Origin of the sequence: Curtobacterium guangdongense (genome assembly GCF_049341845.1) — a bacterium.
In the GTDB taxonomy this organism is placed as follows: Bacteria; Actinomycetota; Actinomycetes; order Actinomycetales; family Microbacteriaceae; genus Curtobacterium; species Curtobacterium guangdongense.
In genome coordinates this window covers 1-52,524 of record NZ_JBMPIT010000015.1, presented here as the reverse complement: position 1 = coordinate 52,524, position 52,524 = coordinate 1, and the positions used below count along the sequence as shown (strand labels likewise).

Genomic DNA, 52,524 nt, shown 5'->3' with positions numbered 1-52,524 from the left:
CCGCGAATACGCTGCCTGCCGACCCACCACAACCACCCCAATCGCTCAAGGTGTTGCGACCACCGAATGAACCCAAGCTGTCGTACGACAGCGACCCTGTCGCTGGCCCGCGCGCGCAACTGTTGCGTCCGCAACGAGCGACACCCTCGACGTCGTACGACGTCGAGGGTGTCGTTCCGAGTCGGTGCCAGACCGGACCCAACCTGCCGGACCCCCCGCCCCGACCGCGCCCGGCTCAGCTGTTGTCGCGCGGCAGCCCCGGCGGGTTGATCTCGGACTCCTGCACGGCCTCGTTCGACAGGTTGTACGCCCGCAGCCACTTGGCGTACGTACCGTCCGCGATGAGCTCGTTGATCGCCTTCTGGACCGGCTCCACGAGTCCGTCGTCCTTCTTCGTCGTCGCGGCGATGAGTCCCTGCAACGACCCACCCGCACCGGAGTACGTCCCCGCGGTCTTGGTCGGGTTCGCGCTGCCGGTGCTCTGCGTGTTCTGGTAGGCGACACCCGGGTTCGGGCCGAAGGAGGCGTCGATCTTGCCGGAGTCGAGCGCGAGCTTCGTCGAGTTCGTGTCCGGGTAGTACTTGACCGTCAGGGTCTTGCCTGCGGCCTCGAGCTGGTCCTTCCACTCGAGCAGGATCTTCTCCTGGTTCGTGCCGGACCCGACGGCGACGGTCTTGCCCGCGAGCACCGACGGGTCGCCGTCGAACGTCCAGTCGCTCGACTCCAGGACCTGGAAGGCCAGGTTGTCCTCGCGGTACGAGGCGAAGTCGTACTTCTCCTTGCGCTGCTCGGTGTCCGTGATGTTCGAGAACCCGACGTCGACCGAGCCGCTGTCGATGCCGACGAACAGGTTGTCCCAGGTGGAGTTCTTCACCTGCGCGTCGAGCCCGAGCTTCGCGGCGACGAGCCGTCCGAGGTCGGGCTCGGCACCCGTGAGGGTCTTCTGGTCGTCGCCGGTGTACGCCAGTGGCGGGAACCCGGAGGGCAGCGCGCCGATGCCGATGACGAGTTCGCCCGACTTCTTGACGTCGGACGGCAGCGCGTCGTGGAGCTTCGTGTCCTCGGCGACGGTGAGCGTCGTCTCCTTCGCGGCACCGTTCGAGGCGGCACCGATGGTGACGGTGCCATCGGACGAGCCGGAGCCGGTGCCGGCGTTCGCTCCCGCGGCGCAGCCGGCCAGGGCGACGACGACGCCGGCGGCGATGACGAGGGCGCCGGTGCTGCGCCAGCGGGACAGGGTGGTGATGGGCATGGTTCTCCTGGGGTCGGGTGCTGTGGGGGTGGGGAGGCGGGGTCAGCGCAGGCGGCTGAGGAACGCGCGGGTCCGGTCGTGGCTGGGCGCGTCGAGGACCTGCGACGGCGGACCCTGCTCGACGATCCGTCCGTGGTCGAGGAACACGACGTGGTCGGCGACCTCGCGGGCGAATGCGACCTCGTGGGTGACGATGACGAGGGTCGTGCCGGACGCGGCGAGGGACCGGATGACGCCGAGCACCTCGCCGACGAGCTCCGGGTCGAGCGCCGAGGTGGGCTCGTCGAGCAGGAGCACCTCGGGCTCGAGGGCCAGCGCGCGGGCGATCGCCACGCGCTGCTGCTGGCCGCCGGAGAGTTGCCGCGGACGGGCGTCTGCGCGGTCGCCCAGCCCGACCTGCTCGAGCAGGGCGATGCCGCGGACCCGGGCGGAAGCGACTCGGACACCGGAGGCGACGAGTCCCTCGATCACGTTCTCGAGCGCGGTCAGGTGCGGGAACAGGTTGAAGTGCTGGAACACGAACCCGATCCGGGCGCGCTGCCGGAGGATCGCTCGCTCGGGGAGTTCCTTGTACCGACCGGTCGCCGGAACCAGCCGCACGCCGATCGTCTCGTCGCCGATCGTGACGACGCCGCGGTCCAGCGGTTCGAGGTGGTTGATCGCCCGGAGCAGCGTGGACTTCCCGGACCCGGACGGCCCGAGCACGGCGGTGACGCTCCCGGCCGCCAGGTCGAGGTCGATCCCGTCGACGACCCGGTTGTCGCCGAAGGCCTTGACGGCGCCGCGGATGCTGATCGTTGCGCTCACGAGACGACCCTTCCCTCGTTGGTGTCGGAGGTGACCAGACGGCCAGCGGGCGCCGACGGTCGGGCCGGAGCCGAGCCTCCCGTTCGGATCCGTCGCCAGGCGGCGCGCACCCGCTGCGACGGCGTCGGCGGCAGCGTGCGCACCGAGCCGCGGGACGTCCACTGCTCGACGTAGTACTGGACGACGGAGACGGCACTGGTCAGCGCGAGGTACCAGAGCGTCGCGACGACGAGCAGCGGGATGATGTCCGTCGGGTAGGTGCTCGACAGGTTCTGGACGACCCCGAACAGGTCGAGGAGCGACACGTAGAACAGCAGCGAGCTCGCCTTGAGCAGCCCGACGATCTGGTTCACGAACGCCGGCACGATCGAGCGCATCGCCTGCGGCAGCACGATGCGGAGGAACTGCCGGTGCCGGGGGAGCCCGAGTGCCTGCGCGGCCTCGTGCTGCCCGTGGTCCACCGCGAGGACCCCCGCGCGGACGATCTCCGACGCGTAGGCGATCTCGCTGAGGCTCAGCCCGATCACGCCGATCGCCAGGTCGCCGAGCACGTTCGCGGTCGGCACCTCGACGTGCGGGCCGAACGGCACCCCGATCCCGATCGTCGGGTACAGGTTGCCGAGGTTGTAGAGGAAGACGAGCACCAGGATCAGCGGTACGGACCGGAACAGCCAGACGTACCCCCAGGCCAGGCTCGACAGCACCGGGTTGCGCGACAGGCGGGCGATCGCGACGACGATGCCGCCGGCGAAGCTGATCACGGCGCTGAGCGCCGTCGCGACGAGCGTGAGCTGCAGTCCGGTCATGATCGCCGGGCTGAACAGCCACTTCCCGACCCGCGGCCACTCCCAGGACGGGTTCGTGAAGAGCGTCTCGACGAGGTTCGCGAGCAGCACGAGCACGACGGCCGCGGCCATCCAGCGCAGCGGGTGGCGGAGCGGGATGACGGGGCGGTCGAGTGCGGCGCGTCCGGCCGCGGCGGTTGCGTCCGTCGCGTCGGTTCCGTTCGGCCTGGAGGCTCGGGTCGGCCCCGCCCCGTCGGTCCGGATGGGCTTCTCGAACGGGTGGATCCCCACCTCCTCCGACGACTTGGTCACGTCGTACAGCGGGGTGTAGCCGAGCCGGGTGTAGAGCCGGACCGCCTCGGGCTGACGTGGCCCGGTCGTCAGGTACACCCGTCCGAAGCCCCGCCGTCCGGCCTCGGCCTCGAGCTCCTCGACGACGACACCGGCGAGGCCCCGGCCGCGCGCCTCGGGGGCCGTCCAGATCCGCTTCAGCTCGACCGTGTCGTCGTCGTGGGGCTTGAAGGCGCCGCCGGCCACCAGCCGGTCGTCCTCGTAGAGGAGCACGAACGTGCCGAGCGGCGCGGTGAAGTGCTCGACGGGGTACCGGTTGATCTCGATGGAGGCGGGTTCGCCGAAATGGTCGCCGTAGCGGGCGTCGTACTCGCGTTCGAGGTCCGCGAGCATCGGCGCCGCCGCCGGGTCGTCGGGTCGGACGGTGCGGAACGCGAGGGCGCCGTGCCGGTGCTCCGTCGCCTGTGCCGTGTCGGTCATGGCGTGACCGTACGAGCGGTCCGTGCCACTCGACAACGCCCCGCGCAACACAGCGGCACGGGACGGAACGGAACGTCACGTCGACGTGGTGGATGACCTTCCGTGACGCGTCAGCCGCTCGGGGGTGTACGTGGAGAACGCCCTCAGCTGAGGACGGACCGCAGCCGTGGGAGCGTCTCGACGTCCTCGTGCGCGCCGCCGCCCTCGTGGCCGTTGAACTCCCACACCGTCATCTCCTTGGGGCCCGCGTGCGCGTTGTACGCCGCGTAGACGGTCGAGGGCGGGCAGGTCGGGTCCATGAGCGCGGTGGAGTACCAGGCCGGAGCCGTCGCGCGGGCGGCGTGCAGGACCCCGTCGAAGTACGCCAGCGTGCCGAACACCTGGTCACGCTTCGTGCGGTGCACCGTGAGGTACTGCGCGATCTCGCGGTAGGGGTACGCGTCGGTGATCGTCGTGCCCCGCGGGAAGTCGCAGAGGAACGGCACGCGGGGGAACACCCCGGCGAGTCCCTCGACCAGACCGGACACCGCGATCGCCATGCCGCCGCCCTGGCTGACGCCGAGCACAGCGATGCGGGCGGGGTCGACGAGGTCGATCGCCCGCGCGGCGTCGACGGCACGGACGGCGTCGGTCGTGAGTCGGCGGTAGTAGTAGGTCTCCGGCGACTCGATGCCGCGCGTCATGACCCCGGGGACCGCCGGGCCGGAGCCGTCCGGGTCCGGGGTGTCGCCGACGGACCAGCCGGACCCCTGGCCGCGGGTGTCCATGAGCAGGTGCGCGTACCCGGCGGACGCCCACAGCAGCTGCTGGGTCGCGAGGCCCCGCCCGCCGCCGTAGCCGATGTACTCGACCACCGCGGGGAGCGGCGCGTCCGGGCTCGTGCCGGCGGGAACGGTCAGCCAGGCGTGGATGCGCTGCCCGGCCCAGCCGGCGAAGCTCACGTCGTAGGTGTCGAGCGTCGTGAGACCCGTCTCGACCCGCTCGACGACGACGTCGACGGGGTGCTGCCGGGCGTCGGCGAGGGTGGTGGTCCAGAAGTGGTCGAAGTCATCGGGCTCGACGACGCTCCCGCGGTAGGCGAGGAGCTCGGGCCCGGTCATGTCCGTGTACACGACACCGACCCTGGCACGGCTGCGTCGGGTCTGGCTAGGAGCGGACGAGTCGAGCGATGGCCTCGGACGCTTCCTTGATCTTCGCCTCGGGGTCGCCGCCGTCCGCCATCGCATCGGCGACGCAGTGGCTGAGGTGGTCCTCGACGAGGCCCAGTGCGACCGACTGCAGGGCCTTCGTCATCGCGGACACCTGGGTGAGGATGTCGATGCAGTACTGCTCGTCCTCGACCATGCGCTGCAGCCCGCGAGCCTGGCCCTCGATGCGCCGGAGACGCTTCAGGTACGCGTCCTTGGACGAGATGTAACCGTGGTGGTGCTCGGTCATGGCGCCTCCTGTCGAGTGGTACCCCACCAGGGTATGTCATGCGGCCGGGACCGCCCCACGACTGCCGGTCCGCTCGCGGTCGACTGTCGGTGGTGCGCCCTACCGTGACCGTCGTGGTGGAACCCGTCGACGCGTGGTGGCGCCGCCGGCAGTGGTCGCGCGGTGTGCCGGTGCCGTACGCCATCGGGGAGTTCCGCGCCGCGTGGGCGTCGTACCCGGTGCTCGTCCGGCAGTACCACCCGGAGTGGAACGCCGGCATCGTCCTCACCCAGGTCCCACCGGCGGCAGAGGTCCTCCTGACCTGGGAGTGCGACGTCGGTCACGTGTTCGTCGCGACCCCGGCGGAACAGCGCGGGCGTCCCGGCCGCGAACGTCGTCGTTCCGTCTGGTGCCCCGAGTGCGCGCTGATGGCGAAACCGCAACGCTGGCCGACCCTGCCCGAGGAGTGGCCCGAAGCGGTTCCTGCACCTCAACGAGCGGTACGGGTGACCGGTCGGCAGACCCTGCCGGCCGCCCCCGGTCGTGGGATCGGCGCTTCCGGGACGTCGTCCGGCATGCCGACCGGCGCGGTGGCGTCCGAGCGTGTCCGTCGGCCCGGTGCGGTCCGGTCGTCCGGCTCCCGTTCGGCGGTTCCCTCTCGCTCGGCGGCTCCTCGTCGCATCTGCCAGAAGACCCCGCGACTGCCGTCCGGCGACGCCTTCGTCAGCGTGTGTGCGCCGGCGACGGCCTCCGCGGTGGAGGCCGAACTCCGGCAGGCGCTGTCCGACCGCTTCGACTTCACGTTCGACCGGAACGCGATCCGCCTCGACCGACCGTTCCACGACCACGTCGAGGCGTGGCCGGACATCATCCTGCCCGAGCTCCGCGTCGCCATCGAGTACGACTCCACCGGGCGGCACGGCCTCGAGCACGTGGGGCCCCGCGAGGCGTCCGACCGCCGCAAGGACCGGGCGATCCGCGGTGTCGGGTGGGAGGTGATCCGGATCCGCACCGGTCGGCTGCCCGCGCTCGGCCCCCACGACCTGCAGGTGTCGGGCATCTCCGGTCGGACCATCGCGAGCCTGGTCGACACGCTCCGTGACGTCCGCGGCGCGCTCTTCGTCGACGCCTACGCGCGCTGACGCCGCGCCCGCGCCCGCCTGGGGCCGCCTGGGGCCGCCGACATCGCGCCCCCGCGTGGACATCGCGCCCCGCCGTGACCGGGCGCGATGTCCATGCGGGGGCGCGAACCGCCGGGCAGGCCACGGCAGGGCAGGACACGGCCGGGCAGGACACGGCCCGGCAGGCCACGCTCGCCGCACCCGTCACCCGCGGAGCGCCAGGGCCTCGCTCGTCCATCGCGCGTGCAACGCCCACGGGTCCGACACCCCGCCGGCGACGACCGCGACGTGCTCGAGCAACGCCGGCGTCGTGCGGAACCACTCGGTCCCCGGGTACCGCGTCGCGGCGAACTCCCCGTGCCGACGCCGTTCGAGCACCCGGTCGCCCCGCTCGAACGCCATCAGATCCTGGTGGCTGATCCGCCCCAGCCGCTGCCGCGGGTTCGCGGTCGTGCCGATCTTGATCCGATCGCCGACGTCGTCACGCTGCCGCAGGTAGTACACGACGTCGACCCGCGGGGGAGCGAGGTCGCCGTCGGGGACGTCCCCGTACGGCCACTCGCACACGGCGCACACCGATCCCGACGGCCACCGCACGCCGAGCCGCGATCCGCAGACGAGACAGGGGCCGGGCAGGAGGTCCTCGGTCCCTCGGGCGGCGGCGGCGAAGTCGGCCACGAGCACCGCGTGTGACTCGCACAGCGGCACCGGCGCGCCGGACGCGACCGGGCCCGCGCAGCCCGGGACGCAGCAGGACTGGACCATGCGCCGAACGCTACCGGCGACGTCCGACGCTCCCCGGGCCTCCCGTCAGGTGTCCCGCCGTCAGGACGCCGCGACCGTCTCGGACGGTCCCCGCGCGGCACGGTCCACCCGCGCGAGCGACCGGTCCACCAGGGTGATGACGAGGAAGAGCGTCGCGGCACCCGCCATGAACCACGCCAGGTCGTGGAGTCCCGCGTCCGTCATCCCGTGGTGGAAGAACGCCCCGCTGGCCGACGACGCGATCATCGCCCCGAGGTACATGAACGTCCGGAGGAGCCCTGCGGAGGCACCCACCCGCGCGGGGTCCGCCTGGTGGTAGAGCGTGTTCTGCACCGCCAGGTTGACGAGCCCCTGGGGGATCCCGAGCACGATCGCGACCACGAGCAGCAGTGCGATCGGCGAGCCGGACCCCGTGAACAGGACGACGACGCACCCCACCACCTGCGCGGCCGCACCGACCACGAGCTTGCCGCGGATCTCCGGGCGTCGACCGGTGAGCGTCGCGACCAGGATCCCCGTCGCGAACGTCGGCAGCAGGACGAGTCCCGCCTGGGACGGGGAGAGCCCGCGACCGCCTTCGAGCCACTGCGTGAACCCGTAGAGGAAGCAGTACGACACCGTGGCCGCGAGCACGCCGCGGGCGTACGTGACGAGCAACGGCACGTTGCCGGCGAAGACCCGTACGTCGATGAACGGGTCGGGAGCGCGCAGGGAACGCCACGCGAAGGCGGCGCCGAACAGCACGGCGAGCCCGAGCAGCCACAGCGTCCCGACCTCGATCGACATGAGGAAGAGCAAGAGGGTGACGAGCGTCCCGGCGAACAGCACGATCCCGAGCAGGTCGATCCGGAGCCGGCCGGCACCAGGGGTCGCGGGCACCGTGCGCGGCAGGACCAGCGCCCCGAGCACCAGGCACGCGACCGCGAGCGGGATGTTCACCGCGAACGTCGCACGCCAGCCGCCGACCCCGATGAGGAGCCCGCCGAGCGTCGGCCCGATGACCGCGATCGTCTGGGTCGCGACCGACAGCGCCGTGAGCACACCGGCGGGGGAGGCGATCCCGGTGCGGTCCGCCTCGGAGCGGATGAGGTACATCGAGGCCGGGTAGCCGGCGCAGGTGCCGAATCCGAGCACGACGCGCGCGGCGATGAGGACCCCGAGGTTCGGCGCGAACACGCCCAGCACGCCCGCGATGCCGGTGAGTGCCGCTCCGATCAGGAACAGCCGTCGGGGCCCGAAGGTGTCCACGAGCCGTCCGACGAGCGGCTGTCCGATGCTCGTCGCGAGGTAGAGCGCCGACACGAGCCACGCCGTCTGCGACGGGGGAGCGCCGAACGCCGACGCGATGGGCACGAGGGCGACGGCGATGATCGAGGAGTTGATCGGGTTGAGGATCGACCCGAGCATCATCGGTGCGAGCAGCCGCCGGTCGAACCGGTCGGTGCGCGCGGCAGTGCTGGCGGACATGCCGCAACCGTACGCTCCTCAGCGCAGTTGTACAACCATGCTGTACAAAAGGATCAGTCGAAGATCACGCCGATCGGCTCGCGCTTCTCCTCCTGGAACCGGTCCTCGGCACGACCGAGCGCCCAGTACGCCGACAGGGACATGTCCGACTTCTCGAGTTCCCACTCGTCCTGCAGGAGGCGACGGATCGCCTTCATCGCGGTCCGCTCGCCGTGCGCGAAGACCTGGACCGGACGGGAGGCTCGTGGCAGTTTGCGGGCCTCCTCCAGCAGGAGCGTGCCCGGCTCGGCGCCGGCGGCGTCGCGGTACAGCCAGCGGAGCGCGATCCCCGCCGGGTGCGGGATGTCCTGCTCGTCGTCCGGGCCGGCGATCTCGACCAGGGCGACACCGGTGGCGGAGTCGTCCATCGCCTCCAGTGCGGACGCGATCGCGGGCAGTGCACTGTCGTCACCGAGCAGCACGTGCGCGACGGCCGGGTCGGTGCTCGGCGCGTAGCCGCCGCCCGGGCCGGACAGTGCGAGCGTGTCGCCCGGTTCCGCCGCCGCGGCCCAGGGACCGGCGAGTCCCTCGTCCCCGTGCACCACGAAGTCGATCGCGATCGTGCGGGCATCGTGGTCGATCGCCCGGACGGTGTAGGTGCGGCGTGCGGGACGGTCCTGCTTCGGGAGGGTCTCGCGCAGCGCCTCGAGGTCGTACGGCGGCTGCAGTCCGAGCGACGGCTTCGCGAGCAGGAGCTTCACGTACTTGTCCGTGGTCTCGAGTCGTTCGGGGTCGGCCGCGTGGACGAAGTCCTCGAACGCGGGACCGCCGAGGTGGACCCGGACCATGTGCGGCGAGAGGCGCTCGGTGCGCTCGACGACGAAGACGTGCTGGGGGCGGTTCGGTTTGCTCATCGTGGTGGAGCTTCCTCTCGGGGGATCGCAATCGCCTGGAAGTTCGTCGGACTGCTTGACGTCCGGCTCGGTAAGGTTAGCCTTACCTCATGGACAGTCCCGTCATCCCGTTCTCCGAGCTGCTGCGGAAGCGCACCCGTCGCTCGAACGGCTCCTCGGCGGGGAACGGTTTCATGGACGACCTGCTCGGCGGGAAGTGCGACGTCGCCGACTACGCCGCGCTGCTCGGACAGTACTCGTTCGTGTACGACGCCCTCGAGCGTGCCGCCGCACGCATGGCAGACCACCCGGTCGCAAGCCCGTTCGTCACCGCGCAGCTGACCCGGATGCCCGCGATCCGATCGGACCTCGAGTACCTCATCGGCTCGGACTGGTCCGAGTTGGTCTGCCCGCTGCCGGCGACGACCGCCTACGTGCGACGGCTGAACGAGGTCGCCGCCGAGTGGCCAGGCGGGTTCGTCGCACACCACTACACGCGGTACCTCGGCGACCTGTCCGGCGGGCAGGTGATCGGCCGGATGCTCTCCGACCAGTTCGGGTTCGACACGAACGGCGTGCTGTTCTACATCTTCGACCAGGTCGCCGACCCTGCCGCGTTCGAGGACACCTACCGCGGCCAGCTCGACGCCGCGCCGTGGGACGACGACGAGCGCGAGCGGGTGATCGCCGAGGTCGAGCTGGCGTACGAGCTCGACAACGGTCTCCTCGCGGAGCTCGATGCCCGTCGCCGCCCGGACGTGGCAGCGACCGCCTGAGCGTCGACGACCGGAGCGCGGCACGCCGAGCTACCGTCGGATGCGCCGTGCCAGCTTCCCGATCGGGCCGGTCCGCGGTGCCCGTTCGGACGGGTCCTCGACCTCCTGCTGGTAGAAGTCCGCGAAGTCGACCATCATCGCCCGGCGCTCCGCGCGGAGGTACGCCCGACGCTCCCGGGTGAACGCGACGACGGTCGACCAGCACATCAGCACCATCACGACGCTGAACGGCAACGCCGTGGTGATCGCGGCCGTCTTCAGCGCGTTCAACCCACCGGCGAGCAGGAGCGCGACCGCGACGAGGGCGGTGACCGCGGCGAAGAACACGCGGATCCAGTTCTTCGGCTCGATCTGCCCGCCGGTCGCGATCATGCCCATCACGAGTGCCCCCGAGTCCGCGGAGGTCACGAAGAACACCCCGATCAGGACGATCGCGCCGATGACGAGCACCGATCCGGCCGGCAGGTCCCCGAGCATCTGGAAGAGCACCTGCTCGACGTTCACGCTCCCCCCGGCGCTCACGAGGTCCCCGTTCCCGTTGAGCTGGTCCCACAGCGCGGTCCCGCCCATGATCGAGAACCAGAGGAAGGTGAGCAGGGTCGGGACGAAGAGCACGCCGAGGACGAACTGCCGGACGGTCCGACCGCGGGAGATCCGGGCGATGAAGATGCCCACGAACGGCGCCCACGACATCCACCAGCCCCAGTAGAACGTCGTCCAGGCTCCCTGCCACTCCTGCCCGGCCTTGCCCGCGAACGCACTCGTGTCGAACGCGAGCCCGACGAAGCCCTGCAGGTACTGCCCGATCGACTGCACGAACTCGCCGAGCAGGAACTGGGTCGGACCGAAGACGAGCACGACGAGGAGCAGCGCGGCGGCGAGCAGCAGGTTGATGTTCGAGAGGTACTTCATGCCCTTGCCGACGCCGCTCAGCAGTGACCCGATGGCGATCAGCGTGACGACGACGATCAACACGATCTGCAGGCCGCGCGTGTTCGCCGCGATGTCCGTGTAGTCGAGCCCCGCGCCGATCTGCAGGACACCGAGGCCGAGGGACGTGGCGACGCCGAACAGCGTCCCGACGAGCGCGACCACGTCGATGAGGTTGCCCCACCCGCCGGTCACCCGCTTGCCGAGGAGCGGTTCGAGGGCCCAGCGGATGGACACCGGGCGACCGCGGCGGTGGATCGCATAGGCGAGCGCGAGCCCGACGACGACGTAGATGGCCCACGCGTGCAGGCCCCAGTGCAGGAACGTCTGGGACATCGCGCGCTGGGCGAGCTGCTCGTCGCTGCCGGTGACGCCCGGCCTGGGGGAGGCATAGTGGCTGAGCGGCTCCGCGACGCCGTAGAAGACGAGGCCGATGCCCATCCCGGCGGCGAACAGCAGCGCGAGCCAGGACATGGTGGAGAACTCGGGCTCCTCGTCGTCCTTGCCGAGCACGATGTCGCCGAACCGGCTGAACCCGATCCAGATCGCGAACAGGACGAACCCCGCGGCGACGATGACGTAGTACCACCCGAAGTCGCGGACGATGGCCTGTTGGACGGAGTCGAAGACGGCCTCGGTCTGCTTCGGTGCGATGAGCGCCACGATGACGAAGGCCAGCACCAAGCCGGCTGCCGGCCAGAACACCCAGCGCTTGATCGGAGGCTCGTCGTGCGTCGCCGGCGCAGCGCCCGTTGCGTCCGCCGGCGCAGCGTCCGTCTCCTCGATGGCCCGCTCGGCACCCTCGGCCGGTTCCGCAGTGTCGCTCACGCCCCGGATTCTACGAACGGACCCCGGAGTCCGTCCGGATGCGATGCGAATCCGCGCCGCCCGTCCGGACGGTCGTCGTCACCGGCGCCCGGCTGCCGATACGCTGCTCTGGACCCGGAGCGGTATACCGGGCCGACCCGAAAGGACGAGATGACGGCGATCGACGGATCGACGCGCTTCGGGAGCGCGCGCGACGATGTGAGCGGAGCGGTCGACAGCGACCTGCGATCGGATGTCCGCTACCTCGGCAAGCTGCTCGGGCGCGTGCTGCGCGAGAGCGGCGGCGACGACCTCCTGCGCGACGTCGAGGCCCTGCGTGCCGCGGTGATCGAGGCGTACGAGGGCTCCGACGCGGACGGCGCTGCCCGTGCCGAGGCGGTCGTGTCCGGGCTCTCGGCGGAACGCGCCGAAGAGGTCGCACGCGCCTTCACCACCTACTTCCACCTGACGAACCTGGCCGAGGAGCACCACCGCGTGCGCGTGCTCCGCCTGCGCGGGGACGACGGCGGGGTCGCGGGGGACTCCTTCCCGGCGACGTTCGCCCAGCTCGTCGACGAGGTCGGCGCCGAGCAGGCGGCGGCGCGACTCGACTCGCTCCGCTTCCACCCGGTCCTGACCGCGCACCCGACCGAGGCCCGCCGTCGCGCGGTGACCACGGCCGTCCGCCGCATCACGGACCTCATCGACGAGCGCGACCGGGCGAAGAACTCGACGGCGCTCGTGGAGAACGAACGGCGGCTGCTCGAGGAGATCACGAACCTCCTCCGCACGTCGCCGCTCCGTACCACCCGGCCGACCCCGCTCGACGAGGTCCGCACGGCGATGAGCGTGTTCGACCAGACGCTGTTCGAGATCGTCCCGCAGGTCTACCGTCTGCTCGACGACCGGCTCCAGGGCGACGACGCGGGCAGCGCCCCGGCCAAGGCCCCGGCGTTCGTCCGGTTCGGCACCTGGATCGGCGGCGACCGCGACGGCAACCCGCACGTCACCGCCGACGTCACCCGACAGGCGGCCGAGATCGCGGCGGAGCACATCCTGCTCGGCCTGATGCGCGCGGCGACCCGCATCGGCAGCACCCTGACGCTCGACAGCAGCGAGACGCCGGCCGACGCCGGACTGACCGCGCTCGTGGCGGCGCAGGAAGCCCTCGACGCCGGGATCGCCGAGCGCATCGGGATCCGCGCGCCGAACGAGACGCACCGCCGTGCGCTGCTCTTCACCGCTGCTCGGATCGACGCGACCCGACGTGGCGACGCCGCGCTCGCGTACGACGGTCCGGAGGCGTTCCTCGCGGACCTCCGCACCATCCAGGCCTCGCTCGTCGCGGCCGGTGCCGCCCGTCCCGCGTACGGCGAACTGCAGAACCTCATCTGGCAGGTCGAGACCTTCGGGTTCCACCTCGCCGAGCTCGAGGTCCGCCAGCACTCGCAGGTGCACCGGACCGCCCTCGCCGAGATCCGCGCAGGCGGCGAGCTCAGCGAGACCACCGAAGAGGTCCTCGCCGTCTTCCGGACCATCGCCGACCTGCAGCGTCGGTACGGCGTGCGGGCCTCGAACCGGTACATCGTCTCGTTCACGCAGTCGGCCGAGGACCTGGCGAACGTGCACGCCCTCGCGGCTGCCGCCCTCGGGTCCGCCGAGGCCGCGCCGGTGCTCGACGTCATCCCGCTGTTCGAGACCTTCGCCGACCTGCACGCGAGCGTCGGCATCCTCGACGAGGCCGTCCGGACCGAGGCGTTCCAGCGACGCCTCGCCGCGACCGGCCGCAAGCTCGAGGTCATGCTCGGGTACTCGGACTCGTCGAAGGACGTCGGCCCGGTGTCGGCGAACCTGGCGCTCTACGACGCGCAGGCGAAGATCGCCGAGTGGGCCCGGCAGAACGACGTCGAGCTCACCCTGTTCCACGGTCGCGGCGGATCGCTCGGCCGCGGTGGCGGTCCCGCGAACGAGGCCGTGCTCGCCCAGCCGCCGGGGTCCATCGACGGTCGGCTGAAGCTCACCGAGCAGGGCGAGGTCATCTTCGCCCAGTACGGCGACCAGGACATCGCCGCCCGGCACCTCGAGCAGATGGCCTCCGCGACGCTGTTCGCGTCGTCGCCGTCGAACGAGGCGCTCACCGAGGCCGCCGCCGATCGGTTCGCCGACCTCGCCCAGCGGCTCGACGACGTCTCCCGCGACGCGTTCTACGACCTCGTGAAGGCCGACGGGTTCGCGCCGTGGTTCGCAACGGTGACCCCGATGGAGGAGATCGGGCTGCTGCCGCTCGGGTCCCGTCCGGCGCGCCGTGGGCTGTCGGTCGAGTCGCTCGAGGACCTCCGCGCCATCCCGTGGGTCTTCTCGTGGACGCAGGCCCGGATCAACCTCGCCGGCTGGTACGGCCTCGGTTCGGCGCTCCAGGCAGTCGGCGACGAGGAACTCCTCCGCACCGCCTACGCCGAGTGGCCGCTCTTCGGCGCGATGATCAAGAACGTCGAGATGTCGCTCGCGAAGACGGACGAGCACATCGCCCGCCGCTACCTCGAGCTCGCGGACCGCGACGACCTCGCGGCGAAGGTGCTCGACGAGATGCTCCGCACGCGGGAGTGGGTGCTCCGGGTCTCCGGCGGTGACGACGTGCTCGAGGACCGCCCGGTGCTCGCCCGCGCCGTACGACTCCGCAGCCCCTACGTCGACGCGCTGTCGCACCTGCAGCTCCGCGCCCTGCGCGCCATCCGCAGCACCGGCAGCACCGATCCGGCCGACGCCGACCACCGGCTACTGCTCCTGACGGTCAACGGGATCGCCGCCGGCCTGCAGAACACGGGCTGACGCGCGAACGCACCCGCCTGGAGGCCCGGTGCCGGTCCACGAGACCGGCACCGGGCCTCCGTCCTGTGCCGGTGACCGCCTGGCGGTCCGGATCGCGTCCCGGCCTGTCGAATCGATTCGGTCCGCGGTAGCGTGACGGACGTGACGACGGAGCGCATGCGGACCGGGACCATCTCGACGATCCTGCCGCCGATCGTCCCGCTCGCCCTCATCGTCGGAGTCTCGCCGTTCGCCACCGACATGTACATCCCCGCGCTCCCGGCGATCGCCCGCGACCTCGGCACCACGCCGAGCGCCGTGCAGCTCTCCCTGACGGCCTTCCTCGTGGCCTTCGCGGTCGGGCAGCTGCTCGCCGGCCCGGTCAGCGACGGCATCGGTCGCCGGCCGATGCTCCTCTGGGGCACCGCGCTCTTCGCCGTCGCCTCGCTGGGGTGCGCCCTCGCGCCCGACGTCGTCACGCTGGTCGTCGCCCGGGTCGTGGAGGGCCTCGCCGGAGCAGCCGCTGCCGTGGCCGGGCGGGCGATGGTGTCCGACGTGACCGACGGGGCCGTCATGGCGAAGGTGTTCGGCACCCTCGCGGCGATCAACGCGATCGGGCCGGTCGTGGCGCCGCTGGCCGGGGGAGCGGTGCTGACGGTCGGCACCTGGCGCGTGATGTTCGTCGTGCTCGCGGTCCTCGGCGCGGTGTTCTTCGTGATGGTGGTGGCCCGGTTCCGCGAGACCCTCCGCCCCGAGGCCCGCGGCGGCATCGGCCTCGGCGCGAACTGGCACCGGATGCGCGAGCTCCTCGCGATCCCGCGGTTCCGCGCCTACCTGCTCTCCGGGGTGCTCTCGACGATCGGCTTCTTCGCGTACATCGCGACGAGTTCGTTCGTGTTCCAGACGCAGTTCGGGTTCTCGGAGGGGCTGTACACGATCGTCTTCGCCACGAACGCGACGATGATGATCATCACCACCCTCGTGTTCCGACGGGTCGTCGGGCGGTTCTCCGAGGACTGCCTGCTCACGTTCGGGCTCGTCGTCGGGACGATCGGCGGGGCCGGGGTGCTGGCCTCGGCGCTCTTCGGTCTCGGTCCCATCCCGGTCTGGTGTTCGCTCGCCGTGGTGACGGGCGCGTGGGGGTTCGTCCTGCCGGCCGCGATGACCCGCACGCAGCACGTCGGCGCCGCGCACCCGGGAACGGCGGCCGCACTCCAGGGCGGCCTGTCGTTCGGGCTCGGTGGCCTCGGTACCCCGCTCGCGGGGTTGCTCGGCGGGACCGCGCTCGCGATGGGTGCGGTCATGGTCGTGCTGATGGCGGCGGCGATGGTCGTGCAGACGGTGGCGACACGGAGAACTCGCTGACCGTACCGACGGTGGTCGGAGTCGAACCGATAGGGTCCGTGGTGCACGCGCACCGACCTGAGGAGGACCACCCGCATGGAGATCGTCGTACACGAGGCGCAGACGGACGCGGCGGTCCTGGAGTGCAAGGGGCGACTCAACATGGTCTCGGCCCCCGCGTTCCGGGAGACCGTCGCCAAGGTGGTCGGGGACGGTCGGCACCGTGTGGTGGTCGAGCTCTCCGGCGTGGACTTCATGGACTCGTCCGGACTCGGCGCACTGGTCGGATGCCTGAAGACCGCGCGGCAGGCGGGCGGCGACCTGCGGATCGCGGCGCCGTCGGACCAGGTCTCGATGGTGCTGAAGCTCTCGAACATCGACAAGATCCTGCGGACGTACCCGGACGGGGACGCCGCGGTGTCGAACTGGTGACGAGCGGGTCCGCCGTGGGTGAGCACCGCCTCGAGTTCGCGTCCCCGCCGGACGACGTGGACGCGGTCCACGACTTCCTCGCGGGCGTGTGGGGCACCGAGCCGTCGGTCGGCGCCGAGGACCGCATGGCGTTCGAGCTGGCGCTCGTCGAGCTCGCGTCCAACGTCGTCGAGCACGCGGGTGGCGGACACCGGGTCGCGTGCTCGCTGGCGCTCGCGGTCACCGGTGACGGCCTGGAGGCTCGGCTCACCGACGACGGTCGGCCTGCGTCCGTCGACCCAGCGGCCGCCGTGCTGCCGGACGGGTCCGCGGAGAGCGGTCGCGGTCTGGCGCTGGTCGGCATGGTCGTGGACGAGCTGCGGTACGAACGCGAGGGCGACCACAACCGCTGGACAGTACGCCGCGGCCGGTCCGCCACCACCGCCTGACTGTCCAGAACGCGCACTGGGTGAGCCGGAACCCGCAAGGCTCCGACGGCGATTCCATCGGGGCCTGCGGCACGTGTCACGATCCGGTCGATGACAGTCGAGTCCGACCCCAGGATGAGCTTCGAGACGTCTGGTGACGACCTCGGCGCGGCGCTCCGCATGTACGAGGACGCCTACGAGGGCACCGGCTTCGCTGCGCAGTACACGGAGCGTGACTTCTCCTACCGGTTCCGTGTGGTCGGCGACGACACGATGTCCTTCCGGTCGAGTCGGTTCGACGCCCGGGTGTCCGGCGAGATCGAGGTGCGTGACGAGTACGTCGTGATGTGGACGGCCGAGGGCGGCGGTCAGGTCGACGTCGGCCGCGACGAGGTGACACTCGTCCCGGGGACGCCGATGATGTTCCCGACCGGACGTCCGTACGTCTTCGACCTCGCCGACGTCCGGCAGAGCCTGGTGCAGTTCGAGCGCAGCTACCTGGAGGGCGTGGCGGCGGAGTTGCACGGCGTGCAGCCGGGGCCGCTCGTGTTCGACCACGCCGCCGCGCTCGCAGCCGATGACGTGCGCGTGTGGAACCGGCAGGTCCAGGCCGCTGCCGCGACTGTGCTCGGCAGCGCGCCGGTCTCGCCGCTCGTGCTGGCGGAGACCGCCCGCGAGACCGCGACGACGCTGCTCCGCACCTTCCCGCACCGGCTGCTCACGCCGGACGTCCCCCTGCCGCAGGGCGCGACCGGCAGGGTCCGCGAGGCGGTGGAGTACATGCACGCCTTCGCGCACACACCGATCTCCACGACCGACGTCGCCGAACAGGTCGGCTTGAGCGTCCGTGGTCTGCAGCAGGCGTTCCAGCGTCAGGTCGGCACCGCCCCGAACGCGATGCTCCGCGGGATTCGGTTGGATCGCATCCGCGAGGAGCTCAGCCGGTCATCGCCGGGGGAGCTGACGGTCGCGTCCGTGGCGGTGAAGTGGGGATTCGCGCACCTCGGGCGGTTCTCGGCGGCGTACGCCTCGCGCTTCGGCGAGTACCCGCGGGACACGCTGCAGGGCTGATCGACGACGGCGGACGACCCCCGTACGCTGCAGGAGTGAGCCGACCTCGACCCTGGGTGATCGTCCCCGGCATCTGGAACTCCGACGCCGAGCACTGGCAGTCGCACTGGCAGGAGTCCCGCGGAGCCGACGCCGTCCGGATCGCGCCGACGTCCTGGTCCGAGCCGGACCCCCACGACTGGTCGGCCGCGATCGACCGTGCGGTGGCGGCGTGTGCCGAACCGCCCGTGCTCGTGGCGCACAGCCTCGGCGTGCTGGCGGTGGGGTCGTGGCTCGCGGAGCACGACGACGGCCGGGTCGCCGGCGCCTTCCTCGTCGCACCGCCGGACCCGGACGCTCCCGGGTTCCCCGCCGCGGCGGCCGGCTTCACGGTCCCGACGCAGGTCGTGCGGACGCCCACCGTCCTCGTGGTGAGCGACGACGACCCGTACTGCACCGCTGATCGTGCGCTCGGGATCGCCTCGACGCTCGGCGCGGGAGTGCGGCGGATCGGCGCGCACGGGCACGTCAACGTGGCGAGCGGCGTGGGGGACTGGGACGCCGGGCGCGCCCTGCTCGAGGACTTCGTGACGAGCCTGTAGGGCCGTTCGCAACCGACCGGTGGCCGCCCGGACGACACGCCGTTCACGTTCCGGGCGATATGGCACGCGATGCCGCGACACTCCGCGGATGTCCGACGGAATCGAGCGCGCGATATTCATACTTCCCTCATGGAAACGCAGTCCGGTGCACGCACCCCCCTCGTCGACCCCTTCGGTCGCGAGCTCGAGGAGTGGCTCCGTGACGCACCGGCGACCCGGTCCCCGTACGTGTCGGACCTCGTGGTCCCGCCCGTCACGGGCCCGGTGCAGCGCCCGGACGCCACCACGGACGCCGCATCCGAGCGCGACGACGCCACCGACGAGCCGACGCCGGCATCCTCGGACGACACGGCGTTCCGTCGCCCGCGCGACCGTGGGCGTCACGCCTCGGTCTGCGCTCCGTCCTTCCCCGAACCCCCGGAGCGGCTCGCGCTCCGCATCGACGAGCTCGAGGTCGAGGTGTCCGCGCAGAGCGGCCGCCCGGTGATCGAGCGCATCGTGATCCTCGAGGACGAGGTCCGCCGTCGCGACGAGGACCTCGCCCGCCTGTCCGCCTGGGAAGCCGTCGTCGCCGACCTCACGGACCCCGAGGTCGACGCCGCGCGTGCGTACGCCCGCTCGGTCTTCGCCGACCTGCTCGCCGACGCCGCCGACGAGAACGACCGTCGGGACCGTGCCGCCGCCCGCCGTGCAGCCGCCACCGGAGCGGTCGCCGTCGTGACCGCGGGCTCGGTCGCCGTGGTGACGGCCCCCACCCCGGCACCTGCCCTGGTCGAGCCTGCAGCGGCGCCCGTCACCGCGGACCGGGTCGAGGACCTGGACGTGGAGTCCACGGAGCGTGACGAGCCCGCACGACCCGTGCTGAGCCTCCCGGCCGTGTCGCCGGTGTCCGCGAACACCAGGCCGACCCCGCTCGTCCAGCCCGCGACCGGTCCGACGGTCGTGGACCGCGACGCCTTCGCCGCCGTCCTCCGTGCGCACCGTGTGGAGACGGCCGGCACGCCGGTCGTGTTCGCCGCCGAGCACGCAGCCGAGCTCCCGGCGGTCGCACCGTCACCGGAGCCGCAGCCCGTGGCGACCACCGAAGAGCCGGCGCAGTCCGGTTGGTGGTCCCGGGTCGTCGCCGCGGTGCTCCGGCTCGTCCGCCGCTGAAGCCGGTGGACTGCCGCTCCTCGGTAGACTGATCGGATGCCGACGCTCCGTGATCTCCAGGCCGTGATCGAGTCCCTCTGGCCGGTCGACGGCGCGGAGTCCTGGGACGCGGTCGGCCTCGTCTCCGGGGACCCGGACGCGGTCGTCGAGCACGTGCACCTCGCCGTCGACGCCGTGCCGGACACCGCGCGTGAAGCCGTCGCGCTCGGTGCCGACCTGCTCGTCACGCACCACCCGCTGCTGCTCCGCGGCGTGACGACGATCGCGGAGTCGACGTACAAGGGCTCCGTGCTGGCGACGCTCGTCCGCGGTGGCTGCGCGCTCGTGGCCGCGCACACCAACGCCGACGTGGTGCGCTCCGGCACCTCGGCCGTGCTCGCCGACCGGATCGGCCTCACGGACCTGCGGCCGCTCGAGCCCGGTGCGGCAGCCGACACCGGGATCGGCCGGATCGGCGTCCTGCCGGAGTCCGTCTCGCTCGGTGCGCTCGCACGGCGCATCGTCGACGTCCTGCCGGCCACCGCGTCGGGCGTCCGCGTGTCCGGCGCGTACGACCAGCCCGTCCGGACCGTCGCGCTCTGCGCCGGCGCCGGGGACTCCCTGCTGGGCAACCCGCTCGTGCAGGCCGCCGACGTGTACGTCACGAGCGACCTCCGCCATCACCCGGCGTCCGAGTTCCGCGAGCAGGCGATGCTCGCCGGCGGCCCGGCCCTCATCGACACGTCGCACTGGGCCACCGAGTGGCTCTGGCTCGACGTCGCAGCAGAAGAACTCCGTCGCGCCGCCGGTGTCCGCGTGACGGTGAGCGACCTCCGGACCGACCCGTGGGACTTCGCGGTCCTGCCGAACGCCTCCGTCCCCACCACCGAGCACCACAACGAAGGAGCCTGACCATGAAGGCAGCACCCGAGGACCAGGTCATCCTCCTCGACGTCCAGCGCCTGGACAACGACATCACCCGCATCGCGCACCGCATCAGCTCGCTGCAGAAGGGCGCCAAGCTGACCGAGCTCGGCACGACCGCGGCGGGGCTCCGGAGCGAACTCGTCGCCGCGACCGGCAAGGTCGAGGACGCCGAGCGCGACCTCGCCCGACTCGAGTCCGACACCGCGACGGCCCAGGCGCGGGTCGAGCGCGACACGACCATGCTGCAGAACGTGTCGAGCGCCAAGGACGCCGCCGGGCTCCAGAACGAACTCGACTCGTTGCAGCGCCGTATCGGGGACCTCGAGACGTCCGAGCTGGAGATCATGGAGACGCTCGACGTCCTCCGTGCGCGGGTCGGTGACGTCGAGGCCGAGCTCGCCGACGTCGAGGCGCAGCGCACCGCCCTGGTCGCGGAGCGGGACACCGAGATCCAGCGGCTCGAGGGCGATCGGGTCTCGGCGACCCAGAGCCGCGCCGACGTCGCGGCGAAGGTCCCGGACGACCTCCTCGCGCTGTACGAGCGCCAGCGTGCGCGGTACGGCTTCGGGGCGTCGCTGCTGCAGGGTGGCGTGTCGACTGCGTCCGGCGTGACGCTCACCGGTGCCGACCTGCAGGCGGTCCGCGCGGCGGCGCCGGACGACGTGGTGCTCTGCCCGGACAGCGAGGCGATCCTGGTCCGGACGGCCGAGTCCGGCTTGTAGGGCCTGCCCACCGAACCACGAAACGGACACAGCACCGCGGATCTCCGTGGTGCTGTGTCCGTTTCCCGGTGTGATGCCGGCGGTCGTGGTGCGAACGGGCCGGCCGTACGCCGGGTTCTGTCCCGCCTTGCAGCGGTGACGGCCATCTCTCTCGGACCGACGTTGCCGTCGGCCTCCAGCGGTCTACCCGAGGACTCGGCGAGCAGCCTCGACGTCCTCTGTCTGACCTTGCTCCGGGCGAGGTTTACCGAGCGAGTCCGGTCACCCGGACCCCTGGTGGTCTCTTACACCACCGTTTCACCCTTACCGACGTCTCCGCCGGCGGTCTGCTTTCTGTGGCACTGTCTCGCGGATTGCTCCGGGTGGGTGTTACCCACCGCCCTGCTCTGTGGAGCCCGGACGTTCCTCGGCACTCCCGGGGGAGTGACGCGACCGTCTCACCGACCCGTTCGCAGTGCCGAGTCTACCGGCGATCTTCCCGCCCCCTGACGCCGAGATCGCACTTCGTGTCGCATCCCGGCGCGCGGAACCGACACGAAGTGCGATCTCAAGGGCCGGGGTGGGCCCCGCTACTTCGAGTTGAACGCCAGGGTCGCCGCGCCGATGATGCCCGCGTTGTTGCGGAGCGTCGCGGGGATGATGTCCGCCTGCAGGTCGAGGAGCGGCAGGAACTCGTCGTACTGCTTCGACACGCCGCCGCCGACCACGAAGAGCTCCGGGGAGAGCAGCGCCTCGAGTCGCGAGTAGTACTTCTGCAGGCGCTTCGCCCAGTGCTTCCAGGAGAGGTCGTCCCGCTCCTTCGCCGCGAACGAGGCCTTCGTCTCGTAGTCGACCCCGTCGATCTCCAGGTGGCCGAGCTCGGCGTTCACGATCAGCACGCCGTCGTTGATGAGCGCGGTGCCGATGCCCGTACCGAGCGTCGTCATGATCACGAGGCCGTCCCGACCCTTCGCCGCGCCGAACTGCTGCTCGGCGAACCCGGCGGCGTCGGCGTCGTTGACGAAGTGGATGGAGCGACCGAGCTCCTTCTCGAAGAGCGCCTCGGCCTCGAAGCCGATCCACTTCTTCGACACGTTCGCCGCCGACATGGTCTTGCCGTCGCGGACGATCGCGGGGAAGCACACGCCCACGGGGACGTCCTGGTCCGGGCCGAGCTCCTCGAGGATCTCGACGACGACGGACACGATATCGTGCGGCTTCCCACCCTCCGGGGTGGCCTTCTTGATCCGGTCGGTCGTCAGTTCACCGGTCGTCGTGTCGACGATCGCGCCCTTGATGCCCGTACCGCCGATGTCGACGCCGACTGCGAGTGAGGTCATGAGGAGCGGTTGCCTTTCAGGAGACGGTGAGGAGCTCGGCGCCACGTTCTGTGACGACGAGGGTCTGTTCGAACTGCGCGGTCCAGGACTTGTCGCGGGTGCTGACGGTCCAGTCGTCGGCCCAGATGTCCGCTTCGATGCCGCCGAGCGTGAGCATCGGCTCGATGGTGAACACCATGCCGGTCTCGATGACGGTGTCGTACTGGGGTGCGTCGTAGTGGGGGATGATCAGGCCCGAGTGGAACGCCCGGCCGACCCCGTGCCCGGTGTAGTCGCGGACGACCCCGTACCCGAAGCGCTTGGCGTAGGACTCGATGGCCCGGCCGATGACGTTCACCTGCCGACCCGGGGCGACGGCCTTGATGCCGCGTTCCATCGCGATCCGCGTGCGTTCGACCAGGTCAGCGACCTCGGGCGATGCCTGCCCGACGACGAACGTGCGGTTCGTGTCACCGTGCATGCCGTCCTTAAACGCGGTGATGTCGATGTTCACGATGTCGCCGTCCTGCAGCACCGTGTCGTCCGGGATGCCGTGGCAGATGACCTCGTTGACCGACGAGCACAGCGACTTCGGGTAGCCCCGGTAGCCGAGCGTCGACGGGTACGCACCGTGCGACACGACGTACTCGTGCCCGATGCGGTCGAGCTCGTCGGTCGTGACGCCGGGTCGGATCGCTTCGGCCACCGCGTCGATCGCCCGGGATGCGATGCGCCCGGCGGTGCGGATCAGCTCGATCTCGGACGCGGAGTAGGTGTCACCGAGCCCGTGCTCGTGGGGCTCGACCCTGCCGATGTACTCGGGGCGTTCGATGTCTTTCGGGACGGGCCGCTGGGGGGAGATGCGGCCGGCGGTCAGGTGTCCGTGTTCGTCCCGGGGCATGCGGACCACTCTAGCCGCGGCGGACGACGACCCGTGCCGCCCGTGCCGCGGACGGCGAGGGTACGTTTGGCGGCATGAGCGACGAGCGCATCGAGTCCCAGTGGTGGTTCAACGACAAGACCCACGCGGTCGAGCAGGGACCGCAGTCCCCGCAGCGCGACCGGATCGGCCCGTTCGAGACCCGCGAAGCGGCCGAACACGCGCTGGAGCGCATCAAGGCCAACAACGAGAAGTGGGACGACGAGGACGCGTGACGCGATCCGGACGCGACCGGTGACAGACGGGAGGCACGCTGCCAGCTGGCACCGTGCCTCCCGTCCGCCATCCGGCCCCGTCAGGGGCGGTACGTGATCGGCAGCCGCCGGTCGCGACCGAACGCCATGCCGGAGATCTTCGGACCGATGGCGCCCTGTCGGCGCTTCCACTCGGACCGGTCGACCAGGCGCGTGACCTCGGCCACGGTGGCCTCGTCGAACCCCCGCGCCACGATGTCCGCCGCGCCCTGCGCCTGCGTGACGTAGAGATCGAGGATCGCGTCGAGGACCTCGTACGGCGGCAGGGAGTCCTGGTCCTCTTGTCCGTCGCGGAGTTCGGCCGACGGCGGCTTCGTGATCGAGTTCTCCGGGATCGGTTCGGTCTCGCCACGTGACGCGGCGACCGCGTTCCGCCACCGGGCGAGCTCCCACACCATCGTCTTCGGGACGTCCTTGATCGGGGCGAACCCGCCGACCGAGTCCCCGTAGATGGTGGAGTACCCGACGGCGAGCTCGGTCTTGTTGCCCGTCGTCAGCACCAGGTGCCCGTCGAGGTTCGACAGCCCCATCAGGATGAGCGCACGGACCCGGGCCTGGATGTTCTCCGCCGCGAGCCCGGTGAGGGCGAGCTGGTCGTCGAAGGGTGCGACGAGGTCGGCGATCGGCTCCGTGCGGTACTGCAGGCCGAGCCGGGCGGCGACGTCGTCCGCGTCCGACCGCGAGTGGTCCGACGACCACCGCGACGGCATGGAGACGCCGAACACGTTCGTCGGACCGATGGCGTCCACGGCGATGGCCGCGCACACCGCAGAGTCGATGCCGCCGGAGAGCCCGAGGACCACCGAGCGGAACCCGTTCTTCTGCACGTAGTCCCGGGTACCGAGCACGAGCGCGTCCCAGATCGCGGCGGTGTCGTCCAGCGGCGCCGCGATGTCCCGTGGCAGCGCCGGGCGCCCGGGGAGCTCGCCGGGCGTCGTGTTCGGCGTGTCCAGGTGCACCCGCTGGACGTGGTCGGTCTCGACGGGGTCCGTGGCGCGTGCCGGGTCGATGTCCACGACGAGCAGGTGCGACTCGAACTGCGGGGCCCTGGCGAGGATCGTGCCCTGCTCGTCCACCACGACGGAGTCGCCGTCGAAGACCAGGTCGTCCTGCCCGCCGACGATGTTGACGTACGCGACGATCGTGTCGGACTCGGTCGCACGCCGGGTCACGAGCGGCAGCCGGACCTCGTCCTTGTCTGCGACCCACGGCGACGCGTTCACGACGAGCAGGAGCCCGGCGTCGGCGTCGAGCACCCGCGCGACCGGACCGCCGTCGCGCCAGAGGTCCTCGCAGATGATGATCGCCACGTCGACGTCCGCGATCCGGGCCACGAGCAGGTCGTCACCGGGGATGAACACCCGGTACTCGTCGAACACCGAGTAGTTCGGCAGGTGGTACTTCGCGGTGGTGGCGACGACGCGTCCGTGCTGCAGGACGCTCGCGCAGTTCTTCGCGATCGCGGTCGGGGCCGTGCTGACGTCGACGGCCCGCGGCTCGAACGGCCCGTCCGGGTGCCCGACGACGACCGCGACGTCACCGAGTCCCTCGTCGGCGAGCCGTGCGGCGAGCGCGACCACCGCGGCACGCGCGGCCCGCAGGAACGACGGCCGTGACGCGAGGTCCTCGATCGGGTAGCCGGAGATCGCCATCTCACCGACCGCGACGAGGTCGGCGCCCCGTGCGGCTGCGGAGCGGACGGCGTCGACGATCCCGGCGGTGTTCCGGGCGAACGCGCCCACCACCGGATTCGTCTGGGCGAGTGCCAAGCGGAGACGGGGCATGACCACTAGCCTATTGAGCACGGCCGTCGTACGGCCGTGGTGGAACGCGGAAAGGGCGTGCATGGACAAGCAGACGGACTTCGTGCTCCGCACCATCGAGGAGCGGGGCATCAAGTTCATCCGACTCTGGTTCACGGACGTCATCGGGACCCTGAAGTCGGTGGCGATCGCCCCGGCAGAGGTCGAGGGGGCGTTCGCCGAGGGGATCGGCTTCGACGGCTCCGCGATCGAGGGCCTCAGCCGCTCGTACGAAGCCGATGTGCTCGCACACCCGGACCCCTCCACGTTCCAGATCCTGCCGTGGCGCGGGGAGATCGACCCGACCGCGCGGATGTTCTGCGACATCGCGACGCCGGACGGCCAGCCCGCCGTCGCCGACCCCCGCAACGTCCTCAAGCGCACGCTGGCGCGGGCGAGCGAGCGCGGGTTCACGTTCTACACGCACCCCGAGATCGAGTTCTACCTGCTGAAGGACCGGGACTGGAAGGACGGCGGCCCGAAGCCCGTCGACCAGGCCGGCTACTTCGACAACGTCCCCGGCGGCAGCGCCCACGACTTCCGGCGCCGTGCCGTCCGCATGCTCGAGGACCTCGGCATCTCGGTGGAGTTCAGCCACCACGAAGCCGGCCCGGGGCAGAACGAGATCGACCTCCGGTACGCCGACGCGCTGACGATGGCGGACAACATCATGACCTTCCGCACCGTGGTGAAGGAAGTCGCGATCGAGCAGGGCGTCTACGCGACGTTCATGCCGAAGCCGATCTCCGGGCAGCCCGGCTCCGGCATGCACACGCACGTGTCGCTGTTCGAGGGTGACCAGAACGCGTTCTACGAGCCCGGCGGCGAGTACCAGCTGTCCCCGACGGCGAAGCAGTTCATCGCTGGTCTGCTCAGGCACGCACCGGAGATCACAGCGGTCACGAACCAGTTCGTGAACTCGTACAAGCGGCTCTGGGGCGGCGACGAGGCCCCCTCGTTCGTCACGTGGGGCCACAACAACCGCTCGGCCCTGGTGCGCGTCCCGCTGTACAAGCCGAACAAGGGCCAGTCGTCGCGCGTCGAGTACCGCGGCATCGACTCCGCGGCGAACCCGTACCTGGCGTACTCGCTCATCCTCGCCGCCGGGCTCAAGGGCATCGAAGAGGGGTACGAGCTCCCGGCGGAGGCCGAGGACAACGTCTGGAGCCTGACCGACTCGGAGCGCAAGGCCCTCGGGTACGCGCAGCTCCCGGCGAGCCTCGACCACGCACTGTCGCTGATGGAGGACTCCGAGCTCGTCGCCGAGACGCTGGGCGAGCAGGTGTTCAACTACGTGCTCCTCAACAAGCGGCAGGAGTGGAAGCGGTACCGCGACCAGGTCACGCCGTTCGAGCTGGACACCAACCTCGGCATGTTGTGATCAGCTGATCGATGACCGGCAGGACGAAGACGTCGCGTTCCGAGTTGGCCCGCTTGGGCTTCGCGGAGCTCTCCGAGACGCTCGAGCGTCTGGCCGACCTGGAGGCCCGGTTCGGCTCCGACATGCGGCTGCCGGTCAGCGAGTGGCCGGGGCTCTGGGAGTCCACGGCCGATCCTGACGGCGCGCTCCGGCGCATCGAACGGCTCATGGAGACGCACCCGGACGAGGTCAGGGCCGTCCTGGCGGACGACGACGCCACCGAGCGGTTCGTCCGGCTGCTCGGTGCCTCGGTCGGCCTGGGGGACTTCTTCCAGCGCCGACCAGCCGAACTCGCACTGCTCCTCGACCCGGTCACCGAGCCGTGGTCGCAGCAGGAGTACACGGCGTCCCTGACCGAGGCCGTCGACGGTGCGATCGGTGAGGAAGCCCGGCTACGGCTCCGGGTGCGCTACCGACGGCACCTGGCCCAGATCGCCCTGTTCGACGTCCTGCACCCGTCCCCGACGAGCGCGTTCCCGGCCGTCGCTGCCGGGCTCGCCGACCTCGCGGGTGCTGCGCTCGACGTCGCCGTGGACGTGGCCAGGCGAGAGGTCCCGTTCTCCGAGGCCGACGTCGCCGCCACCCCGCTCGCCGTCATCGCGATGGGCAAGGCGGGCGCGCGCGAGCTCAACTACGTCAGCGACGTCGACGTCATCTTCGTGACCGAGTCGACCCTGGACCCCGACAGCGGATCCGGCGTCGACACCGACAAGGCCGTCCGGATCTCCACCCGCATCGCGATCGCCGCGACGCACGTGATCACCGACCTCGCGGTCGAGCCGGCGCTGTGGGAGGTGGACGCCAACCTGCGCCCGGAGGGCAAGGACGGCGCACTCGTCCGCACCCTCGACTCGCACGTGGCGTACTACGAGCGCTGGGCCCGGGAGTGGGAGTTCCAGGCGCTGCTGAAGGCCCGCGCGATCGCCGGGTCGACGGACCTCGGGGAGCGCTACGTCGCTGCCGTCGCGCCGTTCGTGTGGAACTCGTCGAAGCGTCCCGGGTTCGTCGAGTCCGTGCAGCGGATGCGCGAACGCGTGACCGACAACATCCCGGACGCCGAGGTCGACCGACAGCTCAAGCTCGGACCCGGGGGCCTCCGCGACGTGGAGTTCACCGTGCAGCTCCTGCAGCTCGTGCACGGCAGGGATGACGAAAGCGTCCGGGTGCGCTCGACGCTCGAGGCCATGAACGCGCTCACCGCCGCCGGGTACGTCGGACGACCGGAAGCCGCACGCTTCGGTCCCGACTACGCCCTGCTGCGGGTCCTCGAGCACCGGATCCAGCTCCGACGGCTCCAACGGACGCACATGATGCCCGCGGACGAGGACGAGCTCCGGGTCCTCGCACGCTCGAGCGGCGTCGCGACGTCCGCGAGTGCGCTGGAGACCCGCTGGCGTGCCGTCAAGCTCGAGGTCCGCGGCCTGCACGAGCGGCTGTTCTACCGCCCGCTGCTGTCCGCCGTGGCCGCGTCCGACGGTGACATCGTCCTGACGAACGACCAGGCGCGGGACCGCCTCGGTGCGATCGGCTTCGCGGATCCGGACGGTGCGCTGGCACACATCCGGGCGCTCACGCCGGGGACGTCCCGTCGTGCGACCATCCAGCGGAACCTGCTGCCCGTGCTGCTCCGGTGGATGGCCGAGGGCCCGGCACCAGACCGCGCGCTCCTGGCGTTCCGTCGGCTGAGCGACACCCTGGGGGAGTCCAGCTGGTTCCTCCGCATGCTCCGCGACTCGTCCGGTGCCGCGCACAGCCTGACGACCGTCCTGTCCGAGTCCGCGTTCCTGTCCGGGCTCCTCGAACGCTTCCCCGAGGCGGTGGCCTGGCTCGACGAACCCGAGTCGTTGCTGCAGCCACGACCGATCGCGTTCCTGCTGTCCGAGGTCCGCGCCACCACCGCGCGGCACGGCGACGACGTGGCAGCGGCGTCGTCCCTGATCCGCTCGATCCGTCGGCGCGAGACGCTGCGGCTCGGCATGGCGGCCGCGCTCGGCAGGCTCGACGTCGACCAGCTCGGACCCGCCCTCAGCGACATCACCGAGGCGACGCTGACCGGCGCGCTCGACCTGGCGCGGCGCGACGCTCCGGACGACCTGGAGTTCGGCATCATCGCGATGGGCCGGTACGGCGGGCGCGAACTCGGGTTCGGGTCGGACGCCGACGTCGTCTACGTCTACCGCGCGCCCGAGGGTGCCGGCGAGACGGCCTCGCGCGCGGCACAGGTGATCGTCCGCGAGCTCAACCGGCTCACCGACGACGCCATCTACCCGTTCGACCTCGACATCGACCTGCGTCCGGAGGGCAAGAACGGCCCGGTGGTGCGCACGCTCGAGTCCTACGGCGCGTACTACGCCCGCTGGTCGCTCACGTGGGAGGCGCAGGCGCTCCTCCGTGCCAGGGGCGCCGTCGGGGACGAGCAGCTCCTCCGCGACTTCGAGCACCTCGCCGACCGGACCAGGTACCCCGAGCACATCGAGGAGCGCGAGGTCCGTGAGGTCCGTCGCATCAAGGCCCGTGTGGAGTCCGAGCGGCTGCCCCGCGGCGCGGACCCGGCGCGCCACCTCAAGCTCGGTCGCGGGTCCCTCAGCGACGTGGAGTGGTTCGTCCAGCTCCTGCAGCTGCAGTACGCCCTCTCCGTGCCGGCGCTCCGCACGACGTCGACGCTCGACGCGCTCGACGGAGCCGTCGCCGAGGGGCTCGTCGCGGCGGAGGACGGCGAACGGCTCGCCGCAGCGTGGCGGTTCGCGTCGAGGACCCGCAGCGCCCTCGTGCTGTGGTCGGGCAAGACCACGGACGTGCTCCCCGTCGACCGCATCCAGCTCGAGGGTGTCGCGCGGTTGATGGAGTACCCGCCGGGGTCGGCGACGCAGCTCGAGGAGGACTACCTCGGCGTCACCCGACGTGCCCGACAGGTGTTCGAGCGCGAGTTCTACGGCGCCTGACGCCCGCTCGACACGCCCGGGGTGCGGATCTCGAGGCGAAGGTGACATGTCGTCGGAGGTTAATTCTTCGTGTCGTGCGACGTCCCCCGAAATCGCCCGATCTGTACCCCTCTCAGCAACACGTGTCAGCTCGTTACCGAGCCGTTACCAACCATGCGGATCTCCGCACCACGCGTCGTGAGGTCGGGTCGCGACGCATCAGGTGACCCCGCTCGGAACTGGGGTTTCGTGCTGCAGTGCACCGAGCCTCCAGGCTGACGGATTCGCCGGTCGGGGTGACCGGTGGGGTAAACGTGGTCCGCACATGTGCTGACAGCAACCGAGGGGACAGGAGTACTGCGCCCTGCGGGGGACTTCGGTGTACCCCGTAACGTGCCCGTAACGCCCCCGGACGGGGGTCATGTTGCACCGGTCGCCTCTGAGGTGCGTCAATGGGTCACACCCGAACCGACCCCCGATTTCCCGATGGCGCGGAATCACCACCCCGAACGTTGAAGCAGGGATCGATGTTCACCTTCATTCTGCAGATCAGGCAGATGGTCGACGGACACCCCGAGTTCTACCTCTTCGCCGTGTACTCCGCGGTGATCTGGTTGCTCTGGTTGCTCAAGGTCGTCCTGTCCGCCCGTTACCGCCCCTTCACCGGCACCTACGTCGGGACGACGAGCGTCGTCGTCCCCGTCGTGGACGAGCCACTGGACCTCTTCCGGGACGTCATCGGCCGCATGGTCGAGCAGCGCCCCGGCGAGATCATCGTCGTGATCAACGGCAAGAGGAACGAAGCGCTCGAGGAGGTCTGCGAGGAGTTCGCCCCACTCGTCCGCTGGACCCACACGCCGATCCCCGGCAAGCGCAACGCCGTCAAGGTCGGCACCGAGATGTCGAACGGGGACATCACCGTCCTCGTCGACTCGGACACGGTGTGGACCCCCGGCACGCTCGAGGAGCTCCTCAGGCCGTTCGCCGACGAGTCCGTCGGCGGTGTCACCACCCGGCAGCGCATCCTCGAGCCCGAACGCTCGTGGATCACCCGCTGGGCGGACTGGCTCGAGAACTCGCGAGCGCTCTACTCGATGCCCGCACAGAGCGTCCTCGGACAGATCGGCTGCCTGCCCGGCCGCACGATCGCGTTCCGCCGGAACATCCTGATGCGCGTCATGGACCGCTTCATGCACGAGAAGTTCATGGGCGTCTTCCTCGAGGTCTCCGACGACCGCACGCTGACGAACCTCACCCTCAAGGAGGGCTACCGGACCGTCTACCAGTACACGTCGCTCGTGTACACGGACGCTCCGCTGCAGGTGAAGAAGCTCTTCAAGCAGCAGCTCCGCTGGGCCCGCGGCTCGCAGTACAACACGCTGCGCATGATGCCGTGGATGCTCGGTCACGCACCGGTGCTGGCGCTGTTCTTCATCACCGACATCATCCTGCCGTTCATGCTCTTCGGCGTGATCGCCGGCTGGATCTACCGCGCGCTCACCGGTCAGGGCGAGAACCTCTACCAGGGGATCCTGCACCAGTACGGGTTCTCGACGGGGTTCATCTACGTCGCGGCACTCATGGTCGTGTCCAGCGTCCTGAGCATGGCGATCCGGCAGATGCGACACCTCGCCGAGAAGCCGAGCGACTTCTTCCGGCTGCCGATGTTCATCATCGTGTCGACGTTCTTCCTCATGCCGATCCGCCTCATCGGGTTCTTCCGGCTCGCCCACGCCAGCGGCTGGGGGACCCGTGCCGGGGCCTACGCCGGTGGTCCGATGGAGACGGACCCGGCGCAGCCGCAGGCCGTCGCCACCCAGACGCCGGTCAGCCCGATCGACCGTGCTGCCGGGTATACGACGACGGACGGCTCCGGACGGGTGACCGCCCGGACGGACGACCAGGTCGCGGCGGATCGCGCCTTCGACGAGTTGTTCGGCCCGGCCGGTCGCGAGTACGACGGTCTCGACGCCACCACCAACTCGACCTCGACGGTCCTGGCGACCCGCCGCTCGGCGGCAGCCGCGGCAGCGCCGACGGCTCCGGCCGCGGCGGCCAAGCCCGCCAAGGTCCGCCGGTACAACCCCTACGCGGCGATCCCGTACTGCATCGGGATCGCGATCTTCGCCCTGGAGGCTCTCACCATTGTCTGACCTCTTCCGTTCCACCAGTTCGTGGTGGGCACCATCGAGCAAGCACGCCAAGCGCACGGCCGTGGGGACGACCGCGATCGTGGTGGCGCTCGGCCTCATCACGTGGTCCGTGTGGATCTCGCCGTCCAGCCCGGTCTCGACCGCTGTGCACCACGCCCTCGGCGTCAAGACCTCCCAGGAGAAGGCCGTCGACGCCGAGGCGCTGCAGGCCAAGCTGACCGCGGCGCAGAAGCAGATCTGGAAGCTCGAGGGGCAGCTCAAGTCCTCGACCGCCCAGTCCGGATCCCGCGGCGACCAGGTCGCGCAGCTCAAGGCGCAGATCGCCTCGCTGCAGTCCGAACTCGGATCCGCGAAGGCACAGGCGGCAGCCGGGGCGAAGTCCGGTTCCGGGTCGACAGGGTCCGGTTCGGGCTCGGGGTCGGGCTCCGGCTCCTCCGGGAACGGCACGCACAACGCCTCGACTGGCCACGGCGTGACGAACCCGAACACCGGACCGTCGAAGGACCCGAACCCGACGGCCCCCGTCGCGGTCCCGTCCAAGGCGGACATCCTCAACCAGCCCACGCGCTGGTACGGCCTCTACACCGCGCAGTCGCCGTTCAACTGGGCCGAGTACGACCAGGTGTCCCAGCAGGTCGGCAAGGCCACGAACATGGTCGGGTTCTTCCAGGGCTTCGACCAGGACTTCAACGCGAGCGCCGTCCAGCGCTCCTGGGCGAACGGCCGGCTCCCGATCATGACGTGGGAGTCCGCTCCCGCGAAGACCGGCAACGACGAGAAGTACGTCCCTGGGTACACCAACCAGGACATCATCTCGGGCAAGTTCGACGCCTACCTCACCAAGTACGCCCAGGCACTCAAGGCCAACGGGCAGCCGATGGTCATCCGTCTCGACCACGAGATGAACGGCTCTTGGTACAACTGGTCCGAAGGGACCGACCAGAAGAACGCCGCCGGCTCCTACGTCGCGATGTGGAAGCACGTCCACGACGTGTTCCAGGCGAACGGCGCGAACGACTACGTCGTGTGGAACTGGGCTCCGAGCCGCATCGACAAGCTCGGCAACACGAAGTACCAGACGCTCGACTACATGAAGAACTACTACCCGGGCGCGGACTACGTCGACTGGGTTGGCATGTCGGGCTACTACCGCACCGCCTCGGAGACCCCGTCCTTCGCGAACACCTTCGGAGCGACCGTCGGGCAGCTCCGGCAGGTGGCACCCGGGAAGCACATCCTCCTCAGTGAGATCGGCGCCACCGAGACCGGCACGACCGTGTCCAACGGGCAGAAGTCGAAGTGGATCACGTCCCTGTTCGACGCGCTGGCCGATCCCGCGAACGACGACATCATCGGGTTCTCGTACTTCAGCGAGACCGCCACGACCGTCGTCGACGGTGTCCGCTCGACCAACGACTGGCGACTCAACTCGCGCTCCGACAGCCTCCAGGCCTTCGTGGACGGCATCAAGCGCACCGACATCAACTTCGACCTTCAGGAGGTAACCCAGTGAGTGCTCCCAAGAAGAACGCGGACAGCCGCCCGGCCCCCGTCATCAGCGTCATCGGCACCGGCTACCTCGGTGCCACCCATGCAGCCGCCATGGCCGAGATGGGCTTCGAGACCATCGGCGTGGACGTCGACCCCGCCAAGCTCGCGGCACTGTCCGCCGGCGAGGTCCCGTTCTACGAGCCGGGGTTGCCCGAACTCATCACGAAGCACGTCGCCAGCGGGAAGCTCCGGTTCACGGCGGACATCGCCGAAGCCGTCGCGGCGGCTGACGTCCACTTCGTCTGCGTCGGCACCCCGCAGAAGGCCGGCTCGCACGCCGCGAACCTCGCGTACGTCGAGAGCGCCACGCGTGGCGTCGCCGAGAACCTCACCCACCCGGGCCTGATCGTCGGCAAGTCGACCGTCCCCGTCGGCACCGCAGCCCGGCTCCGTGGCATCGTCCGCGAGTTCACGCCGAGCGGCATCACCGCCGAGCTCATCTGGAACCCCGAGTTCCTCCGTGAGGGCAAGGCCGTCGAGGACACGCTCCACCCGGACCGCCTGGTCTGGGGCGGCGCGTCCGCTGCTGCCGACGCCGTCATCCGCGAGGTCTACGCCGCACCGATCAGCGAGGGCACCCCGGTCATCACGACGGACCTCGCCACCGCCGAGCTCGTCAAGGTCAGCGCGAACGCGTTCCTGGCGACGAAGATCTCGTTCATCAACGCGATCTCCGAGATGTGCGCCATCACCGGTGCCGACGTCACGACGCTCGCGGACGCCCTCGGGCACGACGCCCGCATCGGTCGGAAGTTCCTGAACGCCGGACTCGGCTTCGGTGGCGGCTGCCTGCCGAAGGACATCCGTGCCCTGATGTACCGCGCGAACGAGATCGGTGCCGGGCAGGTCGTCGGCCTCATGCAGCAGGTCGACGAGATCAACATGGGCCAGCGTCAGCGCGTCATCGACATGGCGATCGACTCCGCCGGCGGCTCGGTCCTGAACCGTCGCATCGCGGTCATCGGTGCGGCGTTCAAGCCCCTCACCGACGACGTGCGGGACTCGCCGGCGCTCAACGTCGCCGCCGCGCTGCACCTCCGCGGCGCCCAGGTCACGCTGTGGGACCCCGAGGCGATGGACACGGCCAAGCGGTCGTTCCCGACGCTCAGCTACACCGCGTCGATGCCGGAGGCCCTCGAGGGTGCGGACATCGTGCTCGTGCTCACCGAGTGGGACGACATCATCGGTGCCGACCCCGCGGTGCTCGGCGAGCTCGTCGGACGCAAGGTCGTCATCGATGCGCGCAACTGCCTCCCGGTCGAGAACTGGGTCAAGACGGGCTGGACCGTCCGTTCCCTGGGACGGCCCACTCCGATCGCGGGTGCACCCGTGAGCGTCGCCGCGGGGACGAACGACACGTTGGCCACGAGCCGCTAGTCGCCGCAGCAGACGGGGTCCGTGCCGGGGCGGCACGGGCCCCGTTTCGCGCGCTCGGGGTCGGGGCGCTCGCGTGGGGGCCGTTTCGCGCGTACAAAGCCGAATCGCGCGTAGGAAGCAGTTTGTTTCGGCTCCCTACGCGCGATTCGGCTTCCTATTGCAGGTGCGATGGGCAGGAGCGTCACGGGGCGACCGCCTGGAGGCCCGGTGCCGGCCCGGCGGACCGGCACCGGGCCTCCAGGCGGTCCTGTCGCGCGCCCCGCTGGGCCGAATCGCGCGTTACGTACCGTAACGCGCGTAGGAGGCAGGGCGTTCCGGCCTCCTACGCGCGATTCGGCATCCCATTGCAGTCGTGATGGGTCGGACCGTGCATGCGGAAGGGCCCCGCACCTGACGGTGCGGGGCCCTTCGTGTGTGTGGAACTCAGACGCCGAAGTACAGCTCGTACTCGAACGGGTGCGGACGCTGCGCGAGCGGGAGGATCTCGTTCTCGCGCTTGTAGTCGATCCAGGTCTGGATGAGGTCCTCGGTGAAGACGTTGCCCTTCGTGAGGAACTCGTGGTCGGCCTCGAGCGCGTCGAGCGCCTCGTCGAGCGAGCCGGGGACCTGAGGGATGCCCTTGGCCTCCTCCGGGGGGAGCTCGTAGAGGTCCTTGTCGACGGGCTCGTGCGGCTCGATGCGGTTCTGGATGCCGTCGAGGCCCGCCATGAGCTGCGCCGCGAAGGCGAGGTACGGGTTGCCGGAGGCGTCGGGCGCGCGGAACTCGATGCGCTTGGCCTTCGGGTTGGTGCCCGTGATCGGGATGCGGATCGCCGCCGAGCGGTTGCCCGCCGAGTAGACCAGGTTGACCGGGGCCTCGAAGCCCTTCACCAGGCGGTGGTAGGAGTTGATCGACGGGTTGGTGAACGCGAGCAGCGCCGAGGCGTGCTTCAGGATGCCGCCGATGTACCAGCGCGCGACGTCGGACAGGCCGCCGTAGCCGTTCTCGTCGTAGAACAGCGGCTTGCCGTCGTTCCAGAGCGACTGGTGGGTGTGCATGCCCGACCCGTTGTCACCGAAGAGCGGCTTCGGCATGAACGTGGCGACCTTGCCCCACTGGTCAGCCGTGTTCTTGACGATGTACTTGAACTTCAGGATGTCGTCCGCGGCGTGGACCATCGTGTCGAACTTGTAGTTGATCTCCTGCTGGCCGCCGGTGCCCACCTCGTGGTGCGAGCGCTCGAGCTCGAAGCCCGCCTCGATCAGCTTGAGGGTGATGTCGTCGCGGAGGTCGGCGGTCTTGTCGACCGGGGATACCGGGAAGTAGCCGCCCTTGTAGGGGGTCTTGTTGGCGAGGTTGCCGCCCTCTTCCTCGCGGCCGGTGTTCCAGGCGCCCTCTTCGGAGTCGACCGAGTAGAAGGACTTGTTCTGGGTGACCGAGTAGCGGACGTCGTCGAAGATGTAGAACTCGGCCTCGGGGGCGAAGAACGCGGTGTCCGCGATGCCCGTCGACGCGAGGTACTTCTCCGCCTTCTTGGCGACCTGGCGCGGGTCGCGGCCGTAGATCTCGCCGTTCCGCGGGTTGTAGATGTCGAAGATCATGATCAGCGTGCGCTCGGCGCGGAACTGGTCGATGTACGCCGTCGTCACGTCAGGGATGAGCTGCATGTCGGACTCGTGGATCGACGCGAAGCCGCGGATCGAGGAGCCGTCGAAGAGCTGACCGACCGAGAAGAAGTCCTCGTCGACCGTGGAAGCCGGGATGTTGAAGTGCTGCTGCACGCCGGGCAGGTCGGTGAATCGGATGTCGAGGAACTTGACGTCCGTGTCCTTGATGAAGGCCAGGACCTCGGAGGAATCGCTGAACATGTGTGTCGATCTCCTGGGGGTTTGGGTGATGTGGGGGTGCAGCGGGTGCACTCTCCGACGAGGCTATTGACACGGGGTTTCCCGGACGTGACTGGGTTGTTTCCGGCGTGTTACGCACCTGCTGTCGCCTACCCTTGGAGCATGGCCCGTTCCACTCCGTCCTCGTCAGCCGCCGCCGCACACGGTGCGGGGGACTGGCCGGGCAAGGTCCTCGGGCTTCCGGAATCGGGGCCCCGCTCGATGGGCGGGTTCGGTCGGCGGCTCGGTGGGCTCGCGATCGACTGGGCGCTCGCCTCGGTCATCTCGCTCGCGATCGGGACGTACGGCGCGGCGGGCAACTTCGTGACGCTCGGGATCTTCGCCGCGCTGCAGGTGCTGTTCATCGCGCTGCTGTCCGGCTCGTTCGGGCACGTGTGCGTGGGGCTCCGGGTCGTCCCGATCCGCGGGGGCTACGTCGGGGTCTGGCGCCCGGTGGTCCGTACGGTGCTGCTGTGTGTCGTGATCCCGGTCCTCATCCACGCGAAGGACGGTCGGCCCCTGCACGACGCCGCGGCCGGCACGGTGCTCGTCCGCCGCTGACGCTCGAGGTGCGCCGGGGCGCGCGCAGCCGCCGGCGCGCATGCCGCGAGGGCCGGCGCCGAGATCGCGCTCCATGTCGGTATCGCCGCACGAAAGCGACACCAAGTGCGATCTCGGGGACGCATCGGCGCCGCTGACGCGACCTCCACACGCAGAACGCCCCCGGCCGCTGTGGCCGGGGGCGTTCGTGGTGCGTGGGGTGCGACTCAGCGCGGGCGACCAGCGCGGACCCGCGTCGGGTCGATGCCCTTCGGGATCGCGGACGCCGGGTTCTGCGTGAGCGAGTCGAGGCGGTTCGCGACCGCGAGGACCTCGTTGCGGTTGAGCGACTTCTTGAACTTGTTCATCGCGCGGGGGAGCTTGTGCAGGGTCACGGCGTCCTTGCCGTCGCCGACGTGGACGACATGGATGGGGACGTTCGGCACGATGCGCTGGACCTTGCGGCGCTCTTCGTCGACCTGGCGCGTCAGGTTGCCGAGCTGGCCCTCGGTGATGAGCACGACGCCGGGAGTGCCGACTGCGCGGTAGACAGCGGCCTGCGACCGTCCGTGCACCGCGACCGGCATCTCGCTGGAGCGCCACTGGCGACGGAGGGAGTTCGAGAGCACAGCGCCGACGGCTCCGGGCTGCCCGTCGATCTGCGAGTACGCGGCGCGTTCCGCCAGACGTCCGAGGACGATGAGGAACAGCAGCACACCGAGGAGGACCCCGGCGACGATCCACAGGACGACCGCGAGCCAGTTCTGGCCCGGCAGCAGGAGTGCGAGCAGCACACCGAGCACGACGGGCACGACGAACGCCGCCGCGAACCACCAGATCGACGTCGGGTCCGCCCGACGCGTCATCTGGAAGACCTGGTACATCTGCTTGAGACGCCCCGGCTCCTTCGCCTTCGTGTCCGTCGAACTGCTGCGTGCCATGCTCCCAGGATACGGCCTGGCGGGCTTCCCGTGGACCGCCCGTGATCAGGCTGTGGGCGAACGCGGTTCTCCACAGTCGGTCGCACTGGGCCTGGAGGCTCGTCCGGCCTCCGCAACGCTGGTCACCATGGACGCGATCACGCTCGAACACTGGTGGACCGGACCCGACTCCGGCCCCTTCGCCACCTGGGTGGCCGACCGCTCCGCGGCCGACCCGGTGCACTGCGTCCGTGTCACCGAGGTCGGTCGCGGTGCCGACGGGCGGCTCGTCGTGCACACGGGGCCAGTCCGTGGCACACCGCTGCCCGATGCGCTCGAACGGATCGGGCAGCCGACGGTCGGCGTCGCGGTCACGCTGACCGTGCCGATGCTCGACCTCGTCGTCGACGCCGTCTCCGGGGCCCTCGTGCTCGGGGTCGCACGGGCGGACGACGTCCTCGTGGACGACGCCGGTGTCACCGTGCTCGTCGACCATCCGCCGGACGCCGTGGACCTGACCGGCAGCCGGATCGTCCGGACCTCGGAGACCGCTGGCGCGACCGCGCTCCTGCACGCTGTGCGGACGGTCTGGGAGCGGGTCGACCCGCGCGCGCCGTGTCACCCGGCCCTCGACACCGCGGTGGCAGAAGCGATCGGTGGAGGCGTTTCGGAAGCCCGGGAGCTGCTGCGCGTCGTCCGGAGCACTGCGGCGCCGCGACCGGTGCGCTGGGACCCGCCTCGCGACGACTTCGACTTCGTCGAGCCCACCCCGCCGCCCCGCGACGAGCTGGTCGCGCGCCTCCGCGGCTGGGTCCTCGACGGAGTCCCGGTACCAGGTGGCGGGAAGCTCCCGGTGCGGCGGCTGGTCGTCGGACTCGTGGTCGCGACCGGTCTCGCCGTGGCCGGCGTCTTCGCGGTCTCGAGCCCGTGAGCGGACCGTGCGCGCGGCGACCGCACACGAACGCCGACGGCCCCGGCTCCCACGAGGGGAGACGGGGCCGTCGGTCGGGCCGGAGCCGCGGGTCAGTACCCGAGGTTCGGACCGAAGTTGCCCTCTTCGAGGCGGTTCTTCACCGCGACGAGGTACCGCGAGGCGTCCGCACCGTCGATGATCCGGTGGTCGTACGACAGCGCCAGGTACACGAACGAACGGATCGCGATCGCTTCCTGCCCGTCGACCTTCACGACCGCCGGGCGCTTCGTGACGATGCCGGTGCCGAGGATGGCCGACTGCGGGAGGAACACCACCGGAGTGTCGAACAGCGCGCCGCGCGAACCGGTGTTGGTCAGCGTGAACGTGCCGCCGGCGAGCTCGTCGGGCTTGAGCTGGTTGTTCCGGGTGCGCTCGGCGAGGTCGGCGATCGACTGCGAGAACTGCGCCAGGTTCAGCGACGCGGCGTCCTTGATCACGGGGGTGAGCAGACCGCGCTCGGTGTCCACGGCGATCGAGACGTTCTCGGTCTCCGGGTAGACGATCTCCTCGCCCTCCACCGTGGAGTTGATCTTCGGGTGGGCCTTCAGCGCCTCGGACGCCGCCAGGGCGAAGAACGGCATGAAGGAGAGCTTCGAACCGGTCTTCTCGAGGAACTCCGCCTTGTTGGCGTCCCGGAACTGCGCGACCTTCGTGACGTCCACCTCGACGACGCTGGTGAGCTGCGCGGTCGAGGTCATCGACTGCACGGCACGCTCGGCGACGACCTTGCGGAGGCGCGTCATCTTCTCGCGGGTGCCACGCAGCGGCGACACCTCCGCGACGAACGGGCCGGACGCAGCCGCGGGTGCTGCCGAGCCACCGGCTGCCGGAGCGGCCGAGACGGCGGCGAGCACGTCCTCCTTGCGGATGCGACCGCCGACACCGGTGCCGGTGACGGTGGACAGGTCGACGCCCTGCTCGTTCGCGAGCTTGCGGACGAGCGGCGTGACGTAGCCGGAGGCGGCACCCGTCTGCGTGGGGTTCGGGACCTCAGCGGACGCGGTGGGCGCGCTGGCGACCGCGGCGGCCGGAGCCGGGACGGCGGCCGGCGGGGCCGGAGCTGCTGCGGGCGGCGGGACCGGAGCGGCCTGGGGGACCGGGGCTGCTGCGGGCGGCGCTGCCGGGGCCGCGGGGGCGGCGGGCTGCGTCTGACCGGCGGGGGCAGGCTCGGGCTCGGTCGGCTGCGGAGCGGGGGTCTCGGACTCCTGCTCGGTGCTCGGGGCGGCCTCGGGCTCGGCCTCCTCGGCAGCTGCCTCGTTCGACTCGGACGACTCCGCGTCGGACGAACCGCCGTCGGACGAGCCGCCGTCGGACGCGCCGTCGCCGATCTTCACCAGCGCGGTGCCGACTTCGACGGTCTCGTCTTCTTGGACGAGGATCTCCTCGACGACGCCGGCGATCGGCGACGGGATCTCGGTGTCGACCTTGTCGGTCGAGACCTCGAGCAGCGGCTCGTCGACCTCGACCCGGTCACCGACGTTCTTCAGCCATCGGGTCACCGTGCCCTCGGTGACGCTCTCGCCGAGCGCCGGGAGGTTGACGGATTCGCTCATCGGTGGGACTCCTCTTCGCAGGGGTGGTTCGTGGTGGTTGGTGTCGTTGTCACGGTGCGCGCGCTCACAGTGCGTGGAGCGGCTTGCCCGCGAGGTGCAGGAACGCCTCGCCGAGCGCTTCGTTCTGCGTCGGGTGCGCGTGGATGAGCGGGGCGACGTCCTCGGGGTGCGCCTCCCAGTTCACGGCGAGCTGTGCCTCGCCGATGAGCTCGCCGACACGGGCGCCGATCATGCTGACGCCGACGACGGGACCGTCGACGACGCGGACGACCTTGATCGAGCCGGAGGTGCCGATGATGTGGCTCTTCCCGTTGCCCGCGAGGTTGTACTCGTACGAGTCCACCTTGTCGGCGCCGTACTCGGCCTCGGCCTTGGCCTGCGAGAGTCCGACGGACGCGACCTCGGGGTCGGAGTACGTGATCTTCGGGATGTTCTTGTCCTCGATGATCACCGGGTTCAGGCCGGCGATCTCCTCGGCGACGAAGATGCCCTGCTGGAACCCGCGGTGGGCGAGCTGCAGGCCGGGGACGATGTCGCCGACGGCGTAGACGTTCGGCAGGTTGGTCGCGAGGCGCTCGTTCGTGGTGACGAAGCCACGGTCCATCGTGACGCCGACCTCGTCGAAGCCGACGTTCTGCGTGACGGGGCCGCGGCCGACGGCGACCAGGAGCACGTCACCGTCGAAGGTCTTGCCGTCCTCGAGGGTGACGACGACGCCGTTCTCGTGCTGCTCCACGCCCTGGAAGCGGACACCGAGCGAGAACTCGATGCCGCGCTTGCGGAAGGCCCGCTCGAGCTGCTTCGACATCGACTCGTCCTCGGCCGGGATGAGGTGGGGGAGCGCCTCGACGATCGTGACCTCGGCGCCGAAGGACTTCCAGACGCTCGCGAACTCGACGCCGATGACGCCGCCACCGAGGATGACGACCTTGTTCGGGACGTAGTCCATGCGGAGCGCGGTCTCGGAGGTGATCACGCGGCCGCCGATCTCGAGCCCTGGGAGGGACTTCGAGTAGGAGCCGGTCGCGAGGACGACGTTCTTGCCCGTGATGGTCTGGTCGCCGACCTGCACGGTGTTCTGCGAGGTGAGCTTGCCCCAGCCCTCGACCACGGTGATGCCGCGGGCCTTGATGAGGCCCTGCAGACCCTTGTACTTCGAGTTGATGACGCCCTGCTGGTACTCGATGACCTTCGGGACCTCGACGCCGGCGAACTCGGCGATGACGCCGTACTTCTCGGCCTCACGGGTGCCGTCGGCGATCTCGGCCGCGTGGAGGAGCGCCTTCGTCGGGATGCAGCCGCGGTGCAGGCACGTCCCTCCGAGCTTGTCCCCCTCGATGAGCGCGACGCTCATGCCGAGCTCGGCCGACCGCAGCGCTGCGGCGTACCCGCCGCTGCCGCCACCGAGGACCACGACGTCGTAAGTCTGTTCCGTCACCTGGTGCAACTCCCTCGTGCGTGTGAGCCCGGGCCCGGTTCTGGTGGGTCCGGACCCGTGCATGGACACCGCGGCGGCGGTGCCCGACGGTCGGACCGCATGGTTCCGGTCCCGTCCCGTCCGTTCCGACGGGGGACGCGCAGAACACGCCCGCCCCGCCGGAACCAAACCTACTACTTGGACTGGAGCTCTTCTGCGAGTGCGATGAGTGTCCGGACCATCACGCCGGTGGCGCCCTTGCCGAGCCACCCGTAGCCGGCGCCCTTGTTCTCGGACGGACCGGCGATGTCGAGGTGCGCCCACGGCACGTCGCCCTCGACGAACCGCTCGAGGAACTTGCCGGCGAGCAGCATGCCGCCCGCCGGGTTGCCGACCGTGGCGTTCACCATGTCGGCGACCTCGCTGGCGAGTCGCGCGTCGAGTTCCTCGGGGAGCGGCATCGGCCAGATGGGCTCCGCGACGGACGCCGCGACCGCCTGCAGCTGCGCGACGAGCGCGTCGGTGCCCATCAGGCCGGTGGTCCGGTCGCCGAGTGCGACGACCTGCGCGCCGGTGAGCGTGGCGACGTCGACGACGGCGTCCGGCTGCTCGAGCGTCGCGGCGACCAGGGCGTCACCGAGCACGAGGCGACCCTCGGCGTCGGTGTTGGTCACCTCGACCGTCTTGCCGTTCTTGAGGGTGAGGACGTCGCCGGGGCGGGTCGCCGAGCCGGACGGCATGTTCTCGGCGAGGCAGAGCCAGGCCGTCACCTTGACGTCGAGGCCCAGGCGCGCGGCCGCGACGGTGGTGGCGAGCACGGTGGCGGCACCGGTCATGTCGGTCTTCATGCCGAGCATCGAGGCGGCGGGCTTCAGCGAGAGCCCCCCGGAGTCGAACGTGATGCCCTTGCCGACGAGGGCGAGGTGCTTCGTCGCGGTCGACGGCGCGTACCGGACGACGACGAGCCGCGGCGGACGGACCGACCCGGCGCCGACGCCGAGGATGCCGCCGAAGCCCTGCTCGGCCAGCGTGGTCTCGTCGAGGACCTCGACGGTGAGCGGCAGGTCGGACGCGAGGTCGGTCGCGACGTCGGCCACCTCGGACGGCCCGAGGTCACCTGCGGTGGTGTTGACGAGGTCGCGGACGAGCGCGGCCGCGTCGGCGACGATCGCCGGACGGACGGCGGCATCGGCCGACGCCGACGTGGCCAGCACGGTGATCGACTGGTCGCCCCGCTGCGGGCCGGTGGTCCCCGTGCCCTTGTGCCGCGTGAAGGAGTACGCGCCGAGCGCAGCGCCTTCCAACGCGGCGGCGACGAGCTCGTCAGTGTCGGTGGGCAGCGCGAGCACGATCGACGACGCCTGGGGGAGCTGGCGGACGGCGCTGCCGGCTGCGGCGCGGACGGCTGCGGCGTCGGTGGCGGAACCGAGTCCGACGAGCGCGATGCTCGACGCGTCGACTCCGGTCGCGGGGATGCGGACGAGCTGGTCCTTGGAACCCGACGCGCCGATCGCGGCGAGGTCGAGCCCGTCGAGCGCGGCGACCGCACCCGTGGCGGGCGACACGACGGTCGCCGGAGCGCCATCGGTACCGGGGCGGACGCCGACGACGAGCACGTCGGCGGCGATCGAGGAGGGGGATGAACTGTCGGTGGAGAGCGTCGGTCGGACCATGCTCCAACCCTATCCACGCGGTGTTCGCTGTCGGCGTGGGCTGCACAGCAGGTGTGGACGAACCGCCCGCCTAGCATGGGGACGGTGAACCACCCCGAGGACCTCTACACGTTCGACGAGTCCGCCCCGACGGTGCCGGCAGGCCTGCACCTCGTCGCCGGGCTCACCGGGTTCGCGGACGCCGGTTCGGCCGTCGCGCAGGTGACCACGTCGATCCTCGAGCGGTTGGACACCCGCCTGGTCGCGGAGTTCGACCCCGACGTCCTGCTCGACTGGCGTGCGCGTCGCCCGGTCATCACCTTCGAGCACGACCACATCAGCGACGTGGAACCGCCGCGCCTCGCGCTGCACCTCGTCCGCGACGAGCTCGGCCAGCCCTTCCTCTTCCTCTCGGGGTACGAGCCGGACTTCCAGTGGAACCGGTTCGTGCGCGCGGTCACCGAGCTCGCCGCCGAGCTCCAGGTCGTCGACACCACGTGGGTGCAGTCGATCCCGATGCCGGTGCCGCACACCCGGCCGATCAGCCTGACGGTGTCCGGCACGCGAGCCAACCTCATCGAGTCGATGAGCGTCTGGAAGCCGCAGACGCAGGCGCCGGCGAACGTGCTGCACCTCGTCGAGCACCGGCTGACCGAACTCGACCAGCAGGTCACCGGCCTCGTGCTCCTCGTCCCGCACTACCTGTCCGACACCGAGTTCCCGGACGCGGCCGTCGCGGCGCTGTCCGGCATCTCCGCGTCGACGGGGCTGATCTTCCCGACGGACGCCCTCCGCGAGGAAGGACGTGAGTTCATCGCGCGGGTCGACGAGCAGGTGGCCGGCAACGCCGAGCTGCAGCGCCTGGTCGGCGCGCTCGAGGAACGGCACGACACCTACATGGAGGGCAACTCCGTCTCGTCGCCGCTGACCAACGTCGACGGCGAGGTCCCGACGGCGGACTCGATCGCCGCCGAGCTGGAACGCTTCCTGGCGGACCGTCGCGTCGACGGCGACGCGAGCGAGGACTGAGACCGGACCATCCGCGGTCCGCGACGGACGTCGCGATCGCGCACCGGTCCTCCCGGCCGGCCTGGAGGCTGTGCACACGTCTGGCGCGCATCGCGCGTTCTCCACAGCCCGTCTCGGCGGCGGGGCCGCGCCGATAGCCTGGTCGGGTGAACTCCCGCCGTGCCTTCGTCGTCTGGGGCGTCGCGGTGCTCGCGTACGTCCTGGCGGTGGTCCAGCGGTCCTCGCTGGGCGTGTCCGGCGTCGACGCGCAGGACCGCTTCGCGGTCTCCGCTGCGGTCCTCTCCACGCTCGCGGTCGTCCAGATCGCCGTCTACGCGGGGCTGCAGATCCCGGTCGGCATCACGCTCGACCGCATCGGCCCGCGCCGACTCGTCCTGCTCGGGGCACTGCTCCTCGTGGTGGGGCAGGCGATCGTGGCGGTGTCGCCGACGATCGGGCCGGCGATCGTCGGCAGGGTGTTCGTCGGTGCGGGGGACGCGATGACCTTCATCTCGGTGATCCGTCTGCTCCCGATGTGGTTCAGCGGGCGCATCCTGCCGCAGATCTCGCAGTGGACGGGCAACCTCGGGCAGGTCGGGCAGATCGCCTCCGCGTTCCCGTTCGCCCTGCTCCTGCACACCGCCGGGTGGTCGGTCGCGTTCGGTGTCGCCGCGGCCGCGAGCGCCGTCGGGCTGGTCCTGGCGTTCGTGTTCGTCCGGAACGGCCCCGTGCCCGTGCGCACCGACACGATCCCGCTGCCGCACTCGTGGGGCGGTGCGTTCCGGACGTTCGGGCACGCCCTCCGTCGACCGGGGACCCAACTCGGCTTCTGGTCGCACTACGTCACGCAGTCGTCCGGCACCGTCTTCAGCCTGCTCTGGGGCGTCCCGATGCTCCGCGGGCTCGGCTACTCCGCGACGGAGGCCGCTGCGTTCCTGACCGTCATCGTCGTCGTGGGCTTCGTCGTCGGTCCGATCCTCGGCGTGCTGTGCGCCCGGTTCCCGTTCCGTCGATCGAACCTGGTGCTCGGCGTGGTCGTCGTGCTCGGCGTCGTGTGGACTGCCGTGCTGCTCTGGCCTGGTCACCCGCCGACGTGGCTGCTCGTCCTGCTCGTCGTCGCGATGGGCATCGGCGGGCCGGGGTCCCTGATCGGGTTCGACTTCGCGCGGTCGTTCAACCCGATGGGCTCCCTCGGTTCGGCGAACGGCGTCGTGAACGTCGGCGGCTTCCTGGCGGCCTTCGTGATGATGTTCCTGATCGGCACGCTGCTCGACGCCGTGTCGCGGGTCACGGGCGACACGGTGTTCGCGTGGTCGAACTTCCGGATCGCCCTCACCGTGCAGTACGTCGTGGTCGGGATCGGCGTGGGGATGCTGTTGCACGCCCGCCGAAGGACCCGCGCGGTGATGCACGCCGAGGACGGAATACGGGTGGCCCCGCTGTGGGTTGCACTGGTTGCACGCCTGCGGAAGCGGACCGTGCAATAATGAACCCGGACCCGTTCGGGTCCCCCGTGTACAGGTGCTCTTCCGGAGCGCCGGATTCGTTGGGGGACTTGACATGGGTCCTAGTGCTGCCCGGAGAGGCAGTGCCGCCAGGAACGACTGAGCCGGCGACGCGGGGGACTGCGGCGCAAGCCCTGAGCGGCGAGGGGCGCCACGACCCCAGGAACGTGGCACGAGGAGAGAGGTGATCGCATGGCTGCCCGGAGCACGACGATCGATCCCACGAAGGACAACGCCGACACGGTGGACCAGGCTGCGGCCGAGGACACCGACGGAACCGCTGCGCCCAAGAAGGCTGCGGCGAAGAAGGCCCCTGCGAAGAAGGCTCCCGCCAAGAAGGCGGCGACCAAGAAGCCGGCGACGAAGAAGGCCGCTGACGACGAGGTCGAGGACGAGGAGACCGTCGAGCCGGTCGACGCGGACGAGACCGAGGACGACGCCGAGGAGAAGCCGGCGACCGCCGCAGCCGAAGCCGCCAACGCGGTCGCAGCCGGGGCGCTCGTCATCTCGCAGTCCGACGACGACGAAGCGCCGGTCTACTCGACCACGATCACGGGCGCGACCGCCGACCCGGTCAAGGACTACCTGAAGCAGATCGGCAAGGTCGCGCTCCTCAACGCGGAGCAAGAGGTCGAGCTCGCGATGCGCATCGAGGCCGGCCTGTTCGCCGAGGACAAGCTGCAGCACACGACGGGCCTGTCGAAGCCGGAAGAGCGCGAGCTCCGTTGGGTGGCTCGTGACGGTCAGCGCGCGAAGTCGCACCTGCTCGGCGCGAACCTGCGCCTCGTCGTGTCGCTCGCCAAGCGCTACACCGGCCGTGGCATGCAGTTCCTCGACCTGATCCAGGAAGGCAACCTGGGTCTGATCCGTGCGGTCGAGAAGTTCGACTACACCAAGGGCTTCAAGTTCTCGACCTACGCGACGTGGTGGATCCGCCAGGCGATCACGCGCGCCATGGCCGACCAGGCCCGCACCATCCGCATCCCGGTGCACATGGTCGAGGTCATCAACAAGCTCGCGCGTGTCCAGCGGCAGATGCTGCAGGACCTTGGTCGCGAACCCACTCCGGAAGAGCTCGCCCGCGAGCTCGACATGACCCCGGAGAAGGTCGTCGAGGTCCAGAAGTACGGCCGCGAGCCGATCTCGCTGCACACCCCGCTGGGTGAAGACGGCGACTCGGAGTTCGGTGACCTCATCGAGGACACCGAGGCGGTCGTGCCGGCCGACGCGGTGGGCTTCACGATGCTGCAGAAGCAGCTCGAGAGCCTCCTCGACTCCCTGTCCGAGCGCGAAGCCGGTGTCATCCGGATGCGCTTCGGTCTCGGAGACGGCCAGCCGAAGACGCTCGACCAGATCGGTGACACGTTCGGCGTGACGCGTGAGCGCATCCGCCAGATCGAGTCCAAGACGATGGCGAAGCTCCGCCACCCGTCGCGGTCGCAGTCGCTGCGCGACTACCTCGAGTAGGCCGACCGGTGCGTTTCTTCATCCCGATCCTCATCGGGCGGATCCTCCGTGCCCTCGCTCGCGCGCGGGGCGGGGGATCCGCGTACCCCGGGTTCATCGTCCTGAAGCTCGTCCCGGACTTCCTGCAGCACGTCACGAAGCAGTTCCCGAACGGGGTCGTCTTCGTGCTCGGCTCCAACGGCAAGTCCACGACGACGCACATGATCTCCGAGATCGTGCGCGCCCACGGTCTGCGCGTCTTCACGAACCCCTCCGGCGCGAACCTGCCGCAGGGGATCGCGTCGGCGCTCCTGTCCGAGGTGTCGCTGACCGGCCGGCTCAAGGCGGACATCGGCATCCTCGAGGTCGACGAGGCCTTCGCCGTCGAGCTCGCCGGCATCCTGTCGCCGTCGACCGTCACGATGCTCAACGTCCAGGTGGACCAGCTCTACCGGTTCTTCGAGACCGAGCGCGTCGCGACGATGATGCTCGACACCGCGGCGCTGTCCTCCGCGAACGTCATCACGAACCACGACGACCAGTTCCTCGACGCCTACGCCGGCGTCGACGGGCAGCGTGTGCTCCGCTTCGGGGCGAGCGTCGAGGTCGTCGCGGCTGCGCCGAACGGCCTGCAGAACGCCGACGACTTCGCGTCGGCCGACCGTGCGGCGACCTCGGCCGACGCCGAGGTGGTCGAGAACCGCGGGGACGCGGCGACCATCGCCTTCGACGGGGCGACGATCCCCGTCCGGCTCCCGGCGCGCGGCCTGCACTACGCGGTCGACGCCGCTGCCGCCACCGCGACGGCGAGTGCCGCGCTCGGGACGCAGTTCCGCGCGGACGCCGTCACGAAGGCGTTCACGACGATGAAGCCGGCGTACGGCCGCGGCGAACGACTCCCCATCGCGGGCGAGTCGGCCGAGTTCACCATGTTCAAGAACGCGGCTAGTCTGCAGCTGAACCTCGACGCGTTGCCCGACCACCCCGAGCAGGTGCTCATGGCGATCGACGAGGGCACGCCGGACATCTCGTGGATCTACGACATCGACTTCTCGAAGCTCGACCACGTGGACGTCGTCTCCGGTGACAAGGCGTGGCAGATCGCCATCGCGCTCGAGCACGCCGGGGTCCGCATCGGCACCGTCGAGCCGGACGTCGAAGCGGCGATCGCGCTCATGCAGGGACTCGGCGCGACGACCAGCGGCACGAAGAACTTCATCGTCAACTACGAGATCATGATGATCGCCCGGAAGGCCCTCGGCCACCCGGACATGGAGAAGACCGCATGACGGCCGATCGCCTGACCATCCTGCACGTCTACCCGCGTCAGATGGGGGTGTCGGGGGACCGCGGCAACGTCGTTGCCCTGACCCGCCGTGCCGACGCCGCGGACATCGCCACCGAGGTGCTCGAGTACGCACCGGGCGACGCCCTGCCGACCGCGGCCGACGTCGTGGTGATCGGCAACGGCCCGCTCAGCGCGATGCGTTCCCTCGGTAGCGACGTGGCGCGTATCGGTGCCCCGCTCCGCGAGTTCGCGGCTGCAGGTGTGCCGGTCGTGGCCGTCGGTGGCGGGTTCGACCTGGCGACGAACGAGATCGTGCCGACCGACGGCTCGCCGCTCGCGGGCTTCGGCGTGTTCGACGCCCGGGCTGTCCGGGGTGCCGAGCGTCGGGTCAACTACTTCGTGCTCGAGACGCGGTACCCGCTCCTGCCCGGTGCCCCGAAGCGGCTCGCCGGGTTCGAGGACCACGCCACCCGGATCGAGCTCGGCGCCGGTGTCACGCCGTTCGCCGACGTCGTCTCGGGCGGTGGCAACCAGGCGGGTTCCGCTGTGGAGGGCGCGATCGCCGGAACGTCGTTCGGGACGCACACGCAGGGACCGCTCCTGCCGCTCAACCCGGACCTGACCGACGGTGTCCTCGCGGCGGCGACCGCACGTGTCGGGCGTGAGTACGCCCCGGATGCTGAACGCACCGCGACGATCGACCGCTACGCGCGCGAAGCGCGCGCGACCGTCGACCGCTACGTCGACAAGGCGTTCAAGCGCATCGCCTGAACGCCTGCCACACGCATGACGGGAGGCCCGGTACCAACTGGTACCGGGCCTCCCGTTCGCTGTGCGGTCGCGTCGAACGCGACCTACTTCGACTCGTAGAGTCGGCTGCTCTCGTCGTGCCACTCGATCGCGGTCGCCGCGAGCTTGTCCTTGAACTCGGCGCCGTGGTGGGCGCAGAAGAACAGTTCACCGCTGGCCATGGTGGCTCGGATGTAGGCCTGCGCCCCGCAGCTGTCGCAGCGGTCGGCAGCCGTGAGCTGGTGGCTGCTGAGTTCGTCGATGGAGGGGTCCTGCACGGTCTGGGTCATTGCTGTGCTCCTCACGGATCGCAGGTGGTGCCTTGATGGTCCACCCATTTCAACACGTGCTGCCTGGATACGTCGCATTGCGGACCCCCCATTTCGCTCAGCGCGGATCGACTGTCCCCAGTCCGAGTGTCCCGACGGTGTTGTCCGGGGTCCTCGGTAGGCTCAGGAGGTGAGCTCCGACTACTCCGCACGCCATCTCTCCGTCCTCGAAGGGCTCGAGGCAGTACGGAAGCGTCCCGGCATGTACATCGGGTCGACCGACTCCCGCGGGCTGATGCACTGCCTGTGGGAGATCATCGACAACTCGGTCGACGAAGCCCTCGCCGGGCACGGTGACGAGATCGGGGTCCGGCTGTTCCCGGACGGCTCCGTGCAGGTGTCGGACACCGCTCGTGGCATCCCGGTCGACGTCGAACCGAAGACCGGCCTCACCGGTGTCGAGGTCGTCTTCACCAAGCTGCACGCCGGCGGCAAGTTCGGTTCGGGGTCCTACGCGGCCTCCGGCGGGCTGCACGGCGTCGGTGCCTCGGTGGTGAACGCGCTCTCGGAGCGCCTCGACGTCGAGGTCGACCGCGACGGCAAGACCTACGCGATGTCGTTCCACCGTGGCGAGCCCGGCGTGTTCGACGACGCTGCCGGCATCGGACCGGACGCGCCGTTCACGCCGTTCACCTCCGGCAGCGAGCTGAAGGTGGTCGGCAAGGTCAAGAAGAACGTGACCGGGTCGCGCATCCGCTACTGGGCCGACCGGCAGATCTTCACGAAGGACGCCGCGTTCAGCATGTCCGACCTCGTGAACCGGGCGCGCCAGACGGCGTTCCTGGTCCCCGGGCTCGGGCTGACGATCACCGACGAACGCCCTGCGGCGATCCAGGCAGCGGCGGAACGTGCAGCGGCGACCGGCGTCTCGATCGAGAGCGGTCCCGTGGTAGAGCGCTTCCGGTACGAAGGCGGCATCAGCGAGTTCGTCGAGCACCTCGCGCCGGACTCCGCGATCACCGACGTCTGGCGCGTCCAGGGCACCGGGACCTTCACCGAGACCGTCCCGATGTTGGACGACAAGGGCCACATGGTCTCCACGGACGTCGAGCGCTCCTGCGAGGTCGATCTCGCACTCCGTTGGGGCGGCGGCTACGAGACGGTGTTCCGCAGCTTCGTCAACATCATCGCGACCCCGAAGGGCGGCACCCACCAGGCCGGCTTCGAGAGCGGTGTGATGAAGGCCGTCCGGGCCCAGGTCGAGGCGAACGCCCGCAAGCTCAAGGTCGGCCAGGACAAGCTCGACAAGGACGACGTGCTCGCCGGCATGACCGCCGTGCTCACCGTCCGGCTGCCGGAGCCGCAGTTCGAAGGCCAGACGAAAGAAGTCCTGGGTACCCCGGCGGTCCGCAAGATCGTCGACCAGGTCGTGTCGAAGCGCATGACGGAGATCCTCACGTCGACGCAGCGCACCGAGAAGGCCCAGGCGGCGACGCTGCTCGAGAAGGTCGTCTCGGAGATGAAGTCCCGTATCTCCGCGCGCGCCCACAAGGAGACCCAGCGCCGGAAGAACGCGCTCGAGAACTCGTCGCTCCCGACGAAGCTCGCCGACTGCCGCTCGAACGACGTGGAGGGCACCGAGCTCTTCATCGTGGAGGGCGACTCCGCGCTCGGTACCGCCAAGCTCGCCCGCAACAGCGAGTACCAGGCGCTGTTGCCGATCCGCGGCAAGATCCTCAACGTCCAGAAGGCGTCCGTGTCCGACATGCTCTCGAACGCCGAGTGCGCATCGATCATCCAGGTGATCGGCGCGGGTTCCGGCCGGACGTTCGAGCTCGACCAGGCCCGGTACGGCAAGGTCATCATCATGTCCGACGCCGACGTCGACGGCGCGCACATCCGCACGCTGCTGCTCACCCTCTTCTTCCGCTACATGCGACCGATGATCGAGCAGGGGCGTGTGTTCGCAGCCGTGCCGCCGCTGCACCGGGTCGTGGTGGTGAACCGCGGCAAGCCGAACGACACGCTGTACACCTACTCCGAGCAGGAACTCCAGTCGGTCCTGAAGAAGCTGGAGAAGTCGGGCAAGAAGTACCAGGAGCCGATCCAGCGCTACAAGGGTCTCGGCGAGATGGACGCGGACCAGCTGGCGGAGACGACGATGGACCGCGCGCACCGGACGCTCCGGCGCGTGAACGTGTCCGATGCCGAGGGCGCCGCGAAGGTCTTCGAGCTGTTGATGGGCAACGACGTGGCCCCGCGCAAGGAGTTCATCCTGGCGGGCGAGGGCCTCGACCACGACCGCATCGACGTCTAGCTGTAGTTCCCCGTGAGGTTGTGAACGCGATCTGATGGGGTTTGGCCGCCGAGTCCGGTGTGGGGTCGGTGGT

The 52,524-nt window shown here is 70.4% G+C and carries 43 protein-coding genes and 1 other RNA gene; 25 read left to right on the top strand and 19 right to left on the bottom strand.

Annotated elements, in window-relative coordinates; translation table 11 throughout:
* Positions 1-235: 235 nt before the first annotated feature.
* From ACO0E1_RS17805 to ACO0E1_RS17785, 5 genes are all read right to left on the bottom strand, one after another.
* Positions 236-1,252, bottom strand: coding sequence for an ABC transporter substrate-binding protein (locus tag ACO0E1_RS17805; protein ID WP_422875383.1), 1,017 nt, complete (start codon positions 1,250-1,252; stop codon positions 236-238).
* Positions 1,253-1,294: 42 nt separating this feature from the next.
* Complete coding sequence (locus ACO0E1_RS17800; protein ID WP_422875382.1) at positions 1,295-2,059, bottom strand: amino acid ABC transporter ATP-binding protein; 765 nt, start codon at positions 2,057-2,059, stop codon at positions 1,295-1,297.
* Complete coding sequence (locus ACO0E1_RS17795; protein ID WP_422875381.1) at positions 2,056-3,615, bottom strand: GNAT family N-acetyltransferase; 1,560 nt, start codon at positions 3,613-3,615, stop codon at positions 2,056-2,058. Before ACO0E1_RS17795 ends, ACO0E1_RS17800 begins: the two co-directional genes overlap by 4 nt.
* 143 nt (positions 3,616-3,758) lie before the next feature.
* A complete protein-coding gene (locus ACO0E1_RS17790; RefSeq protein ID WP_422875380.1) occupies positions 3,759-4,727 on the bottom strand; it encodes an acetylxylan esterase in 969 nt (322 codons plus the stop codon).
* Between the two features lie 34 nt (positions 4,728-4,761).
* Positions 4,762-5,052 (bottom strand): metal-sensitive transcriptional regulator, encoded by a 291-nt coding sequence (locus tag ACO0E1_RS17785; protein WP_281264352.1) that lies wholly within the window; start codon positions 5,050-5,052, stop codon positions 4,762-4,764.
* 113 nt (positions 5,053-5,165) lie between these two features.
* Between ACO0E1_RS17785 and ACO0E1_RS17780 the strand changes: the two genes are divergently transcribed.
* Positions 5,166-6,173 (top strand): hypothetical protein, encoded by a 1,008-nt coding sequence (locus ACO0E1_RS17780; protein WP_422875379.1) that lies wholly within the window; start codon positions 5,166-5,168, stop codon positions 6,171-6,173.
* Between the two features lie 183 nt (positions 6,174-6,356).
* On the opposite strand, the gene ACO0E1_RS17775 is transcribed toward ACO0E1_RS17780, so the two are convergent.
* From ACO0E1_RS17775 to ACO0E1_RS17765, 3 genes are read right to left on the bottom strand one after another with little or no spacing between them, the layout of a single operon-like run.
* Positions 6,357-6,917 carry a GIY-YIG nuclease family protein gene (locus tag ACO0E1_RS17775; protein WP_422875378.1) on the bottom strand — a complete coding sequence of 187 codons (561 nt, stop codon included), beginning with the start codon at positions 6,915-6,917 and terminating at the stop codon, positions 6,357-6,359.
* A 60-nt stretch (positions 6,918-6,977) separates the two neighbouring features.
* On the bottom strand, positions 6,978-8,384 hold the full coding sequence (locus ACO0E1_RS17770) for an MFS transporter (RefSeq protein ID WP_422875377.1): 1,407 nt from the start codon (positions 8,382-8,384) through the stop codon (positions 6,978-6,980).
* A gap of 53 nt (positions 8,385-8,437) precedes the next feature.
* On the bottom strand, positions 8,438-9,277 hold the full coding sequence (locus ACO0E1_RS17765) for a siderophore-interacting protein (RefSeq protein ID WP_402728569.1): 840 nt from the start codon (positions 9,275-9,277) through the stop codon (positions 8,438-8,440).
* A gap of 89 nt (positions 9,278-9,366) precedes the next feature.
* On the opposite strand from ACO0E1_RS17765, the gene ACO0E1_RS17760 reads away from it, so the two are divergent.
* On the top strand, positions 9,367-10,032 hold the full coding sequence (locus ACO0E1_RS17760; RefSeq protein ID WP_422875376.1) for a biliverdin-producing heme oxygenase: 666 nt from the start codon (positions 9,367-9,369) through the stop codon (positions 10,030-10,032).
* A 30-nt stretch (positions 10,033-10,062) separates the two neighbouring features.
* On the opposite strand, the gene ACO0E1_RS17755 is transcribed toward ACO0E1_RS17760, so the two are convergent.
* Entirely contained in the window at positions 10,063-11,790 is a 1,728-nt protein-coding gene (locus tag ACO0E1_RS17755; protein ID WP_422875375.1) for a BCCT family transporter, read from the bottom strand.
* 150 nt (positions 11,791-11,940) lie between these two features.
* On the opposite strand from ACO0E1_RS17755, the gene ACO0E1_RS17750 reads away from it, so the two are divergent.
* The 9 genes from ACO0E1_RS17750 to ACO0E1_RS17710 all read left to right on the top strand — a co-directional run bounded on the left by ACO0E1_RS17750 (position 11,941) and on the right by ACO0E1_RS17710 (position 21,192).
* A complete protein-coding gene (locus ACO0E1_RS17750; protein WP_422875374.1) occupies positions 11,941-14,598 on the top strand; it encodes a phosphoenolpyruvate carboxylase in 2,658 nt (885 codons plus the stop codon).
* Positions 14,599-14,739: 141 nt separating this feature from the next.
* Positions 14,740-15,942, top strand: a complete 1,203-nt coding sequence (locus ACO0E1_RS17745; RefSeq protein ID WP_422875373.1) for a multidrug effflux MFS transporter — start codon at positions 14,740-14,742, stop codon at positions 15,940-15,942.
* 75 nt (positions 15,943-16,017) lie between these two features.
* On the top strand, positions 16,018-16,353 hold the full coding sequence (locus ACO0E1_RS17740; protein WP_422875372.1) for an STAS domain-containing protein: 336 nt from the start codon (positions 16,018-16,020) through the stop codon (positions 16,351-16,353).
* Positions 16,350-16,781 carry an ATP-binding protein gene (locus ACO0E1_RS17735; protein WP_422875371.1) on the top strand — a complete coding sequence of 144 codons (432 nt, stop codon included), beginning with the start codon at positions 16,350-16,352 and terminating at the stop codon, positions 16,779-16,781. Before ACO0E1_RS17740 ends, ACO0E1_RS17735 begins: the two co-directional genes overlap by 4 nt.
* Before the next feature lie 90 nt (positions 16,782-16,871).
* Positions 16,872-17,831 carry a helix-turn-helix transcriptional regulator gene (locus ACO0E1_RS17730; protein WP_422875370.1) on the top strand — a complete coding sequence of 320 codons (960 nt, stop codon included), beginning with the start codon at positions 16,872-16,874 and terminating at the stop codon, positions 17,829-17,831.
* Between the two features lie 35 nt (positions 17,832-17,866).
* Positions 17,867-18,412 carry an RBBP9/YdeN family alpha/beta hydrolase gene (locus ACO0E1_RS17725; protein WP_422875369.1) on the top strand — a complete coding sequence of 182 codons (546 nt, stop codon included), beginning with the start codon at positions 17,867-17,869 and terminating at the stop codon, positions 18,410-18,412.
* 129 nt (positions 18,413-18,541) lie between these two features.
* Positions 18,542-19,564 carry a hypothetical protein gene (locus tag ACO0E1_RS17720; RefSeq protein WP_422875368.1) on the top strand — a complete coding sequence of 341 codons (1,023 nt, stop codon included), beginning with the start codon at positions 18,542-18,544 and terminating at the stop codon, positions 19,562-19,564.
* Between the two features lie 36 nt (positions 19,565-19,600).
* A complete protein-coding gene (locus tag ACO0E1_RS17715; protein ID WP_422875367.1) occupies positions 19,601-20,455 on the top strand; it encodes a Nif3-like dinuclear metal center hexameric protein in 855 nt (284 codons plus the stop codon).
* A 2-nt stretch (positions 20,456-20,457) separates the two neighbouring features.
* Positions 20,458-21,192 (top strand): zinc ribbon domain-containing protein, encoded by a 735-nt coding sequence (locus tag ACO0E1_RS17710; RefSeq protein WP_422875366.1) that lies wholly within the window; start codon positions 20,458-20,460, stop codon positions 21,190-21,192.
* A gap of 91 nt (positions 21,193-21,283) precedes the next feature.
* Here ACO0E1_RS17710 and rnpB read toward each other — a convergent pair.
* The 3 genes from rnpB to map form a co-directional block, all read right to left on the bottom strand.
* An RNA gene (rnpB, locus tag ACO0E1_RS17705) (RNase P RNA component class A) lies at positions 21,284-21,640 on the bottom strand.
* 121 nt (positions 21,641-21,761) lie between these two features.
* Positions 21,762-22,511 (bottom strand): polyphosphate--glucose phosphotransferase, encoded by a 750-nt coding sequence (ppgK, locus tag ACO0E1_RS17700; RefSeq protein ID WP_422875365.1) that lies wholly within the window; start codon positions 22,509-22,511, stop codon positions 21,762-21,764.
* 16 nt (positions 22,512-22,527) lie between these two features.
* The gene (map, locus tag ACO0E1_RS17695; RefSeq protein ID WP_422875364.1) at positions 22,528-23,391 is read right to left on the bottom strand and encodes a type I methionyl aminopeptidase; all 864 of its coding nucleotides are present in this window, start codon (positions 23,389-23,391) and stop codon (positions 22,528-22,530) included.
* A gap of 74 nt (positions 23,392-23,465) precedes the next feature.
* On the opposite strand from map, the gene ACO0E1_RS17690 reads away from it, so the two are divergent.
* Positions 23,466-23,645: an SPOR domain-containing protein gene (locus tag ACO0E1_RS17690; protein ID WP_281264370.1), complete on the top strand. Its 180-nt coding sequence runs from the start codon at positions 23,466-23,468 to the stop codon at positions 23,643-23,645.
* Positions 23,646-23,725: 80 nt separating this feature from the next.
* On the opposite strand, the gene ACO0E1_RS17685 is transcribed toward ACO0E1_RS17690, so the two are convergent.
* Positions 23,726-25,468 (bottom strand): NAD+ synthase, encoded by a 1,743-nt coding sequence (locus ACO0E1_RS17685; protein ID WP_422875363.1) that lies wholly within the window; start codon positions 25,466-25,468, stop codon positions 23,726-23,728.
* 61 nt (positions 25,469-25,529) lie between these two features.
* Between ACO0E1_RS17685 and ACO0E1_RS17680 the strand changes: the two genes are divergently transcribed.
* From ACO0E1_RS17680 to ACO0E1_RS17660, 5 genes are all read left to right on the top strand, one after another.
* Positions 25,530-26,867 carry a glutamine synthetase family protein gene (locus ACO0E1_RS17680; protein WP_422875362.1) on the top strand — a complete coding sequence of 446 codons (1,338 nt, stop codon included), beginning with the start codon at positions 25,530-25,532 and terminating at the stop codon, positions 26,865-26,867.
* 11 nt (positions 26,868-26,878) lie between these two features.
* The gene (locus ACO0E1_RS17675) at positions 26,879-29,848 is read left to right on the top strand and encodes a bifunctional [glutamine synthetase] adenylyltransferase/[glutamine synthetase]-adenylyl-L-tyrosine phosphorylase (protein ID WP_422875361.1); all 2,970 of its coding nucleotides are present in this window, start codon (positions 26,879-26,881) and stop codon (positions 29,846-29,848) included.
* A 506-nt stretch (positions 29,849-30,354) separates the two neighbouring features.
* Positions 30,355-31,980 (top strand): glycosyltransferase family 2 protein, encoded by a 1,626-nt coding sequence (locus ACO0E1_RS17670; protein WP_422875360.1) that lies wholly within the window; start codon positions 30,355-30,357, stop codon positions 31,978-31,980.
* Positions 31,973-33,493, top strand: coding sequence for a glycosyl hydrolase (locus ACO0E1_RS17665; protein ID WP_422875359.1), 1,521 nt, complete (start codon positions 31,973-31,975; stop codon positions 33,491-33,493). The genes ACO0E1_RS17670 and ACO0E1_RS17665 overlap by 8 nt, the downstream gene beginning before the upstream one ends.
* Positions 33,490-34,908 (top strand): UDP-glucose dehydrogenase family protein, encoded by a 1,419-nt coding sequence (locus ACO0E1_RS17660; RefSeq protein ID WP_422875358.1) that lies wholly within the window; start codon positions 33,490-33,492, stop codon positions 34,906-34,908. Before ACO0E1_RS17665 ends, ACO0E1_RS17660 begins: the two co-directional genes overlap by 4 nt.
* 423 nt (positions 34,909-35,331) lie before the next feature.
* On the opposite strand, the gene glnA is transcribed toward ACO0E1_RS17660, so the two are convergent.
* Positions 35,332-36,756, bottom strand: coding sequence for a type I glutamate--ammonia ligase (gene glnA, locus ACO0E1_RS17655; protein WP_413602062.1), 1,425 nt, complete (start codon positions 36,754-36,756; stop codon positions 35,332-35,334).
* A 141-nt stretch (positions 36,757-36,897) separates the two neighbouring features.
* On the opposite strand from glnA, the gene ACO0E1_RS17650 reads away from it, so the two are divergent.
* Positions 36,898-37,335, top strand: coding sequence for an RDD family protein (locus tag ACO0E1_RS17650; RefSeq protein ID WP_422875357.1), 438 nt, complete (start codon positions 36,898-36,900; stop codon positions 37,333-37,335).
* A gap of 206 nt (positions 37,336-37,541) precedes the next feature.
* Here ACO0E1_RS17650 and ACO0E1_RS17645 read toward each other — a convergent pair whose 3' ends face one another.
* Entirely contained in the window at positions 37,542-38,255 is a 714-nt protein-coding gene (locus ACO0E1_RS17645; protein WP_422875356.1) for a DUF4191 domain-containing protein, read from the bottom strand.
* A gap of 127 nt (positions 38,256-38,382) precedes the next feature.
* Here ACO0E1_RS17645 and ACO0E1_RS17640 point away from each other — a divergent pair, with 127 nt between their 5' ends.
* Positions 38,383-39,165, top strand: a complete 783-nt coding sequence (locus ACO0E1_RS17640; protein WP_422875355.1) for a hypothetical protein — start codon at positions 38,383-38,385, stop codon at positions 39,163-39,165.
* 92 nt (positions 39,166-39,257) lie between these two features.
* Here ACO0E1_RS17640 and sucB read toward each other — a convergent pair whose 3' ends face one another.
* The 3 genes from sucB to ACO0E1_RS17625 form a co-directional block, all read right to left on the bottom strand.
* The gene (gene sucB / locus ACO0E1_RS17635; RefSeq protein WP_422875354.1) at positions 39,258-40,760 is read right to left on the bottom strand and encodes a 2-oxoglutarate dehydrogenase, E2 component, dihydrolipoamide succinyltransferase; all 1,503 of its coding nucleotides are present in this window, start codon (positions 40,758-40,760) and stop codon (positions 39,258-39,260) included.
* Between the two features lie 64 nt (positions 40,761-40,824).
* On the bottom strand, positions 40,825-42,198 hold the full coding sequence (lpdA, locus tag ACO0E1_RS17630; RefSeq protein ID WP_281264381.1) for a dihydrolipoyl dehydrogenase: 1,374 nt from the start codon (positions 42,196-42,198) through the stop codon (positions 40,825-40,827).
* Between the two features lie 173 nt (positions 42,199-42,371).
* On the bottom strand, positions 42,372-43,850 hold the full coding sequence (locus tag ACO0E1_RS17625; RefSeq protein ID WP_422875353.1) for a leucyl aminopeptidase: 1,479 nt from the start codon (positions 43,848-43,850) through the stop codon (positions 42,372-42,374).
* Between the two features lie 75 nt (positions 43,851-43,925).
* Here ACO0E1_RS17625 and ACO0E1_RS17620 point away from each other — a divergent pair, with 75 nt between their 5' ends.
* From ACO0E1_RS17620 to ACO0E1_RS17600, 5 genes are all read left to right on the top strand, one after another.
* Positions 43,926-44,858, top strand: a complete 933-nt coding sequence (locus ACO0E1_RS17620; protein WP_422875352.1) for a proteasome assembly chaperone family protein — start codon at positions 43,926-43,928, stop codon at positions 44,856-44,858.
* Between the two features lie 146 nt (positions 44,859-45,004).
* The gene (locus tag ACO0E1_RS17615; protein ID WP_422875351.1) at positions 45,005-46,324 is read left to right on the top strand and encodes an MFS transporter; all 1,320 of its coding nucleotides are present in this window, start codon (positions 45,005-45,007) and stop codon (positions 46,322-46,324) included.
* 210 nt (positions 46,325-46,534) lie between these two features.
* The gene (locus ACO0E1_RS17610; RefSeq protein WP_422875350.1) at positions 46,535-47,809 is read left to right on the top strand and encodes an RNA polymerase sigma factor; all 1,275 of its coding nucleotides are present in this window, start codon (positions 46,535-46,537) and stop codon (positions 47,807-47,809) included.
* 8 nt (positions 47,810-47,817) lie between these two features.
* On the top strand, positions 47,818-49,077 hold the full coding sequence (locus tag ACO0E1_RS17605) for a MurT ligase domain-containing protein (RefSeq protein WP_422875349.1): 1,260 nt from the start codon (positions 47,818-47,820) through the stop codon (positions 49,075-49,077).
* On the top strand, positions 49,074-49,847 hold the full coding sequence (locus tag ACO0E1_RS17600) for a type 1 glutamine amidotransferase (RefSeq protein WP_422875348.1): 774 nt from the start codon (positions 49,074-49,076) through the stop codon (positions 49,845-49,847). The genes ACO0E1_RS17605 and ACO0E1_RS17600 overlap by 4 nt, the downstream gene beginning before the upstream one ends.
* Before the next feature lie 83 nt (positions 49,848-49,930).
* On the opposite strand, the gene ACO0E1_RS17595 is transcribed toward ACO0E1_RS17600, so the two are convergent.
* The gene (locus ACO0E1_RS17595; protein WP_281264389.1) at positions 49,931-50,155 is read right to left on the bottom strand and encodes a DUF7455 domain-containing protein; all 225 of its coding nucleotides are present in this window, start codon (positions 50,153-50,155) and stop codon (positions 49,931-49,933) included.
* Positions 50,156-50,324: 169 nt separating this feature from the next.
* On the opposite strand from ACO0E1_RS17595, the gene ACO0E1_RS17590 reads away from it, so the two are divergent.
* Positions 50,325-52,451, top strand: coding sequence for a DNA gyrase/topoisomerase IV subunit B (locus ACO0E1_RS17590; RefSeq protein WP_422875347.1), 2,127 nt, complete (start codon positions 50,325-50,327; stop codon positions 52,449-52,451).
* Positions 52,452-52,524 lie beyond the last annotated feature (73 nt).

Coding starts and splice junctions, on each gene's coding strand:
- ACO0E1_RS17805 (WP_422875383.1), bottom strand. CDS start 1,252: ATGCCCATCACCACCCTGTCCCGCTGGCGCAGCACCGGCGCCCTCGTC.
- ACO0E1_RS17795 (WP_422875381.1), bottom strand. CDS start 3,615: ATGACCGACACGGCACAGGCGACGGAGCACCGGCACGGCGCCCTCGCG.
- ACO0E1_RS17785 (WP_281264352.1), bottom strand. CDS start 5,052: ATGACCGAGCACCACCACGGTTACATCTCGTCCAAGGACGCGTACCTG.
- ACO0E1_RS17775 (WP_422875378.1), bottom strand. CDS start 6,917: ATGGTCCAGTCCTGCTGCGTCCCGGGCTGCGCGGGCCCGGTCGCGTCC.
- ACO0E1_RS17770 (WP_422875377.1), bottom strand. CDS start 8,384: ATGTCCGCCAGCACTGCCGCGCGCACCGACCGGTTCGACCGGCGGCTG.
- ACO0E1_RS17765 (WP_402728569.1), bottom strand. CDS start 9,277: ATGAGCAAACCGAACCGCCCCCAGCACGTCTTCGTCGTCGAGCGCACC.
- ACO0E1_RS17760 (WP_422875376.1), top strand. CDS start 9,367: ATGGACAGTCCCGTCATCCCGTTCTCCGAGCTGCTGCGGAAGCGCACC.
- ACO0E1_RS17750 (WP_422875374.1), top strand. CDS start 11,941: ATGACGGCGATCGACGGATCGACGCGCTTCGGGAGCGCGCGCGACGAT.
- ACO0E1_RS17740 (WP_422875372.1), top strand. CDS start 16,018: ATGGAGATCGTCGTACACGAGGCGCAGACGGACGCGGCGGTCCTGGAG.
- ACO0E1_RS17730 (WP_422875370.1), top strand. CDS start 16,872: ATGACAGTCGAGTCCGACCCCAGGATGAGCTTCGAGACGTCTGGTGAC.
- ACO0E1_RS17720 (WP_422875368.1), top strand. CDS start 18,542: ATGGAAACGCAGTCCGGTGCACGCACCCCCCTCGTCGACCCCTTCGGT.
- ACO0E1_RS17715 (WP_422875367.1), top strand. CDS start 19,601: ATGCCGACGCTCCGTGATCTCCAGGCCGTGATCGAGTCCCTCTGGCCG.
- ACO0E1_RS17710 (WP_422875366.1), top strand. CDS start 20,458: ATGAAGGCAGCACCCGAGGACCAGGTCATCCTCCTCGACGTCCAGCGC.
- ppgK (WP_422875365.1), bottom strand. CDS start 22,511: ATGACCTCACTCGCAGTCGGCGTCGACATCGGCGGTACGGGCATCAAG.
- map (WP_422875364.1), bottom strand. CDS start 23,391: ATGCCCCGGGACGAACACGGACACCTGACCGCCGGCCGCATCTCCCCC.
- ACO0E1_RS17690 (WP_281264370.1), top strand. CDS start 23,466: ATGAGCGACGAGCGCATCGAGTCCCAGTGGTGGTTCAACGACAAGACC.
- ACO0E1_RS17685 (WP_422875363.1), bottom strand. CDS start 25,468: ATGCCCCGTCTCCGCTTGGCACTCGCCCAGACGAATCCGGTGGTGGGC.
- ACO0E1_RS17680 (WP_422875362.1), top strand. CDS start 25,530: ATGGACAAGCAGACGGACTTCGTGCTCCGCACCATCGAGGAGCGGGGC.
- ACO0E1_RS17675 (WP_422875361.1), top strand. CDS start 26,879: ATGACCGGCAGGACGAAGACGTCGCGTTCCGAGTTGGCCCGCTTGGGC.
- ACO0E1_RS17670 (WP_422875360.1), top strand. CDS start 30,355: ATGTTCACCTTCATTCTGCAGATCAGGCAGATGGTCGACGGACACCCC.
- glnA (WP_413602062.1), bottom strand. CDS start 36,756: ATGTTCAGCGATTCCTCCGAGGTCCTGGCCTTCATCAAGGACACGGAC.
- ACO0E1_RS17650 (WP_422875357.1), top strand. CDS start 36,898: ATGGCCCGTTCCACTCCGTCCTCGTCAGCCGCCGCCGCACACGGTGCG.
- ACO0E1_RS17645 (WP_422875356.1), bottom strand. CDS start 38,255: ATGGCACGCAGCAGTTCGACGGACACGAAGGCGAAGGAGCCGGGGCGT.
- ACO0E1_RS17640 (WP_422875355.1), top strand. CDS start 38,383: ATGGACGCGATCACGCTCGAACACTGGTGGACCGGACCCGACTCCGGC.
- sucB (WP_422875354.1), bottom strand. CDS start 40,760: ATGAGCGAATCCGTCAACCTCCCGGCGCTCGGCGAGAGCGTCACCGAG.
- ACO0E1_RS17625 (WP_422875353.1), bottom strand. CDS start 43,850: ATGGTCCGACCGACGCTCTCCACCGACAGTTCATCCCCCTCCTCGATC.
- ACO0E1_RS17620 (WP_422875352.1), top strand. CDS start 43,926: ATGGGGACGGTGAACCACCCCGAGGACCTCTACACGTTCGACGAGTCC.
- ACO0E1_RS17610 (WP_422875350.1), top strand. CDS start 46,535: ATGGCTGCCCGGAGCACGACGATCGATCCCACGAAGGACAACGCCGAC.
- ACO0E1_RS17600 (WP_422875348.1), top strand. CDS start 49,074: ATGACGGCCGATCGCCTGACCATCCTGCACGTCTACCCGCGTCAGATG.
- ACO0E1_RS17595 (WP_281264389.1), bottom strand. CDS start 50,155: ATGACCCAGACCGTGCAGGACCCCTCCATCGACGAACTCAGCAGCCAC.